Source organism: Aneurinibacillus tyrosinisolvens, assembly GCF_001015055.1.
Lineage (GTDB): Bacteria > Bacillota > Bacilli > Aneurinibacillales > Aneurinibacillaceae > Aneurinibacillus_A > Aneurinibacillus_A tyrosinisolvens.
In genome coordinates this window covers 1-44729 of record NZ_BBWZ01000039.1, presented here as the reverse complement: position 1 = coordinate 44729, position 44729 = coordinate 1, and the positions used below count along the sequence as shown (strand labels likewise).

44 protein-coding genes and 1 pseudogene are annotated in these 44729 nt (G+C 35.9%); 4 read left to right on the top strand and 41 right to left on the bottom strand.

What is annotated here, in order from left to right:
• Positions 1-72: 72 nt before the first annotated feature.
• From MBEAL2_RS23085 to MBEAL2_RS23075, 3 genes are all read right to left on the bottom strand, one after another.
• Positions 73-1008: an abortive infection family protein gene (locus tag MBEAL2_RS23085; RefSeq protein WP_047154590.1), complete on the bottom strand. Its 936-nt coding sequence runs from the start codon at positions 1006-1008 to the stop codon at positions 73-75.
• 63 nt (positions 1009-1071) lie between these two features.
• Positions 1072-2202: a helix-turn-helix domain-containing protein gene (locus tag MBEAL2_RS23080; protein WP_047154589.1), complete on the bottom strand. Its 1131-nt coding sequence runs from the start codon at positions 2200-2202 to the stop codon at positions 1072-1074.
• Positions 2203-2231: 29 nt separating this feature from the next.
• Positions 2232-2915, bottom strand: a complete 684-nt coding sequence (locus MBEAL2_RS23075) for a hypothetical protein (protein WP_047154598.1) — start codon at positions 2913-2915, stop codon at positions 2232-2234.
• A 285-nt stretch (positions 2916-3200) separates the two neighbouring features.
• Between MBEAL2_RS23075 and MBEAL2_RS23070 the strand changes: the two genes are divergently transcribed.
• The gene (locus MBEAL2_RS23070; protein ID WP_047154588.1) at positions 3201-3959 is read left to right on the top strand and encodes an AAA family ATPase; all 759 of its coding nucleotides are present in this window, start codon (positions 3201-3203) and stop codon (positions 3957-3959) included.
• Positions 3960-4453: 494 nt separating this feature from the next.
• On the opposite strand, the gene MBEAL2_RS23065 is transcribed toward MBEAL2_RS23070, so the two are convergent.
• The 3 genes from MBEAL2_RS23065 to MBEAL2_RS23055 form a co-directional block, all read right to left on the bottom strand.
• Positions 4454-5062: a GIY-YIG nuclease family protein gene (locus MBEAL2_RS23065; RefSeq protein WP_047154587.1), complete on the bottom strand. Its 609-nt coding sequence runs from the start codon at positions 5060-5062 to the stop codon at positions 4454-4456.
• 31 nt (positions 5063-5093) lie between these two features.
• Positions 5094-5432 carry a hypothetical protein gene (locus tag MBEAL2_RS23060; protein ID WP_047154586.1) on the bottom strand — a complete coding sequence of 113 codons (339 nt, stop codon included), beginning with the start codon at positions 5430-5432 and terminating at the stop codon, positions 5094-5096.
• Between the two features lie 87 nt (positions 5433-5519).
• Positions 5520-8033, bottom strand: a complete 2514-nt coding sequence (locus MBEAL2_RS23055; protein WP_047154585.1) for a DEAD/DEAH box helicase family protein — start codon at positions 8031-8033, stop codon at positions 5520-5522.
• A gap of 640 nt (positions 8034-8673) precedes the next feature.
• Between MBEAL2_RS23055 and MBEAL2_RS23050 the strand changes: the two genes are divergently transcribed.
• Positions 8674-9144 (top strand): DUF4365 domain-containing protein, encoded by a 471-nt coding sequence (locus MBEAL2_RS23050; protein ID WP_173427737.1) that lies wholly within the window; start codon positions 8674-8676, stop codon positions 9142-9144.
• A 121-nt stretch (positions 9145-9265) separates the two neighbouring features.
• On the opposite strand, the pseudogene MBEAL2_RS30575 reads toward MBEAL2_RS23050, so the two are convergent.
• The 24 genes and pseudogenes from MBEAL2_RS30575 to MBEAL2_RS22945 form a co-directional block, all read right to left on the bottom strand.
• Positions 9266-9708: pseudogene (locus MBEAL2_RS30575) on the bottom strand (Hsp20/alpha crystallin family protein).
• A 475-nt stretch (positions 9709-10183) separates the two neighbouring features.
• Positions 10184-10402, bottom strand: a complete 219-nt coding sequence (locus MBEAL2_RS23040; protein ID WP_047154583.1) for a hypothetical protein — start codon at positions 10400-10402, stop codon at positions 10184-10186.
• Positions 10403-10889: 487 nt separating this feature from the next.
• The gene (locus tag MBEAL2_RS23035; RefSeq protein WP_052947938.1) at positions 10890-12863 is read right to left on the bottom strand and encodes a TnsD family Tn7-like transposition protein; all 1974 of its coding nucleotides are present in this window, start codon (positions 12861-12863) and stop codon (positions 10890-10892) included.
• Positions 12841-14514 (bottom strand): ATP-binding protein, encoded by a 1674-nt coding sequence (locus tag MBEAL2_RS23030; RefSeq protein ID WP_047154582.1) that lies wholly within the window; start codon positions 14512-14514, stop codon positions 12841-12843. Before MBEAL2_RS23030 ends, MBEAL2_RS23035 begins: the two co-directional genes overlap by 23 nt.
• Positions 14498-14743, bottom strand: coding sequence for a hypothetical protein (locus tag MBEAL2_RS32495; RefSeq protein WP_052947937.1), 246 nt, complete (start codon positions 14741-14743; stop codon positions 14498-14500). Before MBEAL2_RS32495 ends, MBEAL2_RS23030 begins: the two co-directional genes overlap by 17 nt.
• Entirely contained in the window at positions 14712-16220 is a 1509-nt protein-coding gene (locus MBEAL2_RS23025) for a TnsB C-terminal domain-containing protein (RefSeq protein ID WP_052947936.1), read from the bottom strand. The genes MBEAL2_RS32495 and MBEAL2_RS23025 overlap by 32 nt, the downstream gene beginning before the upstream one ends.
• Positions 16198-16692: a hypothetical protein gene (locus tag MBEAL2_RS32490; protein WP_052947935.1), complete on the bottom strand. Its 495-nt coding sequence runs from the start codon at positions 16690-16692 to the stop codon at positions 16198-16200. Before MBEAL2_RS32490 ends, MBEAL2_RS23025 begins: the two co-directional genes overlap by 23 nt.
• Positions 16676-17530: a heteromeric transposase endonuclease subunit TnsA gene (locus MBEAL2_RS23020; RefSeq protein WP_047154581.1), complete on the bottom strand. Its 855-nt coding sequence runs from the start codon at positions 17528-17530 to the stop codon at positions 16676-16678. The genes MBEAL2_RS32490 and MBEAL2_RS23020 overlap by 17 nt, the downstream gene beginning before the upstream one ends.
• Positions 17527-18324 carry a recombinase family protein gene (locus MBEAL2_RS23015; RefSeq protein ID WP_047154580.1) on the bottom strand — a complete coding sequence of 266 codons (798 nt, stop codon included), beginning with the start codon at positions 18322-18324 and terminating at the stop codon, positions 17527-17529. Before MBEAL2_RS23015 ends, MBEAL2_RS23020 begins: the two co-directional genes overlap by 4 nt.
• A 387-nt stretch (positions 18325-18711) precedes the next feature.
• Positions 18712-19437 carry a hypothetical protein gene (locus MBEAL2_RS23010; RefSeq protein WP_047154579.1) on the bottom strand — a complete coding sequence of 242 codons (726 nt, stop codon included), beginning with the start codon at positions 19435-19437 and terminating at the stop codon, positions 18712-18714.
• A 255-nt stretch (positions 19438-19692) separates the two neighbouring features.
• Entirely contained in the window at positions 19693-20010 is a 318-nt protein-coding gene (locus tag MBEAL2_RS32325; RefSeq protein WP_047154578.1) for a hypothetical protein, read from the bottom strand.
• Between the two features lie 24 nt (positions 20011-20034).
• The gene (locus MBEAL2_RS23000) at positions 20035-20415 is read right to left on the bottom strand and encodes a hypothetical protein (protein ID WP_047154577.1); all 381 of its coding nucleotides are present in this window, start codon (positions 20413-20415) and stop codon (positions 20035-20037) included.
• Positions 20416-20546: 131 nt separating this feature from the next.
• Positions 20547-20792 carry a DUF2442 domain-containing protein gene (locus MBEAL2_RS34105; protein ID WP_369405524.1) on the bottom strand — a complete coding sequence of 82 codons (246 nt, stop codon included), beginning with the start codon at positions 20790-20792 and terminating at the stop codon, positions 20547-20549.
• Positions 20793-20811: 19 nt separating this feature from the next.
• Positions 20812-21096: a hypothetical protein gene (locus MBEAL2_RS22990; RefSeq protein ID WP_047154575.1), complete on the bottom strand. Its 285-nt coding sequence runs from the start codon at positions 21094-21096 to the stop codon at positions 20812-20814.
• Between the two features lie 77 nt (positions 21097-21173).
• Positions 21174-21302, bottom strand: coding sequence for a hypothetical protein (locus tag MBEAL2_RS33735; RefSeq protein WP_269082509.1), 129 nt, complete (start codon positions 21300-21302; stop codon positions 21174-21176).
• Positions 21303-21304: 2 nt separating this feature from the next.
• Entirely contained in the window at positions 21305-21496 is a 192-nt protein-coding gene (locus MBEAL2_RS22985) for a hypothetical protein (RefSeq protein WP_047154574.1), read from the bottom strand.
• Positions 21489-21674: a hypothetical protein gene (locus MBEAL2_RS22980; protein WP_047154573.1), complete on the bottom strand. Its 186-nt coding sequence runs from the start codon at positions 21672-21674 to the stop codon at positions 21489-21491. Before MBEAL2_RS22980 ends, MBEAL2_RS22985 begins: the two co-directional genes overlap by 8 nt.
• A gap of 1 nt (position 21675) precedes the next feature.
• Positions 21676-22215 carry a hypothetical protein gene (locus MBEAL2_RS29645; RefSeq protein ID WP_052947934.1) on the bottom strand — a complete coding sequence of 180 codons (540 nt, stop codon included), beginning with the start codon at positions 22213-22215 and terminating at the stop codon, positions 21676-21678.
• Between the two features lie 677 nt (positions 22216-22892).
• Positions 22893-23399: a hypothetical protein gene (locus MBEAL2_RS22970; RefSeq protein ID WP_047154572.1), complete on the bottom strand. Its 507-nt coding sequence runs from the start codon at positions 23397-23399 to the stop codon at positions 22893-22895.
• 21 nt (positions 23400-23420) lie between these two features.
• Positions 23421-23954 (bottom strand): hypothetical protein, encoded by a 534-nt coding sequence (locus MBEAL2_RS22965; RefSeq protein WP_047154571.1) that lies wholly within the window; start codon positions 23952-23954, stop codon positions 23421-23423.
• Positions 23955-24030: 76 nt separating this feature from the next.
• A complete protein-coding gene (locus tag MBEAL2_RS22960) occupies positions 24031-24462 on the bottom strand; it encodes a hypothetical protein (RefSeq protein ID WP_047154570.1) in 432 nt (143 codons plus the stop codon).
• A gap of 450 nt (positions 24463-24912) precedes the next feature.
• Positions 24913-25305 carry a four helix bundle protein gene (locus MBEAL2_RS22955; protein ID WP_047154569.1) on the bottom strand — a complete coding sequence of 131 codons (393 nt, stop codon included), beginning with the start codon at positions 25303-25305 and terminating at the stop codon, positions 24913-24915.
• Between the two features lie 15 nt (positions 25306-25320).
• Positions 25321-25623 carry a hypothetical protein gene (locus MBEAL2_RS22950; RefSeq protein ID WP_047154568.1) on the bottom strand — a complete coding sequence of 101 codons (303 nt, stop codon included), beginning with the start codon at positions 25621-25623 and terminating at the stop codon, positions 25321-25323.
• Between the two features lie 832 nt (positions 25624-26455).
• A complete protein-coding gene (locus MBEAL2_RS22945) occupies positions 26456-28150 on the bottom strand; it encodes a DEAD/DEAH box helicase family protein (protein ID WP_047154567.1) in 1695 nt (564 codons plus the stop codon).
• Between the two features lie 299 nt (positions 28151-28449).
• Here MBEAL2_RS22945 and MBEAL2_RS22940 point away from each other — a divergent pair, with 299 nt between their 5' ends.
• Complete coding sequence (locus tag MBEAL2_RS22940; RefSeq protein WP_047154566.1) at positions 28450-29445, top strand: ParM/StbA family protein; 996 nt, start codon at positions 28450-28452, stop codon at positions 29443-29445.
• Positions 29432-29716 (top strand): hypothetical protein, encoded by a 285-nt coding sequence (locus MBEAL2_RS22935; RefSeq protein ID WP_047154565.1) that lies wholly within the window; start codon positions 29432-29434, stop codon positions 29714-29716. The genes MBEAL2_RS22940 and MBEAL2_RS22935 overlap by 14 nt, the downstream gene beginning before the upstream one ends.
• A gap of 742 nt (positions 29717-30458) precedes the next feature.
• Here the strand turns inward: MBEAL2_RS22935 and MBEAL2_RS22930 are convergent.
• From MBEAL2_RS22930 to MBEAL2_RS22885, 11 genes are all read right to left on the bottom strand, one after another.
• Positions 30459-30932 (bottom strand): hypothetical protein, encoded by a 474-nt coding sequence (locus MBEAL2_RS22930; RefSeq protein ID WP_047154564.1) that lies wholly within the window; start codon positions 30930-30932, stop codon positions 30459-30461.
• A 72-nt stretch (positions 30933-31004) separates the two neighbouring features.
• Positions 31005-32495 (bottom strand): hypothetical protein, encoded by a 1491-nt coding sequence (locus MBEAL2_RS33175; protein WP_236692984.1) that lies wholly within the window; start codon positions 32493-32495, stop codon positions 31005-31007.
• A gap of 28 nt (positions 32496-32523) precedes the next feature.
• On the bottom strand, positions 32524-34191 hold the full coding sequence (locus MBEAL2_RS33170; protein ID WP_236692983.1) for a DEAD/DEAH box helicase family protein: 1668 nt from the start codon (positions 34189-34191) through the stop codon (positions 32524-32526).
• Between the two features lie 11 nt (positions 34192-34202).
• A complete protein-coding gene (locus MBEAL2_RS22920) occupies positions 34203-35402 on the bottom strand; it encodes a DNA methyltransferase (protein ID WP_152667895.1) in 1200 nt (399 codons plus the stop codon).
• Positions 35403-35502: 100 nt separating this feature from the next.
• Positions 35503-37344: a DNA methyltransferase gene (locus MBEAL2_RS22915; protein WP_052947932.1), complete on the bottom strand. Its 1842-nt coding sequence runs from the start codon at positions 37342-37344 to the stop codon at positions 35503-35505.
• Between the two features lie 19 nt (positions 37345-37363).
• On the bottom strand, positions 37364-40234 hold the full coding sequence (locus MBEAL2_RS22910) for an SNF2-related protein (protein WP_047154563.1): 2871 nt from the start codon (positions 40232-40234) through the stop codon (positions 37364-37366).
• 145 nt (positions 40235-40379) lie between these two features.
• Complete coding sequence (locus tag MBEAL2_RS22905; RefSeq protein WP_152667894.1) at positions 40380-41363, bottom strand: hypothetical protein; 984 nt, start codon at positions 41361-41363, stop codon at positions 40380-40382.
• Between the two features lie 73 nt (positions 41364-41436).
• A complete protein-coding gene (locus tag MBEAL2_RS29640) occupies positions 41437-41886 on the bottom strand; it encodes a helix-turn-helix domain-containing protein (protein ID WP_052947931.1) in 450 nt (149 codons plus the stop codon).
• A 543-nt stretch (positions 41887-42429) separates the two neighbouring features.
• Positions 42430-42825 (bottom strand): hypothetical protein, encoded by a 396-nt coding sequence (locus MBEAL2_RS22895; protein ID WP_047154561.1) that lies wholly within the window; start codon positions 42823-42825, stop codon positions 42430-42432.
• A 25-nt stretch (positions 42826-42850) separates the two neighbouring features.
• Positions 42851-43642 (bottom strand): nuclease-related domain-containing protein, encoded by a 792-nt coding sequence (locus tag MBEAL2_RS22890; RefSeq protein WP_236692982.1) that lies wholly within the window; start codon positions 43640-43642, stop codon positions 42851-42853.
• 412 nt (positions 43643-44054) lie between these two features.
• Complete coding sequence (locus MBEAL2_RS22885; RefSeq protein ID WP_047154560.1) at positions 44055-44432, bottom strand: hypothetical protein; 378 nt, start codon at positions 44430-44432, stop codon at positions 44055-44057.
• Positions 44433-44729 lie beyond the last annotated feature (297 nt).

Sequence of the window (44729 nt, the reverse complement as noted above, 5' to 3'; positions counted from 1 at the left end):
CATAGAAGGGAAAAGGGCAAAGGGTTAGGGGGAATAGGGATAAGTAAAAAAATTGAGCTTTTCCTTAACCCATTACTTTTTTAGGGATTTATATGAATCTATTAGAAAAACAATATTGGTTGCACACAAATGTAACGCATAAGCTACCAAATGACGTGACACAATGACTGACTTTTCTCCCTGCCCATGACCACTATTTCTATTACGGATTGTTGCAAGTCCTTCAAGCGTTGCTTTTAAAGATGTTACCTGAGTCTGTAAGTGAGAAGGAAGTAGTTCATTTTCAAATAAAACAGATATTAGTTTACTTGCCGTTGCTCTCTCGTCTACATTCCACCCCATTCTCTTGCATATCGTTTTCATCACACTCTCAAATGCTTTTAAAGATTCCGTAATCGCTTCCTTATCTTGACCTTTTCTAAAATGTTCATGTGCTTTAAGAAACTCTTCTGAAGCTCCTTCAAAATTTTCATCAAATAGTAACTGAACTGCTGGCTTTACTGCCTCTTTATAAATATAGTCAGAATCAACCCTTACAATATTACCTTTTATATACTGGTAGCCGAGTCCATGCTCTTGAAATCGTTCGTTTAATTCCAAAATTGCATCATCAGGTTTTTGAGTAACACCCATTTCTCCCCACCTATTTGACCAATCTCTGACCAACACATCAATAGCTCTAATAGAAAGTTCAATTATATCCAGAACTTTTTCTACAGACCCTTCCTCCTGGATAAACCAAATACATTTTTCGTAAGGCGTTGAACCATTGGTACTTAATCCAAAGACTCCATATTCTTTAGACAACCCACTATGAATAGTTTCCCAAATTACATTGGAGGGCGAAGTCTCTCTGAAATAGTAATTATTGATAATTTTGTATGGACCTATCGAATCATTCCATATATGTATGATTTGGACTCTAAATTCATCTGGAATGTTATCATATGTAAAAATCTCTTTTTTATTTTCCGTGTGCCTTTTTGAAAATATATCCAGTACGCCCAATTATAAATCCTCCTATCCCTACTATGACTCAAGAAGACGAAAGTCGAGCTTTTAACTCGACTTTCACTTTTTAACTAACCTAATTGTTGGTTCAGATTCTTTGAAATTGAGAGTTCCTTTTTCAAGATTACACAGCATTTCTATATATTCTTGAGGTACTGCCATTTCTTGAATTACCTGCAATTCATTTTTAATGTTATTATCCAATAACATTAAAATGCTCTTCCTTAAAACAACTGGCTCCTGTAAAGGAAAAACATCATCAAGGGGTTCCTTCATTCTCATTTTTTTCATGGACATCTGTTTTTGTAAGGATGTATATTTCCCCTCGTCAATAAGTTTTAAATCTAAACATCTATATATCATGGCCGCAATCGACACATTCCAGTATTTCTTTAGCTCAATAAAATGTAACAAGGATGTAGATGTTACTGTTTTTGTAAAAGCATCTGCGGGTAATAACAAGGCAGAAGCAAAACGGTGTGCCTGATTCTCCATCTTTTTAAATTCTTCCTTATTTAATACATCTTGATTATCTATATCCTTGTGCATTAATATGTGACCCAATTCATGACCACCATCAAATTGTCTTCTGAATGCAGATTGTTTGTCGTTCCCCAGGAAAATGAAAGGTCTACCTTTACGATGCTGGCAAAATGCATCTACTTTTTCGCTATCTGTATCAACAGAAAATACCATGATGCCGTTTTTCTCCAGTAAATGCACGATATTTGCTATTGGCTTATCACCAATACCCCAATGTTCCCTTACTTTTGTTGCTAATTGTTCAATTGATTCATTATCCCATTCCGAATCAAAGTCTGTAGTGTTTGGTAGGTTCAGCTCTGGAAACTCAATATAGTCAGATAAATATTCGTAGATATATCCTGCTAATAAAGTTTTGTTGAATTGTATTTCCTTACTTTTCTTTGAAGCAGTTGCGTTTGCCCTAAAAAATGTATTACCCACATACTGCTCTTTGAACTCTCGGTAGAAAAAGTTTTTCGGAAATTTTAAAGTGTTAATTATTGACATCATTGTTTCAGGTTTTGGCGTATGTTCACCGAGTTCAAACTGAGATATAGCTTGCTTAGATACTCCTATTTTTTCTGAAAGTTCGCTTATGGTAAATCCCCTTATTAAACGAGCTTCTCTCAACCTTTTCGGATTGAATTTTGGCTCCTGAATTTTCATGGTTCTTACTCCTAACTAAGTTCGTGTTTCTAAGATGAAGTTGCATTCTTTAATTTAATAACAATGTCATCATCCTCTTGAGATGTCTTGAATGGAATTTCAATATCAGACAAGTTGTAACTGTTTATTGGTACAAGGTTATGGCTATCAAGATTTATGAAATCTGTGATATCTTCCTTGTATATCCAATCATCTTGTTCAGGTCTTAATGCACCTTCAAAAACTATATCACTATGCCCATCATAACAAACGATTATGCCAAAAGGTTGATTCTCAACACCAACAGGTAGAGAATATTGATAATATATATCACCAAATAAATCTTCCTGGGTTACACCCATTGCCAAAAGACGGTCAAAATTTGATGAAGCGAAATCTCCACGATATCTACTTGGATTGAAAATATACTTATTTTTTGGCAGTTTTAAAACTAATATAAATATGTTCCTTGAAGTATCGTTAATCACTATATACGGATGAAGTCCCGCTTTTTTCTTATAAATCTTCATCTGAGTATGGGGATTCTCTTGAATGATTTTTTCTACATAGGTATTAACAAAGTCATACTGCATACGAGGTATATAGGTTTTAGTAGTGGTTTCTGGATGTGATGCAATAAGTGATTTTGAAATATTTTTGCCTTCCTGTATACCTCGTAAAATCAAATTCCTTTGCTCACTTGTAAGCATACACTTCTCAATTAATGGGTTCATTAGCATCACCATCCATTGCTTGTTTCTTTCATTATTTACCTTTTTATTTATTTCGTCAAGTATAAAATACATTTACCTATATGAAGTAAAGTAATGCTTTCTATTTCAATAAAAAAACAAGTATCCAAATGATTTTTTTCAGGATTAATAGAAGGTTACGTGGAATGGAGAAGGTTAAGCCTACATCAAATAGTTTTTTGGCAGAAATCCAATACTGATTGTTTCCCACTTTATTTGTTAAACTTATGTTAGACATCAAATTACAATATATTTGAGGTATTCGTCATGAAAAAGCTCAATGAAAACCAATATATAAGAAGCATGGTACTGAAACGAGACAATATTCCTTCTTTCAATACATTTCCGTTTCATCTGCCGAGTATCAAAACGTTGAATGAACTTTCCTTTCACCCGAATGTAACATTTTTTGTTGGAGAAAACGGGATGGGTAAGTCAACCTTATTGGAAGCCATTGCTGTTGCGATTGGATTCAATCCAGAAGGCGGTTCATTTAATTTTAACTTCTCCACCTACGATTCGCATTCATCCTTAGACAAATATCTTAGACTGGTAAAAGGAATCAAAAAACCCAAAGACGGCTTTTTTCTTCGTGCTGAAACCTTTTACAATGTAGCCACAAACATCGAGGAATTAGACCGTGAGCCAGTTCCCGCACCAAGAATCATTGATTCGTTTGGGGGGACTTCTCTACATCAACAATCTCATGGAGAATCCTTTTGGGCAACCTTTACAAATCGTTTTCGAGGGAACGGCATATACATATTGGATGAACCAGAGGCCGCCCTGTCGCCACTCAGACAACTTTCCATGTTAGCTCGAATCCATGAATTGGTCTGTAAAAATTCACAATTTATTATTGCTACCCATTCTCCCATCGTTATGTCGTATCCAAATGCTAAGATTGTAGAGCTTACAGAAGAGGGGATAAAAGAAGTCTCACTTGAGGAAACGAATCATTACAGTATCATGAAGCAATTTATTGAGGACAAAGACAGTTTGTTACATCATTTACTTAACGAGTAAAAGGATATTATATGCTTGGAAAATATCCAAAGGTATCGCTAAAGTGCACGTAACAAAATCAACTTTATGAGGTGGTCATATTGTTCATTTTCTTTGTACATCTGGTCATCCCGCTCTGCCTGTAGATGTCTAAAGAATCCCTTGGGGAGCTTTTACAGGCTGAGCCATTTCCCAAGGAGCGTGATTACATTTGAAACCGTATCAGCAGAATCGAAGCCGTTCCTATTATCGGCATCACCGTATAAGAGTGATTCAACGGAAGGCTAAGATTGCAAAACAAATTCGATGGCATATAAGTTGTGTAGGACGTTTCGCAAAAGGCAAAATTCATTGTTCCTGCTGGATGTGTAGCGAAAAGACTCGTAAAGACGGCTTTAAAAAGTCGGATAAAGTACGGCTGGAACAGCTACACCACAATCATTCCGATTAAATATTAGAGATTAAAGCTTCATGGAAGCATTCAAAGAAGGATGCTTCCATATATTTCGTTTAAATTAGCCCTTCATTTGAACGTTCCATTCTGGCTTATAATTTCTAATCAACTCTATTTCCAATGCCTTTATATCATCATCATCTTTCAATGGCAAAACGTAAAAGCTAAGTTCTTCTTTTATATGGTTCGTAATTAAAGCATTCAAGTGACAATTTGTTGCTTGACCATCCCGAAAGCAGTTTTTGGGATGAATTTTTCCATATCCCTGATTTATTCTTTTACCGAAGTGGTCCAAGCATCTCCCAATATACTTGATTGTACCATTTGAGCTATATAGATATATCCCTTTCAAATTTAAGCTCTGCTTATCGTCTATATGGAATTGCGTATATTCTAAATCACCATATTTGTTAAGAAAAGACTTATAGAAGATGTCGTTGTTTCCCTTCAGGTAGTATAGAAATTCACCAATTGGCATCTTTAAATATCCACCATATTTTGTTTCGGTCAATTCCTTTAAATTCAGATATCTCTGGTGTCGAATTGTTTCTGCAACAGTTTTGTTGTTTTTCTTTGAAAAAACATCTTTTTCAATTATTCCATTGAATGAGATAGGAACATAATTAAATTTTAACAATCTATCTTTTGCTTTTAGCTCCAATACATTCACTACCCTATTCCCCTTTGAGGTGCCAGAAATGTCATTCAATCTCTGATAGGCAGGCATAAGCGACTGCTTGTCCTGACCCAAATTTCTTTGTCAGATAGCTCTCCGATTCTTGCAACTTTAAGAGAATCTCGTTTGGTGCTTCAATCCCATTGAATCGCTTTCTCCCTGTCTCCGTTCCTTCTTTTATTACATCCCATTCTAATGGTCTAAAAGCACAAACAACTTTCCCATCATTTATGCCCGCCACATACTGAATGTGCTTAAATCTCGCTTGATTCACTTTCCAGTTACCACGGGTAGCTTCATAAAAGTCCTTACCATCCCTTTTTAGTGCGTTATGTATCTTTACCATCAAAATCTCTTCTTTCATTTTCTAACCCCCGTTTCTACCATTTCAAACTAATATGAATGGTTCTTCCTTATAGCGTACCCAACTAAGTATTTCAGAAATATTGTTCTACTTGTCACCTTTTATCCTATTGATATCTCTTCTGAGAACCTGGAGATTGTCCAATTCAGTTAAACCACCTTTTGACATCGGTATCTTATGGTCTATTTGAAAATACAAGCGACTTTTATGCTTAAATCCAGACATCACACACGTGTAAAGCCCATTTTTATCTCGTGATTTTTCATACACTGTATCCGTTATCTCTCTCCAGATTTCTGGAAACCTTTTTTGTATTTCATGAAGGGTCAATTTATTCATATCAACCATTTCAGGAATTACCATTATATCTTTCGATGAACTTGTATAAATCTCTGGTTCTTCTAACTTCAAAATCTCATTATCCAAACACTTTCTGAAATATAGTTTATTGTCGCCAAAGTATACCCTGAAAAAGTTTCCTTCCTGCTCCCAAAGTTCATCTATGTATTCTTTCTTTCTTTTCCCTCCAAGTTCATTCTCGTAAATGAACTGTGCAACGGATGAAATATCGAATTTTTCTCTGTCTTTAAAGTACAAAAATGAAGGCTCAACACCTTTTAAGGCATAATATCGCAGGATGTCTTTTATGTCTTCTTTGTTATAGCTTGGAATCATGTTGTAGCCTGTAAAATATTCTTCTTCTATCCGCTCCGCCAATTCATCCAGGTGGCTTTCTTCAAAGAATTCAGTATCACCCAAGTCATTTACCTCAAAGAAAGTATGTAACTCGCTAATAAAGGTTTCATATGCTTTTTGTGTACTGTCATAAACCAATACTTCACAATTCTTTATTGAGTCTTCGTCATGTTCTGAAGGTATCATCACTGAAAAAGAATAAATACCGATTGGAACTGTTTTAATAAAATCAATGCTTTCTAAATCAGTAGTATCAATGGAATTATCCGCAATTTTAACGAATTCCTCTATTTTCTGAATAGATATCAGCCTTGCCAATTTCTTTACATATTCATGATTGCTTTCATCCCATGTTGCTGTTTCTTCTATGTATAACCTTTCGGGATTTACCCAGGCAATTTTATTCTTCCATCCGTCAATGAAGCTCACAATGTATGCTTTTTCGGTTCCGCCTGCTTTTTTCCCCCGTAATGCCCTACCAATCATTTGCGTCATTAAAATGCCTGAAGTAGTGGGTCGGGTTAAGAAGACGGTTTGTACATCGGGTAAGTCCGTGCCTTCAGTAAGAATATTCACGTTTATCAGAACGTCTATTTCATTGTTTCTAAATTTTTTAATTCGTTCCCTATTTGCCTCATTTGATAAATCAACGCCCGTTGCGATATCCTGTTCTGCTGAAATGACAAATTCGGATGCTATACCCCTATCATTGAATAGCTTGTTCAATTCTATAGCATGCAATTTATTGATAGCAAAGACAAGCAACTTGCCGTATTCCTCTTTTTTATCTATATACTCTTGAACAATTCGATTGTTCCTTATTTTGTTTTCAGCAATGTGTTTGGCAATATCTTCAGGTAAACTGTCAAACGCCTGTATCGTCTTAATGTCTTGCTCGCTTAGTTCTTCAGTCATATCAATTTCTGTTTGCAATTCTTTAAATATCGGCTCCGAAAGTATCCCTCGACTGATTAGCTTTCTTAAATCAACTTTAAAAATAATGTCATCTTCAAATATTTTTTTCAGCAATCCTTTTTCAGCTTCCGCAGTCCGAAATGGGGTCGCTGTCAAACCTAAAATGCCTACTCTATTTACCTTTTGATTTACTGTATCAATTATCTTTCTGTACGTCTTGGCAGTAGCATGATGTGCTTCATCGACTACCAAAAATACGTCACTATTGTAATTCAACCAGTTTTCTACTAAATAGTTTATCCCCCTATTTAGGCTATCTTTACTTGCAACGATAAAATCGTCATCTTGTTTGATATTGACGGGACGGTCATGTTGTCCAGAGATAATTCTGTAGTTGAATTGTTTCCTTTTATTAAGGACATTTGAGTAAGCATTCCTTTTTACTGCAGAAAGGGCTTGTTCTAATAATTCGTGTCGATGGGCAAGCCATAGAACCTTTTTTCCGTTATTTATGACATTCCTCAATACCCAATGAACGGCAGTAAGAGTTTTACCTCCCCCAGTTGGAATCACTAACAGCCCTGCAAATTTACCCGAATTCTTATTTAAGATAGCTTTATCCAGCTCTTGTAAGGCTTCTGTCTGATGTAAATAGAGTTCGATTGGATTTCGTTCTTCTCTTACTCTGATTGTTCCTGCATAATAACTTTCAACGAGTTTCTCCATACTGTTATCCCCATTTTCTAAAAGTTCAAATGTTATTCGTTCATCAATATTCAAACTTGCCCAATTTGAATCTTCAGCTTTTTTTGTATGTACAATGATACTATTCTTTTCAAGAAGTTCATTTATTTTATCTATCCATAATGAGTTTCTTCTTTTATATCCGAATCTCTCAATAAATGTTCTTATTTTCATATTCTGCTTTTTGTTTTTCCGCTCGGAAATCTCCTGCTTTAATTCCAATATTACTTCTTCCATTGGTTCCATTTAATGAATCACCCTTCTATTACCATTCCAAATCATCTGTTGATACTACAGACTCTATTTGTCCCCTACGTCCTATGTTTAAAATAGTCAATTTTTCTCTTCCGTAATAATACGTTGCATTCGTTGTGTTTTCGATAGGAGAGTGCCAAGTAATTAACAGGGATTCGACATCAGACAATCTCTTGCTCGAAAACCGCTGTCCATCATCTAATTGGATAACCCCAAGTCGAACTTTAATCTGCCCCCGAACGTTTTGAAGCCATCCATGTTCCTTCAGACGGGTACGAAAGTCCCTTGATGTTTTCCCGATGTATAGTAATTTTCATGCTCTCGATATACTTGAAAAATCGAATAAACCCCATACTCATAGGCACATCTTTATTTTCAATCCGTTGCAAATCATAGGGTCCATGCCACTTAAGAGTAACAGTCTGAATAAAATCCACCACCCAATCATTTGCAACGGTATAGAACACTGCAAAAGAGTTGATTTACTTTGTAAAAGAGGAGTAGCCCTTCAACAAAATTCGTATCTTTTCTTCCTTTGTTATCCATTTTACAATAAAACGGATAGACTACTATATCTGTTTTTCTGACCAATAGAATTATAAACTTTATGGATTTTTACAGGGGTGAAATTATGCCGAATACCAATTGGTCTCAACTTAATCCTTTACAGTTGGGAAGATATGCAGAGTATTTTGCAAAAATGGAGTTTGCATCTTATGGTTCAGAAGTTTATACAACAGAAGTTGATGACCACGGAGTTGATTTTGTAGTCAAGGATAAGAATGGACGTTTCTGTGAGATACAAGTGATATCATTGAGAGAAAAAGGGTACATATTTACGCCTAAGAGTAAATTCGATATTACCAATAAAAATTTGTACCTGACGGTCTTAATCTTTAAAGAAGGTAAAATGCCTGACATTTTCCTTATACCAGCCGAAGCTTGGGCAGTTCCAAATGAAGTTTTTGTTGATAGAAATTATGATAAGCCAGGACAAACAAGCAAACCTGAATACGGAATAAATATTTCTCAAAGGAACTATTCCATACTTGAAATATTCAAATTCGAGGATTCCATAATAGATTTCGTTGAAATCCAGTGATTGTTCTAACTTGCTTTTTTAAAATTTTTCCATATACGGATTGTTTTATTTTAAATTAAAATGGCAGGGGGAACGATACCTCCTACCATTTGCTAAGATAAATTTAGTCATTGTGTGATTCTTAATAAAATTCAACATCAATTCGTTTCTTGTTTTCCCCTTGTATTTTCGGCATACGAATTTCCAAAACACCATTTTTATAGTTTGCCTTTACCACCTTCCGAATAAACAAGGCTTGACAAGGCAACCGAACGTTGAAAACGACCAAAAAAGTGTTCTTGTCTATGCATGTTTTCTTCCTTTATTTCATTCGTTCGATTTACGCTTCCACTAATCGTCAACGTAGTGTTTTCAACGTCAATATTCACGTCTTCTTTCTTTTCCAGCCCTGGAATATCAACCGTTGCAACTACTTCATTTTCGGTTTGGTAGATATCAATACTGGGATTACCGAAATTTTGACCTAAATTGTTCTAAAAGCAGAAAAATCAGTGTCAAAGAAACGTCTAACTCCCTTCTCATGTTTTTAAGGTGTCGGAAGGGTTCATAAGGAATGAGAGACATTCAAAACACTGCTTTTAAAGGGAAATGTTATTCCTACTATCACCTAACCGCTTTTCAATCAAACTCTCTAATTCACTTCTCAGAATCATTCAAAAGTAACCGTCTTAATTCATTTTTGGATTGTTTAGGTAACAATTCCACTAAATGCTCCAATCCCATTGAGTAAATTAAACAAATAGAAAGTCGGTCCCGTTCAACTCCATCTTTGAAAAAAGGGATTCCATCCCATAATTCCCACTTATGTTCTTCTGACGTGTGTTCGTCCCATATTGGAGTGCTTAATAATTTGGGTTCCCGTACAGGAACAAGATTGCTTTTTATTAACATGTTGCTATGCTCCTTTCAGCCAACGGAGTATAATTTCTACGAGATAAGTAATCGTATGGATTTAATGATGATTTTCCGTACGCAATGAATGCTGTGTTTCCCTATTGCAGAGCTATTCTCAGCACCCCTTATTTCCAGCTTTTTTAACTTACCGCTCCATAAGATACTCCGAAATTTCATTCATTCTTGCAAAGAACGCTTCTTCCGTATCCATTTCCTCCATCCTCAGTTCACATGCTTTAGTTTGGGGACTGGTTGTACGTAGCCATTCCGATATTTCAGCGTAAAATATGTCCCTTTCGGATGTTATTTCATCGTTTGTTATTCTTTGAAAAATTTCATATTCTTCTTCAAATGAGGGATTCATTTTGTTCCTCCTTTTTCATCTTGCTTTCATATCCAATTCTAAACAATTTGCAATAAAGACCAATTGTACTACTGCATTACATCTACATGAGCTTAAGGTAGTACCCTGCAATAAAGGCTATTGCAATCATAAGGAAATCTCCAAATAGTTCAATCAGTGAGGTTTTCAGAAAGGTTTTGTTGAAAATTTTATTCAGTAACATTTTATTCGCTCCTTTGAATTGAGTTTGGAAACAAACGCAATTAAAAAACGCCCAGTCTATCGACTGAGCGTTTACTGTATACAATATGGACTTTTATTGACAACTCTAAACATCTTCATTTTTACCCTCGTCCTTATTTCCAATTTAACGTTTGTTATATATAGTTATGATACCTCCATTTCCAACGGATATCAATGCCATCAATCTTTTTTCCTTAACCCCGATAATCTGTTTCAATCCATCTCTACTATCTCGTAATTTTATGTGATTGATAAATCGGAGTAGCTATTCTATTCCTTTTAGCCCATTGCTTTGCAAAATTCTTTTTAATTCTTCAGAAGTCTCTTCCCGTATCCCAGCCTTTTTTATAACCTTCCACCATTTCAAATCTGCTCCTTCGTTTTCAAGTTCTTCAATCGCCCACTGTATCCTACGTATGTGATAATCCCTTCTTGTTTCAATAACCTGAGCTAAATAGTTATTGGTTTGGGGCAATTTATCTAAATGTTTCTCCAACAATGAAAGTCTACCAATCTTTTTACCAATTTTACTAATTGTTATTTGTTCTGGCTTAGCTTTAGATGTAATCAACAGTTCAACGGTTGTCTGAACTAAACCTAATATCTCGTTATCCCTTCGTTCCCAATCCACACGGTTTTGGGTTGAATTGTTGCCTTTATGATTGACAGGTGAATTACTATTTAACCATTTTTTATCATTTCTATATAGCCAAGCATAGAGGGCTTGATTCAATTCCTTGAATTTAGTTATAGAGCAATCGGGATAGTGACTTGTCAAATATAACCACTCTTCCCTATGGCGTTGTATTGTTTCATCATCCTTATTACAGCGAACAACACCTTCCGTCAAATTCAAGTCATCTTTATGGATATCCATATACTTTTTTATAATTTTGACATCCACTTTCAGCCTTCTTGCAATTTCTCTCAGGCTCAAGTCTTTCTTTAGTAACTCTTTCAATCTTTCTTCCCATACTGCTCCAAAAACTTTGACCCTGCCTTTTCTGTATCTGTCCTTCTCAGAAGTATCAGGTCCCTTTCGAGTATAAGTGAAACCACACGAACATTTAAAAGTTCCAATTGGACTTTTTTCTTTATTGTCATAACGAATTTTTAAATCTTTGACGACAGACATGAGATAATGATTTGCTCCTGGGTTTAAACAGGGCCACGGGCTATTTCCGAATGGCTTATATTCCAGTTTTTCTTCAAACAGTTCCTCCAAGGTTAAACCTAAAAACTGAATCATCAGCAAATGTCGAATGGGATGAAATGTTTTTCTATGCTTTCTAACAATCGCCTGTAGCCAATTATCTTCATCTTCTGGGTCGAATGAGGATTGGACGATTTCTAAAAACGGTTCCCCGTAATACTTCAAAAATTCCCCCGCTAAATCTCCTTGCCGTATTCTCCCATTTACATTAGCAATACCGATTTCCTGTAACCTCTTTAGGTACTGCTGATAAAACCATCCCATCGGTTTATTAGGGTATGAATGAGTCAGTAATTTATCCACATTATCCACAAAAATCCTATACTTTGTTGATAATTCATTGTTATCAAACAATGCAGTTAGTTCCCTATCATTACATGAGTTTGTCGGCATTAGGGTTTGTTTTGGTACAGCATTGAACGTGTCCTTTTCCTTGATATTGGATTCCATACAATTTTCTAATGTAGCTGGAGTAAACTCATGCCTATTATAGTTATGGATTCGCACCTGGCTATAACATAATAGGCTGTTATGAACCGTACAAATGACCACACCTGGAATCTGATGACTTCTATGCCAATACAATTCCCCGTATCTTTCCCTATCTATTTCTACACATAAAGGACAGTATTTCAGGAATTGGCTATCCTTTATAGAACTTGCCATGATGCCAGTCCGATTATGAATACTTCCCCCACCATTTTCCTTCATGGATTCGATAATCACACTTACACGTTCTGAGGGCAAAAAAGCACTATAAAAGGGATACATCGTATGATTCCAAATCAAATCTTCTGAAGAATACTGGCTTCCAATGGGCAAGTTCCGTACCAAATCGTTGATATTCGCTGGCAAATCTACCACCGCTGTTACAGAACGGGAACCAAACAACTCTTCTATAGTCGATTTAGGACTGATATTGCCACTTCTGACATGAAATCTTGCTATAAGGCTATAATAAAGCTCGTCAGGATACGGGCAAGGAAAAAATCCGACCATGTCATCACCCGACTCTAAAGAAGTCATTTTCAATCGTCTTGATAATATCTTTTTCTTTCAGGGATTCATGGGCTGATAACCCCATTCCTTTTCCTTCTGCAACAATCACCCGTAAATCGCTTTTATTTGTTGGTTCGGCTTTTTTTGTCTTTGCAGTTTTAGGAAAAGAACCTTCATCCGCACCTATACTTAATTTGAACGCTTCTTTTACTATTCTCTTTACATCTAATTCTTGGTCACTGTCTACCATGACGCTTTCCACATACAATTTAGCCTTTGCTGGTTCGATATCCAGCTCTATCAACTTTAATATCGACTGTTCTTTTATATTATCCTTCCAAGTTTTCTCCTGCTTTTTCTTTGCTTGTTGCAGTTCCTTAATCTTTTGATTCATGGAAATACTCGAAAACTCCTCATTCAAAAAAGCATCAATCTCAATAGGGCGTAAATCTTCATACTGAGCAATTTTCTTAATATCACCATTTTTTAGTGCGAGAATCATCGGCTGAACCAGCCGAAAATTTTCTTTTGCAACTTTTCGTATCAAGCTCGCAGTTATTTCTTCTTTGCCTGTTGAAATTGCTCTTACTTGTGACATTGCATAAATTTTTACAGCAATATCCGTTATGCCCTGACATTCATCATAGAGAACATCCTTAAGTTCCTGAGTTAGAGGTGTTGGCTTTCTTGTCCACTGGAAATCCCACATGCCCTCGACAAACAAATCCCAGCTTAGTTCTCCTCGATTCATACGCTCCCAAACCATATCCCCTTGACCACTACCCCGCCTCGCTTGGCGGAACTGTGATTGTAAAACGTTCATTGATTTATTCGTACCAATTAAAACAATAGGCAGTGCAAACATATTCATCAACGTTACAAAGAAATTCAGCATTTTCTCGGAACCCTGACTTTTGGCGGTACTTAAATGCTGAATTTCATCAATGCATAACAATCCCAGACCATAGTTGGTAGCAATCGTTGCCATTGCAGGTTGCATGGAGGCAATCGGTTGTCTTGCGGAACCAAACTTCTTGTAATATGTAGTTCCGAGTAAATCATCGACTTTGCGGAAGAAGTCCAAACAGAGTCCCTTTATAGAACCATCAAATGGCAAATCCAGTTTGAGCCACACTAATTGATACATGCTGAATTTATTCCCCTTATAATTGGAATGCACAATTACTTGAGGTAGCATTCCCAAGATTCGATTGATTGCCGTTGTTTTGCCTAATCCAGAAGCTCCTAAAATCGTTAGCCCCGATGAAGTCGTTCTAAAAACCTCATTACTGGTCAGCTCAATATTCCCACGTAAAACCATTTGATGACCTTCTTGCAAACTGCGAGCATATTCTGGTTTGAAAGGGTTTCTGGCTAAATAGCCTTGACGTATCAACCTTGAGATTCGACTTTCCAAATCCAGATGTATACCCAATGGTTGAAAGTATTGAAATAGTCGCTGTATTAGGTGGAATCGTACGTGTCCATCTAACAACCGCTCCTCTTCGTGAAACGGGGGATAAACTGCTAATCTATCAATTGTTTCTTCTTTTGTTAAAATGGGCGGTAAAGACTCACTAAAAGGATTATTTTGATACTCTTTCACCAATTGCTCTTTATATTCGGCCAAAACAGCTTCCCCGCCATTTGGGATAATTACTTTATTCTGTAATTCCATGTGTTCTCTCCCTTTGTTTCTTTCGTAAAAGGGCGATTTCTTCTTCCATTTCTTCCTGCAGTTGTACGGATTCCTGAGTGACTGGTCTTGTAAATGAAACAACTTGCCCTTTCTCTCCCGTTTCTCTCTTATCCAATTCAAAAGCTTCCACTTCTCTATTCATCCACTTCTCAAATTCCCTGTTTTTCCGAATGCCTTTAATTTTTTTGCGTCTTGCTTTCCGTTCCATCTTGTTGTTCTTTTGTCATTTTTTCTGCCTCTTGAACTATAGCTTCTATTTCAGATATCAGGTCTACTTTGGACTGCAAAATTTCATCCTCTTTTTGTTTTTCAAGCAATTTTTCATATTGCTGGAGGTACTCAATCTCTTCAATTGTTTTATCTTTGTATCTCTCTTGATGGTAAAGAAGATGACATTTTTCAAAACGTTTCCCGCTTTCTTTGATATATATGTAGTTCATATTGCGTGGGTCATAGGAAACGTCTATTTTCCATCCTCCATTGATACGTGCTTCTTCAAAAAGTCGTTCACGTAAAGCCTGTTCGGACGTATAATACATTCCTTTGAACTTGATTCCTTGAGCTGTTACATAAGCTTGGCTTATGGGCATTAGATTTAGTTTTACGATATCCTCTGAAACCGAACGCAATCTTCCCGCTCGATTCTTGATACCCCAGTTCCACAATTTGATGGGAATGGATTCTACATCATCCGTTATCATCATCTCTTCTCGATTGTAATGACCCAGCCAATTTTGATTATGATGAAGGCAAGATTTAATCATGATTTGTGTGAATTGGTAAAGGTCGAGAACTCCATCAAGTCGGTAATCCCTACTTCCTCTTTCACGAAAATCAGGTTTTACGACTCCTGGTAAAAATGGTTTTACCGTCTTATCATTTAATACTCTGAATTGCCTTTCAATCAGCCCTTTCATATCTGCTCGATAGGGGCTTGTGTTTTGAACCTTTATATGAAGAGAGCTGATAAGCGTCTCGGCTAACCTCCCTTCCAATTCCCCTCGGTCAGCAATCAAAGTGTCGCAAAGATGACGAACTGGCCATTGTTCCTCGGTTATCTGAATCCCGTATTGTTTACAATACTCAGCCTTGTTCATTGCTGAATTTGCAAGAACCATCATTGCACCCGTCCAAGAAGGACCTTCTAATCCAACATATATCCCAGCTACCATTCTGCTGAATACATCCAGGCAAAGATACACAACAGGTCTTCCGATTATCCAATTTCTGTTATACCGAGAAACCAAATAAATATCAGCAATCGTAGCATCTATTTGAAAGATACTTCCAGGTCCCATAGCCTCCGTAGTGGAGTTCCCCAATATAGGTCTATGGTTTTGTAAATATTGCTTTGTACCTTTCCGAATGGAAATTTCTTTTTTCCGATTTCTTTCTTTATAAAAGAAATACTTGAATTGTCCAAAAGATGGGGTTTCACTCGAAGTCTTTATTATCGGCTTTTTAACGCCTTCTTCTATCTTGAACTCGTTGGAATAAAACTCTTTCCGCATCAATTCATATGCTGTTTTCAAGGAAGCCGAAGCCCCTTTATTGGTATAGTAGAACCGATTGAGAGCCACCCGAAAGATTTGCTTTGTTTCTTCATCTACGTTTACGCCCTCCCCGACAACATTCTTGAATATTCTTGGTCTCCCCCTTTTTTTATCTGTGGTTTTTCTTTTCAAGCCCTTTTCCACCAATGTTTTTGTAATCTGGCAAAAGAGCATTTTTATGTTTCCCACGTTGCCAAAAACGTCTAAGGTATTTGTAGATGGTTTTTTCGCTTACACCAGAGTTCGTACTTGCCTTTTTAATAAGCTCTACCCTTCGTTTTACATCAAATATTTCTGGCTCACTTTCTTTTCTTGCAATGACATTTATGATTTCCCATGCTTTATCCCGAACCAATCGTTCTTTTTCACTGATTTCCTTTTCCGTCACAAAAATGGAATAAGGGTCCTCTGTAAGCACCGTAGCTCGACCCTCTTCAATCAACTGCATTATGTCCTCAACATTTTTGAAGGTTGGAGTGCTCTTGTTAGCATGAATATCAATTACGACAGCCATCGAATAATCGCTGTTTATCCAAAGTACCCTTTCAACGGTTTTCTCAGACCCTTGGACAGTTTGGATAAGCATATTAACCGTCAACAACATGTCGCCATTCCCCACCTCTCTTTACATCGGCAATTTGCACCACTTCGTTTGCTGGTTTATTCAAGTCAATTTTTTCATTCATGTTGACCTTAATTTGCTTTGTTGCAATCAGGTGTTTGAAGAGTAACAAACCTGTTCCTGTTTCAAGATTGATGTACGAATCGAATGAACTGGTAATGTCTCTTATGAGACTTCTGTTTCCATGCAACCTTTCAAGAAAAAGATTTGTTAGGTACGTTATATCGTTTCTTGTAAACTCTGTTGTTTCATCGAGAAATCTGCAGGGATGTACCCACTCGATGTTTTTTGCTTTGATGGCAAAAGGGGCAATTTCTTTTTGAGTCACGATACCCCAATCCATGTTTATCTTCTCAAAATATCGCCTTATGAGTTCAAATCTCTCAATCGTTGTGGCTTTTTCAAGTTCATGCGATGCCCGAATGTTTCTGGCAACATCATATGAGTTGCCTTTATCGTCTTTTACAGTAATGAGGAAAGTTGTAGTTAGGATGTAAGGAAAGCCACTTTTTTTATCTGTGAATTTGTTTACGTCTATATCTTTTTGTTCTCCCAAGACCTCTTGTAAATCGTAAAGTGGGTAATGCTCACGTACATCCAGAATTTCATCTTCCCACTCAGTCAGGTAAAAGTAACGTGTTTCGGCATCAGATAGCAAATGATAGATTCTATTAAACCGCCATGTTTTCACACGACTACTTCTTCCCAAAGACCCGAAATCGTGTATTTGGATAAACGGAACGTAAGATTCAAATTTTCCTTGTCCCCGCCCATCTTTGAGAAATCGTTGCAACTTTTCCTCGTTCCATTCACTTCTCATATTGAACACCTGCGATTTCTTCTTAAAAGGGCTTGAACTTTTCCGAAAACAATCTTATTTACCAAAGGTATATGATTCCCTTCGAGAATCAAATCACTATGTCTCAAAACTCCCTTGTAAAAATCATTTTTCAGTATATCGACCAAAGACTGTTTCGTAAATTTGTTCCCCCTGCGTGTTCTGTATTCAGTGCAGTCCAAATACTTTTTAAGTTTCCCAATACTGCCAAGTTCCAGGTATTTTTTAAAAATCAGTTCAACAATCACCGCTGTATGAGAATCCACCGTGATTTTTGCTTTATCACTCCATTTATATCCTAATGGAGCATTTCCGCAGGCTTTGTTTCCACCCTTTGCCTTCGTTCGTCTTCCCTTGCTAAGCTTCATAGATATGCTCATTCTTTCGTACTGGTCAAGCAGTTCCATCATTCCATTAATTAGGAAGTCATTGGGGTCCTTGTTAAAAATGCTGTAATTTGGTTGTTCTATGCTTATGATGTCAGCATTGCGTTTCCGAAACTCTCGATGTACCAATACCTTGACTGTATCGCTTCTCCAAAGTCGTGATGTATTCAGCACGACTACTTTGTTTACCTCATTTAAAGAACTAATCAAATCCGTTAATCCATCTCGATTGGCAACCGTTCCTGAAATCCCTTCATCACTAAATATTTTGACAAGTTCATACCCATTTCTATTGCAAAAGTCTACGATTGCCATTTCCTGCGTCTTTAAACCTCCCCCTTTCTCAACCTGTGTTAATGTGCTAACTCTTTTGTATCCAAATACTTCCATACTCTCCTCCACAATTGGTCAAGTATTATGAATAATGTCTGACTTAAATATCGAAAAAATATAGGACTATCAATGTCCCCTGTTCTTTTTAAGTCTCTTGCAAGACTCCTATCAAAGAAATCAGATTGAATGGTATCTTCCTTTTGTTTATAGGCGATAGGCATAAAAAAATAGCATATATGGAATTCGCTGATTTTTTTTAAAAGAGCAAATTCTATATACGCTATTGTGGTCTCATTATATGTTTTTTCCTTCTATCAGAAACTACCTACGAAGATACTTCGTTTGTCATCATCTTATCTCAAGATACAACATAACTCAAGCTCAATGCTATCTTTTTATAACGAACTAAGACTCTAAACATAAAAACGAAACGTTCCAAGAATTTTAATCTTCAATATGTTTCTTTTCATAGCGGTCAATTAGTGGACGAACTATTTCATGAACAAACATTAAGTCCATAATCAATACATCCAATAGCTTATTTACAAATTCATCATGTATTGAAATTGCTGACAATTCCTGTCCAGCAAGTTGCTGGAAGTGGGTCATCTTTCGGTAAGATTGATGTGTTGTTAACTCACCATGAAAATATGTACTTAAATCATCATACTTTTCTTCAATCTCTGGTATCCTATCACGTAGGGACTTAACTAATGTCATGACGTTGAACCCAGTCAAAGGAACAACATTTTCATCTTGTGTATCGCTCTTAACATAGTGCTTCAACAGCCTATTCGATTTATTCAAAAGATTCTCTACATCATTGTCTTTCTGGAATACCTGATATAAGCGAACTACCTTGTGAACTCTGGCAACTAATTCAGTCATTGCTCTCAACATCACTGAATACATGTACTCTTGTCCAAGTTCTTTAGCCAAGTGTAATCCCAAATATACTTGATTGATGGGAGCGATGCCAATGAAGTATTGTACTCCGACTAAATTAATTATTGCCTGTGTAAAACTATCCTCGATAACGTGTTCATTCCCATATTGAATTACCTTATAGAAATCATTGCCGATGCTATCTAATTGTTTATAGAAAGGGGATTGTAAAGGTTGGAGTAACAACCTTTGTAATATTTCGGATTCATTTGTTTTCGTATCCATATGCTTACCTCACTCAGTTACTTTATTTCTAATCCCACATCTATAAATTTCTATAAAAAGTAGAAATTATCCTTCAATGAATAACACTGTACCCCTCCGTTGGATATTATCCCCCATTCGAGCTTATATACATTGATAATACAACACAATGCGTCTTATGTGGCACATTGCTCTGAACATGAATTGAGAAACAAGTTGTAACACAGCTCCCTTTTATATTTTCATGAAAATCCGACCTTTAACATATGGTCGGATTTATTCTTCTTCCCGTTTGATGTACTGCTTTATGATTGACAGCATTTCATCTTCATGTAGTTCTGTTATATCCATTATTTCTGGAAGTGGGTAACGAGTAATGAGTTTTTTTGCGACCTGAGCCTTAGCATCCCTTACACCTTCATCATACCCTTGTTCGTATATCTCTTCTTCCAAAAACTCCCGTTGTTTCTCACGGATTTGAGCCTCGAAAGGAGGACGGTTATCAAAATGACGTTCATAAAGCAACTCTAATAACCTAATCCGTTCAGCATTCGATAAATCCGCAATGTTTCGCATAATTTCTTCTGCTTTCATTTCCTTTTCTCCTGTGTAGCTCTATTAATTGGATGATTTCGTATCATTTCCATCATCCCTACAAAATTCAATTTGTTCCTGTATATAGCCGAACAGTATATCTCTAAATGCTTCAATCGGTAACTGCAGTGTATCATGCACGGCTCGGATTGGAACCAATTCAAACAATTTTTTAGAAGCCAGTGTACATGCCTTTAAATAGCCCCAAATGTATGTCTTTTCAATGTCAATAAAATAGGGTGCTCTAACCGATATATTGTTGTCATAATCAACATATCCGACAAAGCTGTATTGATTCAAAATATCCTTCATTTGTAACCACGATAGTTCATATTTATCAATAACTTGGTTTAATGAAAGACTGTATAAACTGTCAATGACTTCTGTGCTTTCTTTTCGACTCATATACCATCATCTCCAACTCCTATTTCCGATAATTTCTATGGCTTTATCAATCTTCTTAATAATGGTCAGCTCTATACTCACTTTGGTATGAGGTTGTAGTTCCGACCGTTTTCTCTTCTTTCGTTTTAGCTTCATTTCGATTTCCTCCAAATTGGAACTGAGCGGAAATACACAATTTCAGGGTCTAAGTCCACTCCGTTATCCCAGCATATTGTACCAGCTCTACTATCAATCTTTACTGTTTGAAACATAATGAGATTGTCCCGAACCTCCGCTAATTTCCCAGTATCATCTTTCAAGAACGACTTGATGTCTAAAGTCCGATGCTCTTTGTTTTCAAATTCCAGGATTAACTTGAAGGAATCTGTTGGTATCACCGAATTAATTCTCACTTTATTATTCCTCTTTCCCCACTTTGTCCAGATGCCACCACCACTCAGTCAATGGTTCCTTTGATATTGACCAATCATAAATCTCGCCAATATGCTCTGCCATCTTTTTTGCGTTTTTCATCAATTGTCTATCGTAATTCCGCAATTTTTTTCTTTCATCATTGGTAAGCTCGTTCATTTCACTCTCTACTTTGCTTCTAATATGAAGCATATACATTGATTCAAAAGGACTCACTTCAAAGTCATTTACATAGTTCCCGTAAATCTCGATACGCTTATTTTGACACATCACTTTTTCACATCCTCATTTCGAGTTATCCCTGTATTCAAATGAAACATGTTAATCGGTGATATATGGTTTATTAATTATTCTAACTCCCGTTTTAGTCTGGCGATTGCTTCTTGAAGTCTTTTTAGGGCTTTTTGAGTCGCCCATTCACCAGTAACCTTAGCCTGCGGGAATGGAGCCTTATCCAACAAGATTTTTCCTTTCATATTTACTCACCCTTCTTCCATTGGTGCTTGCATACGGGACACATCCAAGAGACTACATCGCCCCCAATATGATTGGCAATACCAATCTTTTTGCTCCAATGGGTTCCAGCATAATGTTCCTTTAAATTATCTGGTATCTCTTCTCCAACTAAATCAGTACCGCAGTTCGGACAGTTCTCAATCGGTCTATTCATCGTTCTCCTCCAACCAATCCAGGAAATCCGTTTCATATTTATGGTTAATAACGGTGAAAAAGTCATCTATTAAGAACGTATGTTTGTCATATTCACACAAAAAAGAGCCTTCTTGCTCGATTCTGTGGCTATCCTCCGTTGGTAATTCGCAACAATGCTGTAATCCTTCTGACAACATACTACTTCCCCTCCTCTAAAAACTCTTTCCATTCTTCCTCGGTTAATTCTTCTGGTTTTCTACCCGTTTCGTTGCAGAAGTCAAACAACTTGCGTACCTTAACACGGTATTTATTCGTATTAGGAGTACAAAAAACACCATTCTCAAAGGCATCATCAAATGTTTTTAAGTCTTCTCTAAATTCATCTTCAGTTATCTTAATAAGTGAGAGACCTTTTTTCCTCCTTTCTTCTCGCCTAATTGCAATATGTTCTTTCAGTTCTATTGGCATTGTAGCTTTAAACACCAGTCGTCTCGATATTGTATACAACGCCTTTGCTACATCATCAATTCTGTCTTCGTCATGATTGTCTTTTATGAACCGAGCTACCACTTCTCGTGATGATTCCCTCGATTCGTAGAACGGCTCCATAGTTCCATCTTGATTTGCCACATACAACGATAGCTCTGCTGTTTTAAGTCGATAATCGGTCCCACCGTCTCGCTGATATTCAATTGCTCGTTTCAATTCCTCAACGAATTCACAAAATGATACGACCATAAAAACCTCCTAACAGTAATCAATCTTTTTTCAACCGCTACATTAATCCTTGTCATTCAGTTTCAAGCTCTTTTCCAATCCAAAATGTCTATTGCTTCATCCAAATTTTGTAGACTGTAAAGCAGGCAACCACAACAATTATCAATGTAGCAACGATACTAACCGTTATCAGCATATTCAAAATGCTCACCTCCTCTTTTCCGTTGCATATAGACGAAATTAAAAAGGGAAAGTCATATAGGCGATGAAAATGAATTTTTTTTCAAATCATCGTCTAAATGGCTTTCCCAATAGTTTTTTTATTCAGTTTTCTGAACTTGGTGATTCTTATTATCACCATAATAACACAGGTACAGGAAAATATTCCATCCTCCCTTATGACGTAAATTCTCTTCAGCACTCACAAAACAGAAGTTTCTGGTAAAACACTTACTAATTTGGCGTCCCTCTACTATTTGTCTACACTGCAAACTCTTTACTCACAAACTCCATGTTCCTTTGGACAATTGCACTGAGGTGGTCTTCAGCCGACCACGATTCTATCAGTTTTTTCAAGTCTAATGGACTTTAAATTGTGTGAGAAATTGCAGAATATGCTTGGTTTTCTTCAACAAAGTTATCGTTTAAAGGACTAAACTTCGTCATGCGTTGATAATTATGTGAATTATCATTTATACTTAAACAATCATTTTGTACTTTGCCGAATACCTTTCACCGTTTTCAGCTACATAATCTTCTGGTAGATTCGCAAGATACAGCTTCATATCAAAATCAAGCTGTCCATATAGCTCCTCTATTTCTTCCTTCAAATCCTTAATTTGTTCACGCTGTTCCTCACTCAATCTGCTCAATCCTTCTACTTCGATAAAACAAACATGCAATTTCGCTGTATAATCCCAATTCGCAGAGGAAATATTAAAATATTCAATTTCGATATCTCCGATATAGGGAAAAACGTCAATTTTTAATTCCTTAATAAAAGGTGCAACCTGGTTGATTATTTCATCCACCATCACTAATGGCGTTTGATAGTAATTCAAGAAAATATCACAAATCATTGTTTCTTCGATATCATTGATATCTATGATTTTTCCCTTCCACATTTTATCAATGATTTCTCTTTCTACTTCAAGACTCTTTTCAATTTTGTCAATTAACTCTTGATTCATATACTCTTTTATCAATGTGGTTCAATCCTTTCTCTATTAATGTTGGCTGACTAAAAGATATTTCTGGTTTATATCATGAGTAACATCTAAGCTTTCCTCTGAAGATACAATTCTAAAATGATAGTGTTCCCAACTACTGTCATTCTCTGGAATTAAAACAAAGGTATAGTCAAAGCGATTCGATACATTTATTAGAGCCTCATTCCAGTAGCCCCTTAATTTTTGGGACTGCATATCTTCCTTCGATGATGCAGAAAAACCGTCCGAATCTAATTCAAATTTATCTCCATAATGATGCTTTAAGACCAACAAAACTTCACAAACTGCTATATCATATGCATTTTCACGAGTTTTACAAAAGTGTTCGGTGTTTGGTTCAACTCTAAATGTTTCATATCCGTAGCTACCTATCCCGTTAAACCGAATTCTCTTTTTTGAAACGGATGGTCTCTTCTCACTATCACAACCAAGTCTAAGAATGTCCTTGTACTGCCGTACAACTATTCTAACGTCCTTAAGAACTTCATCTGTAAATGTCCCATTAAACTTCCAATAATGTGTATATCCCACTTCACTATCTCCTTTGTTGAATTGATTTTCATAACAAATCAGTTATTCTTTTACTTGTAGTTAAACTATCTCAATATTATTTCCACAATAGGTTTTCTGTTTGAAAACCCGCAAAGTAACATATTCTCAAAATTCCGTCTTGGCTGAAACACGTTGGGGTTGCCGTAAAAATTACGATGAAAGATTTCAAAAAGGGGAGTAAATTGCTTAGTTTTATTCGGGTTGTCATCTCATTAAAAAGTTTTCCCAACTTTTGTTTTAATTCAGCGACCGTACCAACCGATAAATACTCTCCGATTTTATCCTTCATAGCTTCTTTACCATACACATCAACTAAAATCTGATTTACAAGTATACCTGCCAAACAGTAATATAGCTTATCGCTATATAGAGCTTGAGGGTATTCACTATCAAGTCTTTCGTTTTGAAGAAAACTCACTACTGTCCAAAATTCTTCCTCTTTGATAAGTTGATTCATTGGATTCGCATGTTGTTCTATCATACTCACTTTTACAATCCTCCTATTAAAAGTTTTAATGGGCTATATGATTGGACAATCATAAAGTAATCAACCATATAACCTATATAAAAGGTTGGTGCGGGGTAAAGATGTACCCCTGCTCGCTATTCAAAATTCCAAAGAACAATAAAAACAAAAAAGACTGGCCTTACTTAAGTGTGCATATGGCTCAAATAGATAAATTTTCATTGAAGAATGAATCCTCAAATCAAAATATCTATTTAGCTATACACAAATAAGTAAAGTCAGCCTCTTACTGACGTCCTATATTTTTAGGCAAAATTCAATAAATCTTTCATATAGGCAATATAAAATTGCTTATGACCAATTTATAGCAAATTATAAGTAGATTGTCAAGAAAAATATACCATGTTTTGTTACGAATGTTGTTCATTGTTCATCTATACTTATGATTTCAGCATTTATTGTAAAACACGTTTAAGCTGTTACTTGCTTTATTTTCTTCATCAATGCAATCAATATCTTGATGATTTCTACTAATTGGCTTTCAAGTTCATAGAACTGTTCTTGGGAAATGTACTTTAAACGGTATGCGATGTCCAATATCGCTCTTACCTCGTTGGCACTGCCTAACGAAATATTAAGGAAGTTCAACCTCTTCATTTCATATATCTGGCTTGTCCCCTCAGCGATGTTCAGGGAAATACTGGAAGATGCTCTCAATACTTGAGAAATAAGAATATGTTCTTCTCGCTTTGGAAATTGCTCAACTACCCTATAGATTTTTTGCACGAATTCGAGGCTTTTCTTGTAGACTTCCAATTTTCTGAAATCCTTAATAACCAATCCATTATCGTTATTTGTTTTCAAATAAATTCCTCCTTCTCAATCTGGTAATGATGTTTGATACAATTCATTTAATCCAACTAAACCATCTTTTATGCTTTCTCCCAACCTCTCTTTTAAAGAGATTCTGATGTTTAGTGCCGTTTCGTTCAATTTGAATCGAACAGTATCAAGTTCCGCAACCGTTTTACCAAGAAAACTAAACCGAAGAAATTTATCCTTTAAGGACAAAACTCGACTCTCCATTTCTATCAAATCCCTCAGACTTTTTTGGTAAAGGGAGTGGTTGAACATTTGGTTTTCAATCTGTTCGAGTTCTATTTGAATTAATTCCAAAGTCAATTTTCATCCTCCAATCTATTTAATCGCTTCTATGCATATCATAGTATTTTTGTCCAAGGTCGTAAGTACAAAAACGGTTCTACCCTGTTCGAGCTATTTATATATTTTGTATATTTTTGAACCTGTAAATATCCAGAATAATTAAAAAATTATTTTGTGCGTTCGTAAGAGAAAAGAATTGATACGAATTATGCTTAAATTGAATAGAAAAAGTTGTTGAATGTTCCTACTTATATAGAACCTATCGCATAAAAAAACAACTTTTTGGATGTATTCATAACTTCTGAGAAGAACTTAGATATTTCCTTTAAAGCTTTATAGAAAAGATGTGCCAAATGCACATAAACGATATAGAGGGTAACTATAATCAATGCCTTCGCAGTTGAATTGAAACCTTCACCTATTGTAATGAATAAGTCCCTGAAAACCGCAAACAACTTTACAATTTACCCAAAACCGTCTGATAATCAAAACAATGCAGATACCAGGAACCTAAACTCCCCTGTTACTAAAGATGTACTTTGATACTACCCAGCTACGAATAACACAAAAACCATGATGTAATGTATCAATACCCTCGTAGTGTATGGGATACTTCACAATACAAAATGGTGGCTTATCGGCAAAACCTTCACAATAATCAATGCCACTTCAATATAGGGTTCCTATCAGTATACTGTTATCCAAAATCCACTTTAATGAGTTCCAAAATGGTATTGTTATGGCAGTCTCAAGGAAGCGAACGTGCCTTTTTCTGTAAGGGATATAGAATGGTGTAACCATTTTCCATAAATAGAAAAAGAGTGCCTTGAAGACACCCTTTGTTAATCTCTTATTGAAATATTAGATGTTGACCCTTGGCAATTATAAAATTGTCGCTTAGGAATTTTTCCAAAGAATGCAGTAACTTTGTAAAATTTGATTTATGACGAATGCCAACCGCTTCCCGAAGCTCCTGTTTTTTGATACTCTTTAATCCTGATTGCCGATACTCCAATAGCAGTTTCTTAACTTCAGCCACTTTGGGATTTTCGGCTTGTTCGGGTTTGACATCTTCTACACGTTTTTTCTCGACTACAAGCTCTCTCCGAACATACTGAATCCCTGGGAATTGTTCCACAACAATGTCAATAACATCTTGATTGTTACAAAAGACATAATACTTAGCGGACTGGCTGTTGTCTCGATTGATTCTTTTCATACCTTGGTAAAGCTCACCCGCAATAGATGTCTTTCGGATTTTTTCAATGTCTTCATCCTCAAAAACCGAAATGTTTCCAACAGGGATTTTGTCTTTTGATTTGTAGAAGAAGTTTGTGAGACCGTAAGCGAGGAAATCAAAAATTGGGGATTTTATTACGACTACCATATCGAAAGTTCGGTAATAATTGACACCTTTCAAATTCCCGTGATAATCGACCCTTATTTTACAGCCAAGGTTATTCTCAATTTCTTTTAAATTATCCCCATAATTAGAGAAGTGGTATTCAATTTCTCGTTCGAGAGCTTGTTTGTTTTGTTTATCGGTTATAAACAAAACCCCTTTGCATCCTTCAAATGAAATTTCGTTAAGAACCCGTTGATTGAAATTGATGTACTTTGATAGCCCTGTTTTCGAGGTATCGACAACGTAATGGAAGAACTGCGAGTGGGAATAATCATAAAATTTGTCCTGTTTTTTGAGGATAAACTTATTGGAGAGCTGGTACTTAAAATCAAAACCGTTTGCATCTAAAATGAGGTTGCTTTTCAGAAGTAGTAGTTCATTTGATGAATCGAATGTATGCAAGCCCCCTTCATAGAAGTAAGCACCATTTTCAAGAATCTGTTGCACTTTTTTTAGTCGCTCAATTTGTTCCTTGTCGCTACTACTCGACTTTAGGAGCTTCGTTGCAACTGCTTTATATCGTTCATACTCAACCGATTGAAAGTCGAGAAAGACCATCTCTGTGTTTGTTTTGCATTTTTTCCGATTCTCACAAACTAACTGTCTTAGCATCCTTGCCAGTTCATCAATCTCTTGACAACCATCACCAACGTTACTAACAAACAAGTCTCCGATATCCTGGCAATTGAATGTAACTTTCTCCACTAAGTTGGGGTATTCATCTATGATTAGAATGTCTCTGTTTTTAACGAGTTCTCTGTGCTCACCCTGACATATCATTTGGTACATGCGATGCGATACGCACAAAATTGGCGATTCGACAGCTCGTTGTCTTTGATTCTTTTTCCGAATATCATCTCCAGCAATGCCACAAGCTACGTCCTTTCCCGCATACTTGTTGATTGCATTTACCGTGTTGGTCAATTCATCGTTTTTTACGAACAACTGCACATATAAAACTCGGTAATCGTATTCTTTGGTCATTTCCCCAAGAATCCGATGTGTAGTTCTGCTTTTACCTGTTCCCGCCTCATGGTTGAAAACAATGAAGTGTTCATTGTCCCACTTATTTTTATTATCAAGTATTTGCTCCCGTAACTCCTGAAAATAACTATCATGTGTCATCTGCGATAATTGCATCCTCCTTTAAATTTGGAATTTTCTTTTCATATAAGAAGAATACCGAATACGAACGACTCATTAAATAGAAAAGCGGTTCTATAGTGTTTTATATAATTGTTACTCGTATGTAAATTTATGTAAATTACTAAATTCCCTTTACTAAATGAAAACGTTGTTTGGTAGGCATGTTACAAGCCAGAAACATGCTGTACGACTTGTAGCACGGTATACGACAGGGTTAGTAGCACAAGTCCGAATTTTCCTTCTTAAAGTGTTTATGATATAGAAACTTAAAAAACAAGGAGGAATTCATTCTTATGACCAACCAATTATCAATCGCTATCGACAGTGGCAAACATAGCACCAAATCAGCATCCTATATCAACGGTACGCTACAAAAGGTACGCTTTCGTACAAAAGTGCAGGGAGTGGAAAATTTAGGGATTGATATACCGATGAACAACTACCTATTGGAACTGGAGGGGAATTCCTTTCTCATTGGAGATAGCGTTTCAGAAAATAGGAGTGATTTTAGCCTTTCTAAGAATACAAAGGAACATTTGCTCTGCATATATCTTTCAATTGTAAAATTCCTCGAAAAAATGGGTCTAATCAACTCTGGCATACCAACTATCCGATTAGCCGTTAATCTTCCGTTAAGCCATTACAAGAACGCAAAATTTCGACAGGAATATGAGGAGTCCATCCTCAACAGCCAAAAACCTATTTCGTTGCGTATAAATCAGAAGCCATTTATATTTCGGATTCAATCGGTTCTCTTTTTGCCCGAAGGAACGGGTCCCATTTATTCTCGCATTAGCGAGTACCGTAACAAGCGAGTTCTTATATTTGATATCGGCTCACTGAATGTTAATTTCTGTGAGTATCAGTCCCTCGTCCCCAGATTGGATTCCATGTTTTTAAGTACACAGGGCATCAATATCCTGCGTTCTAAAATTACCGAGGAATTGACCACAAAGTATGCAAAGTATGGAATTTCTATCTCACAAGACGATGCCGAACAAATTTTGCGGGACGGCTATCTATTTGCAAACGGGATTAAACAAGAAGAGAGCAAAGCCGTTATCGAGGATTGCAAATCCTCTCATGTTGTCGAAATCTTCAACTTTGCTAAAAGTAGAGGACTTACATTTAACAACTCAATTTTATTATTTTGTGGCGGTGGGAGTATTATATTGAAAGAAGCAATTCTAAGTGAATTTCCATCGGCTGTTATTGATACCGATGGAGTTTATGCAAACGTACTGAGTTACTTGAAAATCATGGAGGCAAAAGGACTTGTCAAGGCATAAAGTCTCCATCAGCGTAAAGGATTCCCACTTATATGAATACCTAAAAACAAAAGATAATATAAGCAGTTATATTTGTAAGTTAATAGAAGCAGATATGCAGAACGTACAATACTCCAAAGACGATTTAGTTGCAAAAGTCGAAAAAATTCTTTACCGACTTCTTCAAAATAACCATTTATATGAAAACGGTTTGCTAACTATCAAAGGAAAACAAAGTGAAACGGAAACTCTTTCAAGTGAAGATATTGATATTATAAATAACCTTTTCTAAGCAATAGAGCCAATACTTCTTGGCTCTTTATTTTGGTTATTTATGGAATATAGGCATTAGCGATTTCAAATTCACTTATCAATAGGTGCACTTTCTTCAAACCAAGTAGTATGGCTGGAATTCATTATCCAAACGCTTAGCGTTGATTATATATTCATTAGGAAGTTCGCAAATTAATTACGATATTTCATACTTTCCTTTGAAATATCTGTAAAGGATGGAGGTTTCCTGATTTCGGTAAATCACCTGCACATTTCAAGTGTCGTGGAAGTCCCGTTCCACGCTGTGATTAGAAGACAAGCAGGGAAAAACATTCTGCTATCTATTGTTGCGATTTTCTCCAGAACCGTTGTATGTTTTTCCTCTGCTCGAAACAGCAGACATTTCCTATTTGCATTTTATCCATAGGTTTTTTTTTGCTAATATATAGGTTTATGTTTTCCGAAAGTTGTGAAGCCTGAAAACCATTGATACGACTGGTTTTTTTGGCATTTCTTGTTTAAAAAATCTCAACTGAATTTTTGGGTGCTCGCCATCTAAGTTGAACTTTCTGATGATACCCGTTATTTTTATACGCTATTGAACCCATTTCTCCAATGGTTCCAGAAGATGTTTCACGATTTCATAGTCGCTTAATTCATCACCTTGAGCCTGATTCCACTTTTCAAATGTAAACACTATATACAGGTCAACCCAATACCATGCTAAGTCGGGGATATCGTTCACCCTGGCTGGGATTTTCCTAATATCTACCTCTTCCCCCCGTTCTATCTACAAACCTTTCCCCCTGCAATTCATATTCCCACGTTTCCTTTAAGTCAGGACTATCCACGCAAATCTCAACTCCTACTTCCCCCTTCATCGCCCGATTAATGTCAAAAAGAATAGTTTCAATATCTCCTTTTTCTAATGCCTTGGTGAAATCATGCCATGTCCAAGTATCATCCAGCATCAGTTCCCGTTTGTATTCGACAGCCTTTTCTAATCCCTTTTCAACATGTAATCCAACGGAATACGTTCCGTCTCCATTTTCACAAACGAAATACTTTCCGAACCTATAGGCTGGATACTCGGTGGATGGGATAAGCCACCACATGCTTTTCTTGTGGTCATACCGATTGAACGGCCGCAACGTGAATCGTTTATGTTGGGTCTTTAGACATTCATGAATTGACTTAGTAAGTTCGTGTGAATTTTCGTAGGCGAATCCCTTCATTTTCTTTCACCCTATTTCGCTTTATAGTAAAAGACTGCTGGATAGATTTCCAGCAGTACCACAGCAAACTCTTTACTCACCTAATACATTGGTAAATATTTTAGTAATATAAGCATCGTCATCGTTCTGGAACAGCACATTTAGTGACTCTAATTCATCTTTGCTTCCCCAATGAGAAACTGCATCATACGATGTACCCGAGATGATAAACGAATTTAGAACAATACTACTATCTTGTATTCTAAGCCTATTCTCAATTTCTTTAATGTTCACTGATAGTTGTATTTTAGCGTCATTTTTTCCCCGCAAATTTCTGATTCCTTTTGGGTCAATAAATGTGATGTATTGTTTCCCCTGATAAATAAGCCACAAAATGAAATCTGGGAAAAAGTTGTTTGCTTCAAAGAATCCAATGCCCGCTTTACTTTTGTTTCTTAACAGGTAAAGTTCCTTATCCACGAAGAACGATGTATTACCTTCATAAAACTTCCTTAAATCAAATACAAAGTTACGTTCACCCTCGTTTAAATTTATGGGACTCACTGCAATTTCTGTGGAATTCTTCCGAATGTAAATCAACGGATTATACAAATGCTTTTCAAATAAAAATGGCTCAAAATTGCCGTACGAGTAATTTTTAAATTCGATGTCTTTTAGTTTACCTGATTCAAGCAGTTCTTTTAACTGATTCAATCGGTTCATCAAAGAATCATTCTCTTCTGGGTTATGAACGGTGAAAACATACTTTTCTTCTTTGATGAAATTTGTATCGTCCTCTTTTAGCTCTTCATATTGCAAATGTGGGAATTCCCACTCTGCCTTTTTATGTTTATAAAAGTAATCACAGTATTTCCGCAAGAGAACAATTGCAATCTCATGCCACTTTTTGAAGTTTTTAAAATCGGTAAACTCCAATTCTGCTTCAGGAATATATAGCGTGTACCATGAAGGATTCCGTAGTAACTGCGATAGGCTTTCCTTCGTTATATTCAGGTTGTACCATGCCTTTAAATTTTTGTATTCCTGAATTTGGAAATAGACTTCATCCATGTTTATAAATGCAAGGTGTTTTTTGGTTAATTTCCCTGTATACTTTAAACTATTATCATTAGAGCTTACAGAGGAAGCCTGAACTTGAATTTTGGGATACCAGTCAACTATTATCTTGTTACTCGCAATATCTTCGCTCAATACCGACAGATTCGGTTTAGGTCCTTGCCTTTTGAAATCCAAACCGTCTTTTATCTTAAGAGTTCTAAGTTGACCCAAATTAACATTCTTGTTCCTTATCACTGGAAGCTCAATATATTCAGGCTCGTTTTCTATATCCAACCCTTCATCTTCCAGATATTCTTTAAACTGCTTCATATAATCGGCTCTTACCCCGAAAATATTCAGTGTTTCCATAATCTCTATATATTTTGGCACATTCATGTCTGGATTTTCTCGTTTTACAAATTTGGTGCGTTTTAAGCTGAATTCATACCCTTTGAGCCTAACGCCCCTTCCAAAGAGCTGAATAATTTCAGACCCTTCTGTTCTTCCGACATTCATTAAGCCCATTGTTGTTACCCGCCAACTACTCCAGCCTTCAGTAAACTTTTTTTGAACCAATAAGCACATTTACAGCGGAACCATTTTCATTGATTTTCTGAAATAATGATTCCGAGAATTCTCTTACCCCTGTAATCAACCCATTTTCTTCGCAAAGTTTGATAAGCTTACTGTCATCCCCTACGTTAATAACTCCGAAGTATTCATTTTCCCCTACACAAATACCAATCTCACCAGTTACACCCTTTAGGTTCTCAACGTGTAATTCGGCTTCAACAGTATTGGAATTGAATACGGTTCTGAGAATATCCCGATAGATTCCAGTGTAATCTAAGGGTTTGCTATTCAAATATTTGAATGCATCCCGAAATATTTCTCTGCCTTTGTTATCAAGAAGACCAGGGCTTCCTCCAAGTAAACGTTCAATCAATTTAATACTTCTGGATTCATTCTTTATAAAATCCGAGAAGAACGTTAAGATGTCAACCACATCAGAGGCTTCAGTATTTTTCTTCCCTTTCAGGACACTGGCTCCTACAAAAATAATCAAAGGATTCTCAATTAAAAATGGTGCGAATGTTTTCCTATTATCTTCAAATAGTCTTTTTTGTTGATAAAACGTCAGTAAACAAGCAGTAAGATACAACAGCCGTATATCTTCCTTGCTGTCATCTTCGAGGTTTAGAATGTTGTAATCTTTCCCGTAGCCATCCGCATAAAAGTACCGATACGAGTAGTCAAATAAAATACATTTTGCGTACTCTTGAATTAATGCTTCTTTACCCGATGCTTTCATTGCCTGACCAAAGGTAGCCGAGTATTCAAATGAAAATCCGTTTTCGCATAACTTATCCCTTTTACCTTTCCAGTCCTCTCCCGAAGAGCCACGATGCCCTTCATCAACAAGTACCAGGTTGTTTCCTTCAAAAGAGTCGATTGCGACTGTTTTATCTCCCTCTTCGTCTTTGATTTTATTGATGTCAATAATCTCAATCCGTTTCTCTGCTAACGCCAGGAGTCCACCAACATTTTTATCAAATAGTTCTGCGTTAAGTCCAGAGAGTTGAAATTCACCAAGATGTTGATTTGATAACCCTTCATTCGGGGTTAGAAGGATTATTTTATTAATCTCATTTACTCTGCCAGACTGTTTCATATAATGAAGGTATTGAAGACTATTGACATGCATAATAAGGGTCTTACCAGAGCCTGTTGCGTTCCAAAAAGCAATTTTTTTAAGGTCAGTGAGCGTATAAGGCTCTATCTTATCTCCATCCTCTTTATCCCCATTAAATTCTTCTACATAAGCGTTAAGTTCTGCAACCAATTTATCTGGGGTATTCACATACATATCCAGATAAATCTCTGTAAAAAGAAGAGAAAGATACTGAAAATACTTCCAGGAAAAGCGTAACTCCCTTTTTTCGGAGATTTTAAGTGTATGAGCTACTATGTTTTCATCATATTGTAAAAGCTTGTCCTTGCTTATTTTGAACTTATCCTTATATTCTTCAATTAGAAAATGGTAGAAATTAGTATTGTTGTCGTCATCCAGCCCCTCATACCTTGGTTTCTTCATTTCTTCAGCGATTTCTTCAAGCTTACTTACACCAAACAGTTTTAGAAAATACTGATTCAATACCAACCGTTTGTAGAACTTTAATTGAGGTGTTTTTGCCTTTTTCGTTTTACTTGTTCTTGCCACAATAACACCCCCTATACTGCTTGAACATCAAACATCAATTTTTTAAATTCTTCTTCTATGAGAACGACTTTCCATCTTTCTTCGTCCATTTTCAAATTTTGAAGGTTGTTATCTCCGTTTACATAGATTCTGTCAAACTCAAAATCCCTGGTGCTGTATTTCTTCTTTAGGAAATAAGTATCTAACACCGCATTATCTTTTACAATGTCATCCGTTAAGGTTCTCCAAATCACAAGTACCCGTTCGCCAGATTGGGTTCTACCTTCAATTTCTTTAAAAGTGTACTCGCCATTCTTTGATAATGATAATTTAACGGAACCTGGAACATCGCTTTCATTATCATCCACGGCAATGTAGTTCTCTCTTTTTTCATTCCGTACCACTTCGATTCCCAGCAGATAATTGAAGGTTTCAACCAAATCAATTGTTGTGACTTTAGTTTCCAATCCCTGTGCAATATTCAGCTTATATTCAAAAGGATTTTTAAACTTATCTATATTAAGTAGCGTCACGCTGTTTTCCGTTTCTTTATCAAGCAGATAGGTAAGCATATACTGTTCTCTTAACTCTGGATTCAGGTCAAGCAATGTTATTTGCTCTTCTGTTCTCTTTAGTTCGAGATTATTTAACGTATCTTCATATGATTCAAGACGAATATATTTAAAGATATGACTTGAACCTTGTCTTGAAATGGGCTGACCATCTTTCCAGTCATCTGAGTAGATAACTTTTTGAATTCTTGGTTTGGTAACTGAATCAAAATAATCTCCCATTTCTACAAGGATATACTTTCGATTTGATTGTTTTTCATCCTGTTCGTTATTTTTGTTAAGATTAATTACAGCATGCCCTGTCGTCCCTGAACCTGCAAAAAAGTCAATAATTGTATCTGTATGTTCTGTCATAGCAGAAATTAAATATTGAATTAAAGGGACTGGTTTAGGATACGAAAATTCAATTCCCATTCCTTCTAACATATTAGATGAAGACTGTGTACTTCCTAAGTTTCTCAGTACCGTTAGAACATGCCCGTTGTCCATTCTTTCTTTAATTACATATGGGGCACCAGAATCCTTAACAACAAACCATGTTTTCTGGCCTTTGCTATCAGTGATTGGTTGAAATTTATTTTTAATGAACTGTTCCAAAAGGTCTTTAGAACTCCAACCACTTCTAATTACTAAGGGAGAAGTCGTCTTCCAATCTTTCACTTCAACGACATCCTTAAATTTTGGATATTCCTCTTTATCTGGTAAGATATAACCCTCCTCAAATGACGCAGGAAATCCTATGGGTAGTAAAATATCAGATTCAGGATTTTTCGGTCCGTTCTTTACAATAGTGTTTTCTATAAGATTTTTTATACAGCTTACTATCTTTTGGTACGTTAGGGTCTATCACTTTAGGAGGGGGTAATTCTTTTCCATTTCTTGAATACGCTACTATATATTCGTGGTCCTGCTTAAATTTGCTTTGGTTATCTATATTACCATCCGTATTCCAAATAAATACATTCAATAAATTGTTTTCACCATATTTTGAATTCATCAATAGCATTAATCGAGCCAACTCATGATTTCCTATAGAACTCATATTAACGCCCGTTTTAGTCAATAATTTTTTTAATAAGTCAATTCTGTCATTAACCATTGAAAGCCAAGAAGAATGAGTAAAGTTATCTTTATAAAGAAACTCGTCTTTCAATGTATTATATGGTGGGTCTATATAGGCACATTGGATACTTTCCTTATACTTCTCCGTCAACAAATTTAGTGCTTGAAAATTTTCACCTTTAATTAAGACTCCATTCACATTTTTATCAATATTATCTATTGAACCTAAAAGCTTTTCTTTAAAGTCATCATTAAATAACGCTGTATCCAATATTAAATTCTTATTTTGTTTCAAAAAGTCAACAGTCAATGGCTCTGAGTATCCAATAGTAGTTAAATCACCCTTTATTTCATTAATTGAAAACAGCTTAACCCATTCTTTTCTCTGCCTATCTTCTTTAGCAATTTCAGGATAGAATTCCTCACTAATTTTATCCAGCGTTATACAGAAATTTGTTTCCACAACAAATTTCTTTTTTAACCATAATTTCTTCTGGAAATTTTCAATCTGTTCAAGAAAGGCAATAATTTTGTTGCCAATTTTCTTAATAACTTTAATCTTCGTAAGATATTGCTCGATTTTTACTTCATTTTCTGTATCTAAATCATCTAAAAACATTACTTCATTTTTGATGTAAAAATCTAACTCCCTCCTCAAGAACCCACCTAAATCTTTATGTATAAAATAATCAAATGTATTTCTTGATGTATAGTCATACAGATATTTTTCAATCAACGTCCTTTTTAGATTTTTTTCAGATGGTTGTAAAGAAAGTAGTGTTTCATACTTGTTTAAAGAGGTATGGGAATTAATTATTCTGGATATTATTTCAATAGCTTCATCAATCAAGTCTTTTTGTTTTTCTGTACTTACAACATAATCAAAATAAATTGTTAACTCGCCATCATACCTAAATAATTTTTCTTTGTGTATCATAAATCTCTTTTCTTTGTCACTATGAACCTTATTATTATCTTTTTCGGTATCTGCATCTACAATTTTAAAGTGAACCTTGTAACCATCTGACGTTTTAAAGCTATAATCCTTGAAATACTCTGCAGTTTTGATGTAATATTGGTCAGCATTTGCCCAATGGAGTTTCACTTCTTCCCCTTCATAGGGAAGAGCATATACGTCCTTCTTGTACCGTCTTAGAGACATAAAGTCTCCTTTGTCGTAATACCTTCTAAAAAAATTTGCAAGGTGCGAATATACCTCATTTTCGGCAGAGGATACACTTAACCCGTTATCGAGTTTTGCCTTTAACGTCATATACTTGTTACTACTCTCCAAAGGAACTCCGTCATCTTCTAACCGTTTTACAAGTTCTTTCAGTTCCTTCTCTACATTTTTTTGTTCCACAGAGATGTATTTTTCAAGTTCTTTCGTTACTTGAGGTAGTAAATCTTCATTTAGGAATTTTTCAATTTCCTTCCTTTTATAGTTCATGATTCTATATATTCCAAAATCCAAATCCGATTGGTCAAGTTGAAACATCTCTGATAAGATTGACTTGAGTTTAGCGTAGCCTTCGTTCACTGAATTTCCTCCTCTATCCCTATACAACTTCCCATTCTATTATAAATAAATCCTCTCTCTCCGTGTGCTGGTGCATTCTGCTTTCAAGTTCTTGTATTAACTCATTTCTTTTTTCGATGACTTCATCCTCAACTTCAAAAACTTTTCTACGCATTGTCCGTTTCTGTTTTTCCAGTTCATTAATTTTTAATTGGATGTCATGCTGTTCTTCTGTTGAAATCGCAAGTCGAGCTTTTCTGGTTAAGTCTCTGATTTGCCTTTTGACATCCTCAAGCTCTTTTTCGGAAGCGAGAATTAAATCGTCTGCCCATTTTTGTAATCTCTCTTGTTCCTCTCTGAAATACTTGTTATTTTCCTCTATTACCCTACTTATAGTGGCTTCTTCATATCTTTTCATTTCTCTCATGATTTTTTGTTGAAAGCCATCTTGAATATTACTTATTGGTAGAATACTTGCATTACATTGAAACAGTTTCTCGCATTGCTCTTGGTCCAGTATCTCCCCGCTACTTGTGAACCCGCTAAATAACAAATGCTCCCCTTTTTCAAAAGATTCAATGGTTAGCTTTGATAATATCAAATACCCTTGTTTCCCCTGTAATGATTGAACCACTGATATTTTTGCAGGGTGATTCGTTATATCAAATACTAATTTTGCTGGAGGTGTTGATACGGATAAAGCCCTGTCAATCACATACTCGCCAAGTGGATGGGACAAACGATAAAGATATGTCCCCTCCACGTTTTTTCTTTCTTTGGAAATCATAAAATATTTCCCGCTTGGTATACGGTTATCTAAACTTTTTTCCAAACAAAAGCTTAGCTCACTACTATCAAACTGAGCCTCTTCTTGTAGTATTGACCTTGTTACATTCCAAAATAACTTCTCGTACTTATTAAGATGTTCTTTCGTGAATTGAAGATTAAACTTAAGTCTATCGTGTACATCTATATCAAAGTTCTCTAACAGCTTTTCTTTGGTCTTATCCATTCTTTGCTTAATTCGGTCTTCCATTTCTGCCTGTAATTCTTGGAAGGCCATCTCGATTTCCTCTTGTTGTCTACAAGTTTGATAGATTTTAAGTATACGCCTTTCAAAATCAACTCCAGATTCAATAGACCCCAACACTTCGTCCGAGGAGCCTAATATCCCCTCAAAAAGTCTAAACTTTTCATTTAGCAATTCATACACTCTTACATCTGCTTGGTTTCTCTGGTTGATAAAATTAATCACAACCACATCAAATTTCTGACCATATCTATGACAACGACCAATTCTTTGCTCTATACGCTGTGGATTCCAGGGTAAATCATAATTCACAATTAGAGAACAGAATTGGAGATTTACCCCCTCCGAAGCCGATTCAGTTGCAATCATAATCTCAGCTTCATCACGGAAATATTCAATTAAAGCATTTCTTTTATCCGCAATCTTTGAGCCACTAATTCTACCTGAGTGTTGGTTTTTCTCAACCCATTGGTTATAAATTTCCGTTGATTCTCTATCGGAGTTCGTACCATTGAAAACAACAATTTTTCCTTTATATCCGTTTGCTTCGAGAAATGTTTTCAAATACTCTTGTGTTCTTTTAGACTCCGTAAAAATAAGGGCCTTTTTATTTGCACCTAATTCACGCATCTTTTCAAAACCAATACTCAGAGCTTTTAATAATGCTTCTGACTTAGTATCAATTTGTATTTCATTCGCCTTTTGTATGAAACGTTCAATTTCTTTTATTTCTTGGTTAATCTTTTCTAAGTCTAATTGATGGTTTTCTGACCCAAGAGTTTCTTCCTCTTCAAAATTCTCTTCAATTTCATCTACGCTCTGTTCAATAAGGTTCAATTCATCTTCGTCAACCAAATCATCAAAAGCAAGCTCTTTTTCAGCCATGCCGTCCCTTATATCTTCCAACCTTTTTTTGATGGTTTGTAGAGTTTGTAAAACTGCGTTTGTAGAGGAAGCAAGAAGCTTCCAAAGAATTAATGTCGTCAATACCCTCTGGCTTTTTGGAATCGAATATGTATCTTCTCTTTGAAGGAAGATAGATATAGCTTCATAAAGAGCCTGTTCCTTATCAGAAGACGTAAAAGGTTGCGTAATCGGGTGTCTTTCGGTGTATTTTATATATTCAAGGACATCCTTCCGTAATGTTCGCTTACAAAACCCCTTAAGTCTATCCCTCAAATCCTCGAAATTGCCATCATTGACGTAGTTACTCCTAAATGCTTTGATATCACCAAAAATGTGGTCATCAATTAAGGTTGAAAGCCCGTAAAGCTCCAATAAAGAGTTTTGAAGAGGCGTAGCAGTAAGCAGTAGTTTTTTTCTCTCTTCGATTGCCCACTTTATCCCCTGACCCATTCTATTGCTATTCCGATATACATTACGTAATTTGTGTGCTTCATCCATCACCGCTAAGTCCCACTGAATTGCACGTATGTCATTTTTTCTTTTGTTTGGAAAATTAAAAGAGGTAATGATAACGCATGGTTGATTAAAGGGATTGGCATTCCCGTTACGTAGTTCTTCATTGTAATTTTTCGTCTCAAGTATTATGCTTGGCAGATTGAATTTTTCTTGAAGCTCTAAACTCCATTGCTTCCTAAGCGAAGACGGACAAATCACCAACAGCCTTCTTTTTCTTTCTGCCCAATATTGACAAAGTACAAGTCCTGCTTCAATTGTTTTTCCCAACCCTACTTCGTCAGCAAGAATAACTCCCTTGGATAAAGGAGATTTGAAAGCAAACAAGGCCGCATCCACTTGATGCGGGTTAATATCTACTGAAGCATCAAACAAAGACATTGAAAGCTTTTCTATATCATTAGAAGTAGAACGATGAATGAGTTTATTTGCAAAATATTTAGAATGATACGCTGTATTCACAAGCTATCCCTCAATTTCCTATTCAATCAATAAGAATATTGTCTCAAGTTTATTCCAATAATGCTATAGGAAAACAAAAGAAAAAATCAATGCTGGGATTAACCTTACATTGACTCTTTCCAATCATTGTTATAAAAATCCTTTTTTACGATACTGCCAGATTCGACTCAAATCGTTGCATTCGGAAAAAATAATCGGAAAAAAAGTGAATCATTTTCCGAAACACTTCAACAATTTGGTTGATTGTATCCTGTATGTCTTTTGACGGCTTAAAGTAAACACCTATGACATTTCTATTATCGTCAAACACAACACTTTCTCCAATTCTTTCCCTTATCTGATGTTCTTTCTCTTTAAAAATTGGGTATAGGTATTCACTTTCATTTGTAAATCGCAATTCGAGAAATGCGAGTTTTCTCCGACTTTCTAACGTCACAAAATAGGTAGTCCCACTCAATCCCCCTCCAAATTGGAGCAACCTATTTGTCTCAATGTTCGACTTTTCACGTTGGAAGCTCAAAAAATATGGGATGTTTCGTCTTAATTCACTGAGAAGCATATGGTTAATATCTTCCCTGGTTCCAAAGTTACTATCCTGTTTTCTTATAGGAGGCGTCCTTTCCGCATTCTTATCTGGCATATTTCCGTATTTGGCAACAACGTGAATTGGATTTTGGACGTTATCCAACAAATTCAAATTCCTGAACACTTCTAACTTGTGTAGCTTGTTCAAACTATCCAATGCTTCAATAACCTTCGGATTGATTTTCACTAAATAAAGAATAATATCCTTTCTTGAATCTTCTATCTTGTTTTTCAATTGCTTCACATGGTTTCTGTGGAAGCCCAGTGCCTGATAGACAACTATCCCCTTCTGTATACTGTCTACGATTTGTAATACCTTTTTTTGATGGGGCTCATTAGATTTCAGCAGAAGGTTCTCAACGTAGATTTCGCTTCCCGTGTGTTTGTCTATTGAATACATGTCCAATTTCATGCCTTGGTGACTTTTTTCTAATAAGATGTCTCCCGCTTCAAGCTTCACATTCAATGTATTTTCCAATATGTTTGGTCGAGTCTTCAAAAAAAGACTAAACAGAAACTCTTTTTCAGTTCCTTTGATGCTCATACACATATCAGCTCCTCTTTAATGATAAAAGGAGACCCCATATGTATGGAATCCCCCCTTTTCCTTGGCCTGTTTAACTTACTTCTTTAAAATCATCAATCAGCTCGGATAGGTCGAATAACTGCTTAATTTTATTCTCCTTGTCCCAGGATGCCTCAATGATAAATTCAATTATTTGTACCAATATTTCTTTTGCTTCCTTGCCAATCAGATTTTCTTCATCAATCTTGCAGTCATTATAGAGAATTAACTCCGCAATCGAAGGTGCTTCATCAATGGGAGTCTCGTTAGTCGAAATATCTAACAGTAAAGAAAGTGGTATTTCCAATGCCGTAGCGATTTTAGATGCGATAGGCACGGATGGAGCTTTCCTTTGACCGTTTTCGAGGCGACATAGATACCCACTCGACACCCCTGTCTTCTCAAAAAGTTGTTGCAAAGACATATTTTTCCTTTCCCTATAATACTTCATAGTTGAACCAAAGTTGTCATTAACTGCTCTGTCGTTTGACCGTTTTTTCATATTCATTTTCCCTCCTGTGCGATACTGTCTAATTCATGTGAAATAGAGCTACCATCTGAAAATTTCCCATTATATTAGGAATCCTTGGTTATCAAACCTACTAAATTATAGATTTGGCACTATAGATTATTCCGTAACAAGTGGGCTGACTGGCTTTATTGCATGACAAAATACCCAGCCATCGCTGACAGGGTTTTGTATGCAGATATAGTCTAAAGGGATATGAGCTTCGTACACTTGGCATTGCTCACAACTTATCCTAAAACCCATAAATAGTGTTGTTGTCATTACTCAACATACATAGGGGTAAGCAATACAAAAAAACACCCCACAGATTCATGGAGTATGAACATTTCATACGATTTCGGGAAATTTGACTATTTTTTCTGCACTTCATAGGAATTTATATTACTTTCTTAATACGAAAACCGTTCAAGCCTACGAAAAAGATATGAAGGTTTCATAACTATTTAGTAAAGATTCGTACATTTTTTGCAATCTATGCTTATCCCTTCACATCAATATGATGTTCTGCAAATCTCGTTATGTATCAAACTGCTTTAATCGCTTTCTACAATATAATGCAAATGAGTTTATATCCTTCAACGTTTCTTTTATTTCATAGGACGATACATCCCCCGAAATCATGCCCTTGGTCATTCCAATAGATTGTATAATATCCTGTTTTAATTGGCTTGTCGGTTCGGCAATCATAGCAGAAATGATTTGATTAAATATGCCCTTAATCCCAAGTTGCGTTCGCTTCTTATAATAGAAATGGAAGACCTCTTTCGATTGTAGTAGGTACATTGCAATAAAACGCCTTTTTCGATGACTGTTCTGCCAAGACCCTATAATTTGTTCAATCGGCATAGTATCACATAAATGAGCGTGAAGTTCTTGAATATACTGTTCATATAAATCCTGACGGAACACCATCTTTCACTCTCCTCTTATTGCATATTTATCCTTCCTTTGTCTTTCTGTTGTGTTCGGCTCGAATCGTTGAATCCGTTATATTCACATTTCTAATCAATTCATAAATACGAATCCTATCCGATTCTGAAAGTAAAGGATTTTGAAATTGAGTTTTAAACCATCGAAGTTTTCTTTCAATATACTCGGAAAGCTCAATATCATAAACGATAAGTTGATTTGAATGTATTTTTCTAAGTTCTGGTTCTACACCAAACCGACAACGCATTGTAAAAGATATCATAGAAACGAATTTCAGATTCTTAAATTCGGATAAAATGCTCTCCAAAACCTTTATGTGACCATAGTTCTGAAATAGCGGGTTATACATTTTGAATCTATTGCTGACATTCCAAAACTTATCATTCCGATTCCCTTTGATTTCACCATAATAATTCTTTGTTTCAATCACAAATAATCCATACTCTGTGATTACGATATGGTCAATCTGAGAATATCCTGTTTTCGATTTAGGATTTTTTATAAGAACGTCACTCAGATACCTAATTTCTTTTGGTAGTTGGTCAAGTTGAATGTTGATTTTATACTCACCTAACTCGCCAATTCGTGTCGGCTCCACTCTTCTCTTTTGTTGAACAGGCTTAGCTGGAGGAATTTGTTCTTCTTTCTTTTCGATTTTGTTTGGTTTTCCAAAAAACGCTAATATTTTGTTAAAAATCATTTGACTCTCCATTTCAAACACGTATTGGTTATACAACTTCATTTCTTTTAGAATACTGTAAAAATCCAAAATTTGAAAAGGAGTCATATAGTCATACATTTCTCCTTAGACCTGACTTCTTCAGCCAAAGATTATATTATTCTGCAATATTCCTCCATTTTTCTCATGCAGTTTGATTTCAAACATAACTTGTCGTGTATTTAAAAGCTATAGTTGTCGTTTTAGGTCAATATCTCCAAAGAATTTCCTGATTCATATGATGACCTGTTCTGTAGAAATATAGAATAAGACGTGCTTTCTTGTCTAAAAACCAACACATAACAAAAACATGAGTGATACCAGGTAGTTCCCCTGATTTTCACTCATGCTTTTGAAATCTGTTTACTTCCATTCTTTTCGACCTTTTTTGTAAAACTTATCCAAACCCCTCAACCTATATTCCCATACATTCATGAATTTCCAAAATTCATTTTTCTTTGGCTCACATAGAAAAAAGTCAATAACCTTCTTGTTACTTATTTCTACGCTTTTTCATAGCCTTTTGAAGTTCTTTTCGTTCTGGATATTTCGATTTGTATTTCATTATATTGTCCAGGTCAAAGTGTTCAATGGGTATGTCATCGCTGTAAGTTTTTACAGTTATCCCCTTAAATAACCCTGATGGCTCATGGTCTATTCCATCTTCTACTTTGGATTGGTCTAAATTAGACGCATCTATCCGAAAAGAGACAATATCTTCTCCATAAATGTTGTTGGTAAGGTCAACCCAATTAACGCTATGGGCTTCTTGAGTTGTAAAATAAATCAAACCTTCTGAACCAGTTTTAATTGCACCATCATCAAATATTTTCTCATAATTACTATATTTGGTAGCATGATATAAGAACATTTCTAATCTCCCCTTATATAATCGTTGATGTTAATAACTCCTATTTTTATCAGAAATTTCTTTTAGTAATTCACACCAGGGATAGTTTTCCTTCCTATTTTAGCACTTTATCTAATAGACTCCAGTTCTGATTTCATCACCGAGCCTGTTATAATTGGGACAAATCCCTATCGCCAACCTCATTTTAGTCATTCTATATGATAAAGGTCTTTATAGAAGGATGGTTTCCCCCTTACCCTTTGAACCCTACCTTCAGCCATTCAAGAATTTTTCCTACCCATTTTGCCTGACTATCTA

Coding starts and splice junctions, on each gene's coding strand:
- MBEAL2_RS23080 (WP_047154589.1), bottom strand. CDS start 2,202: ATGAAAATTCAGGAGCCAAAATTCAATCCGAAAAGGTTGAGAGAAGCT.
- MBEAL2_RS23075 (WP_047154598.1), bottom strand. CDS start 2,915: ATGAACCCATTAATTGAGAAGTGTATGCTTACAAGTGAGCAAAGGAAT.
- MBEAL2_RS23070 (WP_047154588.1), top strand. CDS start 3,201: ATGAAAAAGCTCAATGAAAACCAATATATAAGAAGCATGGTACTGAAA.
- MBEAL2_RS23060 (WP_047154586.1), bottom strand. CDS start 5,432: ATGAAAGAAGAGATTTTGATGGTAAAGATACATAACGCACTAAAAAGG.
- MBEAL2_RS23055 (WP_047154585.1), bottom strand. CDS start 8,033: ATGGAACCAATGGAAGAAGTAATATTGGAATTAAAGCAGGAGATTTCC.
- MBEAL2_RS23050 (WP_173427737.1), top strand. CDS start 8,674: ATGCCGAATACCAATTGGTCTCAACTTAATCCTTTACAGTTGGGAAGA.
- MBEAL2_RS23040 (WP_047154583.1), bottom strand. CDS start 10,402: ATGAATCCCTCATTTGAAGAAGAATATGAAATTTTTCAAAGAATAACA.
- MBEAL2_RS23035 (WP_052947938.1), bottom strand. CDS start 12,863: ATGACTTCTTTAGAGTCGGGTGATGACATGGTCGGATTTTTTCCTTGC.
- MBEAL2_RS23030 (WP_047154582.1), bottom strand. CDS start 14,514: ATGGAATTACAGAATAAAGTAATTATCCCAAATGGCGGGGAAGCTGTT.
- MBEAL2_RS32495 (WP_052947937.1), bottom strand. CDS start 14,743: ATGGAACGGAAAGCAAGACGCAAAAAAATTAAAGGCATTCGGAAAAAC.
- MBEAL2_RS32490 (WP_052947935.1), bottom strand. CDS start 16,692: ATGTTGTTGACGGTTAATATGCTTATCCAAACTGTCCAAGGGTCTGAG.
- MBEAL2_RS23020 (WP_047154581.1), bottom strand. CDS start 17,530: ATGAGAAGTGAATGGAACGAGGAAAAGTTGCAACGATTTCTCAAAGAT.
- MBEAL2_RS23015 (WP_047154580.1), bottom strand. CDS start 18,324: ATGGAAGTATTTGGATACAAAAGAGTTAGCACATTAACACAGGTTGAG.
- MBEAL2_RS23010 (WP_047154579.1), bottom strand. CDS start 19,437: ATGGATACGAAAACAAATGAATCCGAAATATTACAAAGGTTGTTACTC.
- MBEAL2_RS32325 (WP_047154578.1), bottom strand. CDS start 20,010: ATGAAAGCAGAAGAAATTATGCGAAACATTGCGGATTTATCGAATGCT.
- MBEAL2_RS23000 (WP_047154577.1), bottom strand. CDS start 20,415: ATGAGTCGAAAAGAAAGCACAGAAGTCATTGACAGTTTATACAGTCTT.
- MBEAL2_RS22990 (WP_047154575.1), bottom strand. CDS start 21,096: ATGTGTCAAAATAAGCGTATCGAGATTTACGGGAACTATGTAAATGAC.
- MBEAL2_RS33735 (WP_269082509.1), bottom strand. CDS start 21,302: ATGAAAGGAAAAATCTTGTTGGATAAGGCTCCATTCCCGCAGGCTAAG.
- MBEAL2_RS22985 (WP_047154574.1), bottom strand. CDS start 21,496: ATGAATAGACCGATTGAGAACTGTCCGAACTGCGGTACTGATTTAGTT.
- MBEAL2_RS22980 (WP_047154573.1), bottom strand. CDS start 21,674: ATGTTGTCAGAAGGATTACAGCATTGTTGCGAATTACCAACGGAGGAT.
- MBEAL2_RS29645 (WP_052947934.1), bottom strand. CDS start 22,215: ATGGTCGTATCATTTTGTGAATTCGTTGAGGAATTGAAACGAGCAATT.
- MBEAL2_RS22945 (WP_047154567.1), bottom strand. CDS start 28,150: ATGCAATTATCGCAGATGACACATGATAGTTATTTTCAGGAGTTACGG.
- MBEAL2_RS22940 (WP_047154566.1), top strand. CDS start 28,450: ATGACCAACCAATTATCAATCGCTATCGACAGTGGCAAACATAGCACC.
- MBEAL2_RS22930 (WP_047154564.1), bottom strand. CDS start 30,932: ATGAAGGGATTCGCCTACGAAAATTCACACGAACTTACTAAGTCAATT.
- MBEAL2_RS33175 (WP_236692984.1), bottom strand. CDS start 32,495: ATGGGCTTAATGAATGTCGGAAGAACAGAAGGGTCTGAAATTATTCAG.
- MBEAL2_RS22905 (WP_152667894.1), bottom strand. CDS start 41,363: ATGAGCATCAAAGGAACTGAAAAAGAGTTTCTGTTTAGTCTTTTTTTG.
- MBEAL2_RS29640 (WP_052947931.1), bottom strand. CDS start 41,886: ATGAAAAAACGGTCAAACGACAGAGCAGTTAATGACAACTTTGGTTCA.
- MBEAL2_RS22895 (WP_047154561.1), bottom strand. CDS start 42,825: ATGGTGTTCCGTCAGGATTTATATGAACAGTATATTCAAGAACTTCAC.
- MBEAL2_RS22890 (WP_236692982.1), bottom strand. CDS start 43,642: ATGTATGACTATATGACTCCTTTTCAAATTTTGGATTTTTACAGTATT.
- MBEAL2_RS22885 (WP_047154560.1), bottom strand. CDS start 44,432: ATGTTCTTATATCATGCTACCAAATATAGTAATTATGAGAAAATATTT.